This window comes from Methylopila sp. Yamaguchi, from assembly GCF_002897035.1.
Lineage (GTDB): Bacteria > Pseudomonadota > Alphaproteobacteria > Rhizobiales > Methylopilaceae > Methylopila.
Map to the genome: position 1 here is coordinate 55,375 of NZ_BAUX01000013.1, position 57,671 is coordinate 113,045.

General features: G+C 68.7%; 46 protein-coding genes and 2 pseudogenes (2 of these 48 only partly in view). 26 read left to right on the forward strand and 22 right to left on the reverse strand.

What is annotated here, in order from left to right; all coding sequences use genetic code 11:
* On the forward strand, nucleotides 1-184 hold the final stretch of the coding sequence (locus METY_RS15255; protein WP_103122249.1) for a sigma-70 family RNA polymerase sigma factor. 716 nt of this gene lie to the left of the window's left edge; only the last 184 of its 900 coding nucleotides appear in the window; the start codon falls outside the window, past its left edge; its stop codon occupies nucleotides 182-184.
* Nucleotides 185-191: 7 nt separating this feature from the next.
* On the opposite strand, the gene METY_RS21450 is transcribed toward METY_RS15255, so the two are convergent.
* The 4 genes from METY_RS21450 to METY_RS15270 all read right to left on the reverse strand — a co-directional run bounded on the left by METY_RS21450 (nucleotide 192) and on the right by METY_RS15270 (nucleotide 2,617).
* Nucleotides 192-332 (reverse strand): hypothetical protein, encoded by a 141-nt coding sequence (locus METY_RS21450; RefSeq protein ID WP_244593679.1) that lies wholly within the window; start codon nucleotides 330-332, stop codon nucleotides 192-194.
* A gap of 97 nt (nucleotides 333-429) precedes the next feature.
* Nucleotides 430-633 carry a hypothetical protein gene (locus METY_RS21455; RefSeq protein ID WP_244593680.1) on the reverse strand — a complete coding sequence of 68 codons (204 nt, stop codon included), beginning with the start codon at nucleotides 631-633 and terminating at the stop codon, nucleotides 430-432.
* Between the two features lie 14 nt (nucleotides 634-647).
* A complete protein-coding gene (locus METY_RS15265) occupies nucleotides 648-1,406 on the reverse strand; it encodes an SDR family oxidoreductase (RefSeq protein WP_103122250.1) in 759 nt (252 codons plus the stop codon).
* Nucleotides 1,407-1,705: 299 nt separating this feature from the next.
* Nucleotides 1,706-2,617 carry a LysR substrate-binding domain-containing protein gene (locus tag METY_RS15270; RefSeq protein ID WP_244593681.1) on the reverse strand — a complete coding sequence of 304 codons (912 nt, stop codon included), beginning with the start codon at nucleotides 2,615-2,617 and terminating at the stop codon, nucleotides 1,706-1,708.
* Between the two features lie 111 nt (nucleotides 2,618-2,728).
* Between METY_RS15270 and METY_RS15275 the strand changes: the two genes are divergently transcribed.
* The gene (locus METY_RS15275) at nucleotides 2,729-3,481 is read left to right on the forward strand and encodes an SDR family NAD(P)-dependent oxidoreductase (RefSeq protein WP_103122251.1); all 753 of its coding nucleotides are present in this window, start codon (nucleotides 2,729-2,731) and stop codon (nucleotides 3,479-3,481) included.
* Between the two features lie 463 nt (nucleotides 3,482-3,944).
* On the opposite strand, the gene METY_RS15280 is transcribed toward METY_RS15275, so the two are convergent.
* From METY_RS15280 to METY_RS15310, 8 genes and pseudogenes are all read right to left on the reverse strand, one after another.
* Nucleotides 3,945-4,718 carry an anti-sigma factor family protein gene (locus METY_RS15280; RefSeq protein WP_103122252.1) on the reverse strand — a complete coding sequence of 258 codons (774 nt, stop codon included), beginning with the start codon at nucleotides 4,716-4,718 and terminating at the stop codon, nucleotides 3,945-3,947.
* On the reverse strand, nucleotides 4,715-5,239 hold the full coding sequence (locus tag METY_RS15285; protein WP_103122253.1) for an RNA polymerase sigma factor: 525 nt from the start codon (nucleotides 5,237-5,239) through the stop codon (nucleotides 4,715-4,717). Before METY_RS15285 ends, METY_RS15280 begins: the two co-directional genes overlap by 4 nt.
* 24 nt (nucleotides 5,240-5,263) lie before the next feature.
* Nucleotides 5,264-6,721 carry a YncE family protein gene (locus tag METY_RS15290; protein WP_103122254.1) on the reverse strand — a complete coding sequence of 486 codons (1,458 nt, stop codon included), beginning with the start codon at nucleotides 6,719-6,721 and terminating at the stop codon, nucleotides 5,264-5,266.
* An 8-nt stretch (nucleotides 6,722-6,729) separates the two neighbouring features.
* Complete coding sequence (locus METY_RS15295; RefSeq protein WP_103122255.1) at nucleotides 6,730-7,236, reverse strand: DUF305 domain-containing protein; 507 nt, start codon at nucleotides 7,234-7,236, stop codon at nucleotides 6,730-6,732.
* A gap of 401 nt (nucleotides 7,237-7,637) precedes the next feature.
* Nucleotides 7,638-7,925 (reverse strand): hypothetical protein, encoded by a 288-nt coding sequence (locus METY_RS15300; protein ID WP_103122256.1) that lies wholly within the window; start codon nucleotides 7,923-7,925, stop codon nucleotides 7,638-7,640.
* A 516-nt stretch (nucleotides 7,926-8,441) separates the two neighbouring features.
* The gene (locus METY_RS15305; RefSeq protein ID WP_103122257.1) at nucleotides 8,442-8,714 is read right to left on the reverse strand and encodes a hypothetical protein; all 273 of its coding nucleotides are present in this window, start codon (nucleotides 8,712-8,714) and stop codon (nucleotides 8,442-8,444) included.
* Nucleotides 8,715-8,725: 11 nt separating this feature from the next.
* Complete coding sequence (locus METY_RS21625) at nucleotides 8,726-8,860, reverse strand: hypothetical protein (protein ID WP_255400960.1); 135 nt, start codon at nucleotides 8,858-8,860, stop codon at nucleotides 8,726-8,728.
* Nucleotides 8,861-9,075: 215 nt separating this feature from the next.
* Nucleotides 9,076-9,289 (reverse strand): annotated as a pseudogene (locus METY_RS15310) (cold-shock protein).
* 202 nt (nucleotides 9,290-9,491) lie between these two features.
* On the opposite strand from METY_RS15310, the gene METY_RS15315 reads away from it, so the two are divergent.
* Nucleotides 9,492-9,857 carry a hypothetical protein gene (locus tag METY_RS15315; RefSeq protein WP_146035735.1) on the forward strand — a complete coding sequence of 122 codons (366 nt, stop codon included), beginning with the start codon at nucleotides 9,492-9,494 and terminating at the stop codon, nucleotides 9,855-9,857.
* Here METY_RS15315 and METY_RS15320 read toward each other — a convergent pair.
* The 5 genes and pseudogenes from METY_RS15320 to METY_RS20910 all read right to left on the reverse strand — a co-directional run bounded on the left by METY_RS15320 (nucleotide 9,776) and on the right by METY_RS20910 (nucleotide 14,533).
* Nucleotides 9,776-10,659, reverse strand: a pseudogene (locus tag METY_RS15320) (transglutaminase family protein). The gene METY_RS15315 and the pseudogene METY_RS15320 overlap by 82 nt on opposite strands.
* A gap of 65 nt (nucleotides 10,660-10,724) precedes the next feature.
* Nucleotides 10,725-10,907 (reverse strand): hypothetical protein, encoded by a 183-nt coding sequence (locus METY_RS15325; RefSeq protein ID WP_103122259.1) that lies wholly within the window; start codon nucleotides 10,905-10,907, stop codon nucleotides 10,725-10,727.
* Entirely contained in the window at nucleotides 10,904-11,074 is a 171-nt protein-coding gene (locus tag METY_RS15330; protein WP_244593682.1) for a hypothetical protein, read from the reverse strand. Before METY_RS15330 ends, METY_RS15325 begins: the two co-directional genes overlap by 4 nt.
* Before the next feature lie 277 nt (nucleotides 11,075-11,351).
* Nucleotides 11,352-13,415, reverse strand: coding sequence for an ATP-dependent helicase (locus METY_RS15335; RefSeq protein ID WP_103122297.1), 2,064 nt, complete (start codon nucleotides 13,413-13,415; stop codon nucleotides 11,352-11,354).
* A gap of 218 nt (nucleotides 13,416-13,633) precedes the next feature.
* Nucleotides 13,634-14,533, reverse strand: a complete 900-nt coding sequence (locus METY_RS20910) for a LysR family transcriptional regulator (protein ID WP_146035736.1) — start codon at nucleotides 14,531-14,533, stop codon at nucleotides 13,634-13,636.
* Between the two features lie 150 nt (nucleotides 14,534-14,683).
* Between METY_RS20910 and METY_RS15350 the strand changes: the two genes are divergently transcribed.
* Together METY_RS15350 and METY_RS15355 are read left to right on the forward strand one after the other, a co-directional pair.
* Nucleotides 14,684-16,723, forward strand: coding sequence for a hydantoinase/oxoprolinase family protein (locus tag METY_RS15350; RefSeq protein ID WP_160147364.1), 2,040 nt, complete (start codon nucleotides 14,684-14,686; stop codon nucleotides 16,721-16,723).
* Nucleotides 16,720-18,405 carry a hydantoinase B/oxoprolinase family protein gene (locus METY_RS15355; protein WP_103122263.1) on the forward strand — a complete coding sequence of 562 codons (1,686 nt, stop codon included), beginning with the start codon at nucleotides 16,720-16,722 and terminating at the stop codon, nucleotides 18,403-18,405. Before METY_RS15350 ends, METY_RS15355 begins: the two co-directional genes overlap by 4 nt.
* A gap of 20 nt (nucleotides 18,406-18,425) precedes the next feature.
* On the opposite strand, the gene METY_RS15360 is transcribed toward METY_RS15355, so the two are convergent.
* A complete protein-coding gene (locus tag METY_RS15360) occupies nucleotides 18,426-19,148 on the reverse strand; it encodes a GntR family transcriptional regulator (RefSeq protein ID WP_160147365.1) in 723 nt (240 codons plus the stop codon).
* Between the two features lie 161 nt (nucleotides 19,149-19,309).
* On the opposite strand from METY_RS15360, the gene METY_RS15365 reads away from it, so the two are divergent.
* From METY_RS15365 to METY_RS15415, 11 genes are all read left to right on the forward strand, one after another.
* Entirely contained in the window at nucleotides 19,310-20,122 is an 813-nt protein-coding gene (locus tag METY_RS15365; RefSeq protein ID WP_103122265.1) for an ABC transporter permease, read from the forward strand.
* On the forward strand, nucleotides 20,119-20,874 hold the full coding sequence (locus METY_RS15370) for an ABC transporter permease (RefSeq protein ID WP_103122266.1): 756 nt from the start codon (nucleotides 20,119-20,121) through the stop codon (nucleotides 20,872-20,874). Before METY_RS15365 ends, METY_RS15370 begins: the two co-directional genes overlap by 4 nt.
* 28 nt (nucleotides 20,875-20,902) lie before the next feature.
* A complete protein-coding gene (locus METY_RS15375; RefSeq protein ID WP_103122267.1) occupies nucleotides 20,903-21,949 on the forward strand; it encodes an ABC transporter substrate-binding protein in 1,047 nt (348 codons plus the stop codon).
* A 1-nt stretch (nucleotide 21,950) separates the two neighbouring features.
* Nucleotides 21,951-22,706, forward strand: coding sequence for an ABC transporter ATP-binding protein (locus tag METY_RS15380; RefSeq protein ID WP_103122268.1), 756 nt, complete (start codon nucleotides 21,951-21,953; stop codon nucleotides 22,704-22,706).
* 4 nt (nucleotides 22,707-22,710) lie between these two features.
* Entirely contained in the window at nucleotides 22,711-24,117 is a 1,407-nt protein-coding gene (locus tag METY_RS15385; protein ID WP_103122269.1) for an MmgE/PrpD family protein, read from the forward strand.
* A complete protein-coding gene (locus tag METY_RS15390; RefSeq protein WP_160147366.1) occupies nucleotides 24,114-25,217 on the forward strand; it encodes a DSD1 family PLP-dependent enzyme in 1,104 nt (367 codons plus the stop codon). Before METY_RS15385 ends, METY_RS15390 begins: the two co-directional genes overlap by 4 nt.
* Nucleotides 25,218-25,262: 45 nt before the next feature.
* A complete protein-coding gene (locus METY_RS15395; RefSeq protein ID WP_160147367.1) occupies nucleotides 25,263-27,347 on the forward strand; it encodes a hydantoinase/oxoprolinase family protein in 2,085 nt (694 codons plus the stop codon).
* Nucleotides 27,348-27,361: 14 nt separating this feature from the next.
* On the forward strand, nucleotides 27,362-29,026 hold the full coding sequence (locus METY_RS15400) for a hydantoinase B/oxoprolinase family protein (RefSeq protein ID WP_160147368.1): 1,665 nt from the start codon (nucleotides 27,362-27,364) through the stop codon (nucleotides 29,024-29,026).
* Between the two features lie 158 nt (nucleotides 29,027-29,184).
* The gene (locus METY_RS15405; protein ID WP_103122273.1) at nucleotides 29,185-29,676 is read left to right on the forward strand and encodes a Pycsar system effector family protein; all 492 of its coding nucleotides are present in this window, start codon (nucleotides 29,185-29,187) and stop codon (nucleotides 29,674-29,676) included.
* 99 nt (nucleotides 29,677-29,775) lie between these two features.
* Nucleotides 29,776-33,420, forward strand: a complete 3,645-nt coding sequence (locus tag METY_RS15410) for a FecR domain-containing protein (RefSeq protein ID WP_103122274.1) — start codon at nucleotides 29,776-29,778, stop codon at nucleotides 33,418-33,420.
* Nucleotides 33,420-35,411, forward strand: coding sequence for a CHASE2 domain-containing protein (locus METY_RS15415; RefSeq protein ID WP_103122275.1), 1,992 nt, complete (start codon nucleotides 33,420-33,422; stop codon nucleotides 35,409-35,411). Before METY_RS15410 ends, METY_RS15415 begins: the two co-directional genes overlap by 1 nt.
* 5 nt (nucleotides 35,412-35,416) lie before the next feature.
* Here the strand turns inward: METY_RS15415 and METY_RS15420 are convergent, their stop codons facing one another.
* Both METY_RS15420 and METY_RS15425 read right to left on the reverse strand, forming a co-directional pair.
* A complete protein-coding gene (locus tag METY_RS15420) occupies nucleotides 35,417-37,900 on the reverse strand; it encodes a cation:proton antiporter (RefSeq protein ID WP_244593683.1) in 2,484 nt (827 codons plus the stop codon).
* Between the two features lie 147 nt (nucleotides 37,901-38,047).
* Entirely contained in the window at nucleotides 38,048-38,800 is a 753-nt protein-coding gene (locus tag METY_RS15425; RefSeq protein ID WP_103122276.1) for a 4'-phosphopantetheinyl transferase family protein, read from the reverse strand.
* 185 nt (nucleotides 38,801-38,985) lie between these two features.
* Between METY_RS15425 and METY_RS15430 the strand changes: the two genes are divergently transcribed.
* From METY_RS15430 to fhuF, 4 genes are read left to right on the forward strand one after another with little or no spacing between them, the layout of a single operon-like run.
* Nucleotides 38,986-41,193, forward strand: a complete 2,208-nt coding sequence (locus tag METY_RS15430) for a TonB-dependent siderophore receptor (protein ID WP_146035738.1) — start codon at nucleotides 38,986-38,988, stop codon at nucleotides 41,191-41,193.
* The gene (locus METY_RS15435) at nucleotides 41,190-42,071 is read left to right on the forward strand and encodes an ABC transporter substrate-binding protein (protein ID WP_103122299.1); all 882 of its coding nucleotides are present in this window, start codon (nucleotides 41,190-41,192) and stop codon (nucleotides 42,069-42,071) included. Before METY_RS15430 ends, METY_RS15435 begins: the two co-directional genes overlap by 4 nt.
* A 37-nt stretch (nucleotides 42,072-42,108) precedes the next feature.
* On the forward strand, nucleotides 42,109-44,076 hold the full coding sequence (gene fhuB, locus METY_RS15440) for a Fe(3+)-hydroxamate ABC transporter permease FhuB (RefSeq protein WP_244593684.1): 1,968 nt from the start codon (nucleotides 42,109-42,111) through the stop codon (nucleotides 44,074-44,076).
* Nucleotides 44,073-44,792, forward strand: a complete 720-nt coding sequence (fhuF, locus tag METY_RS15445; RefSeq protein ID WP_103122279.1) for a siderophore-iron reductase FhuF — start codon at nucleotides 44,073-44,075, stop codon at nucleotides 44,790-44,792. The genes fhuB and fhuF overlap by 4 nt, the downstream gene beginning before the upstream one ends.
* Nucleotides 44,793-44,799: 7 nt before the next feature.
* On the opposite strand, the gene METY_RS15450 is transcribed toward fhuF, so the two are convergent.
* On the reverse strand, nucleotides 44,800-46,137 hold the full coding sequence (locus METY_RS15450; protein ID WP_103122280.1) for a lysine N(6)-hydroxylase/L-ornithine N(5)-oxygenase family protein: 1,338 nt from the start codon (nucleotides 46,135-46,137) through the stop codon (nucleotides 44,800-44,802).
* A gap of 20 nt (nucleotides 46,138-46,157) precedes the next feature.
* Entirely contained in the window at nucleotides 46,158-47,246 is a 1,089-nt protein-coding gene (locus tag METY_RS15455) for a GNAT family N-acetyltransferase (RefSeq protein WP_103122281.1), read from the reverse strand.
* A 312-nt stretch (nucleotides 47,247-47,558) separates the two neighbouring features.
* On the opposite strand from METY_RS15455, the gene METY_RS15460 reads away from it, so the two are divergent.
* The 6 genes in view from METY_RS15460 to METY_RS15485 are tightly spaced (at most 39 nt apart) and all read left to right on the forward strand, a layout consistent with a single transcriptional unit that may run on beyond the window.
* Nucleotides 47,559-47,783 (forward strand): MbtH family protein, encoded by a 225-nt coding sequence (locus METY_RS15460; RefSeq protein ID WP_103122282.1) that lies wholly within the window; start codon nucleotides 47,559-47,561, stop codon nucleotides 47,781-47,783.
* 4 nt (nucleotides 47,784-47,787) lie between these two features.
* The gene (locus METY_RS15465; protein WP_103122300.1) at nucleotides 47,788-48,510 is read left to right on the forward strand and encodes a thioesterase II family protein; all 723 of its coding nucleotides are present in this window, start codon (nucleotides 47,788-47,790) and stop codon (nucleotides 48,508-48,510) included.
* A gap of 39 nt (nucleotides 48,511-48,549) precedes the next feature.
* The gene (locus METY_RS15470; RefSeq protein ID WP_103122283.1) at nucleotides 48,550-49,536 is read left to right on the forward strand and encodes a TauD/TfdA family dioxygenase; all 987 of its coding nucleotides are present in this window, start codon (nucleotides 48,550-48,552) and stop codon (nucleotides 49,534-49,536) included.
* 25 nt (nucleotides 49,537-49,561) lie between these two features.
* On the forward strand, nucleotides 49,562-51,241 hold the full coding sequence (locus tag METY_RS15475) for a cyclic peptide export ABC transporter (protein ID WP_200819700.1): 1,680 nt from the start codon (nucleotides 49,562-49,564) through the stop codon (nucleotides 51,239-51,241).
* Nucleotides 51,238-55,773 carry a condensation domain-containing protein gene (locus tag METY_RS15480; RefSeq protein ID WP_103122284.1) on the forward strand — a complete coding sequence of 1,512 codons (4,536 nt, stop codon included), beginning with the start codon at nucleotides 51,238-51,240 and terminating at the stop codon, nucleotides 55,771-55,773. The genes METY_RS15475 and METY_RS15480 overlap by 4 nt, the downstream gene beginning before the upstream one ends.
* Nucleotides 55,770-57,671 carry the 5' portion of a non-ribosomal peptide synthetase gene (locus tag METY_RS15485; protein WP_160147369.1) on the forward strand. Its footprint extends 1,251 nt past the window's final position, so 1,902 of the gene's 3,153 nt are visible here — the first part of the coding sequence; its start codon is at nucleotides 55,770-55,772; its stop codon lies beyond the right edge, outside the window. The genes METY_RS15480 and METY_RS15485 overlap by 4 nt, the downstream gene beginning before the upstream one ends.

A 57,671-nucleotide genomic window follows, 5' to 3' on the forward strand; every position in this document is an offset into this window, starting at 1 on the left:
GGACCTCTGGATCGACGGCCTGCCGGGCTACTTCAGCCTCGAGCCAAGCGGCGCATTCCAGACGGTGGCGCTCGAGATCGAGAACGGCCTGATCGTCGGGATCTACTTCACGCGCAACCCCGACAAGCTGGAGCGTCTCATCGAGCGCTTCGGCCGGGACGCGGCCTGGCGGACGACCCACTAGCGAACTGTCAGCGCCGGGCGATCGCGAGTTCCGCCCGGCAGGCGCTTGAGAAGTCGCACAGCGGGTCGAGGTCGCCTGCGTGTCGGATGTCCGCGAAGGCGGCCAGATCCTTGTTCGGAGAAAAATAGGTTTCGCCGATGCGCTGCATGACGCGCTCGGCCTCCGCAAGCGTATCGGGCTCGCCGAACAGCCGGATCTTATTGACGATGGCGTACAGGCTTACGAGCTTGGCCGGATCTTCGAGCTCATGCCGAAAGGCGTCGCCGAACCGCGTCCGACGCCTCCTGGATGAACTCGCCGTAGAGCGCTTCACGGCGCGCGCGGTCCTGCACCAGCAAGGTCGCACGCTCCTGGGCGTGCTTGGTGAGCCAGGTCGTGTCCAACGACGCAAGCGCGCCGATGGCTGAGCCGGCAAGAGCGGCCAGCGCCGAAATATAGCCCGCGTCCATCGGCTCAGGCCGTCTCAGGAGGTGCGCTTCGACTGGGCTGCGAGCCAGTCGCCGAACCGTTTCTGCGAAATGCGCGCGCCCTCCTCGGGGGTAAGGGAGCGGTCGTCGATCATCGTGCCGAAGTAGCCAACCGCGTCGTCCGTGAGCACGTCCTTCGGCTCGCCAATAGATTCGAAATACCTCCTCACGAGTTCGGCGATCGGCATCTTTTCCGGCCCCGCGATCTCCACCATCCCATTCGACGGCGCCGCCTGCGCCAGCTCGGCGACGAGGGCTGCGACGTCGGCCGATGCGACCGGCTGGATGGCGCGTGACGTGGCGCGCCTCACGCCGTCGACCGTCGCGGCGGCTGCGATGGTGGCGGCGAACTCGAAGAACTGGGTGGCGCGCACAAGCGTCCAAGGGATGCCGGACGAGGCGATCAGCTCTTCCTGCGCGAGCTTGGCCCGGAAGTAGCCGCTGTCGAGCAGGCGTTCAGTTCCGACCACTGAAAGGGCGACGTGGTGCGTGACCCGCGCGGCCTTCTCGGCCGCTGCAAGGTTGCGGCCCGCGCGGACGAAGAACTCCATCGCGGCGTCGTCCGCGAAGGACGGGGAGTTGGCGACGTCGACTACGACAGTCGCGCCCTTTAACGCCTCGGCGAGCCCTTCGCCCGTCACCGCGTTGACGCCGGTGTTGGGGGAGGCCGCAATCGCCTCGTGACCCTCGGTCTTCAACCGCGCAACGACTTGCGAGCCGATCAGCCCCGTTCCGCCGATAACGACGATCTTCATGCGACGCTCCATCTCTCTCGCGCCCCACCAGAGCGCTTTCGGAGACATGACGAGCGAAGGGATGGGCGATGTGACATCCGGCGGAGGGGAAAGTTGCGACCCTGCTCCCGGAGGCGCGATCTAGCCCGGAGGGTGGCCCTCACGTCGCCGACCTCATCGGCGAACGGATCCCGCGTATCTGGGTGCTACTGATACAGATTTGCAGCAGTTCGGCGCGTCGCCAATTGTTGTTGAAATATCGTGATCATTTCACGTCATCTTTAAATCGGAGGTCATCGGCTGATGATCTCCGATATTCCCTAGCTCGGTTGGGTGACTGCAATCGCGGGGGGGAATTCTCGAGCGAGGTGGTCGATGAGCGCGCGGACTGCCGGGGGGAGACCTCGCCGCGTGGTGAAAACAAGGTGGACGATCCCGACCTGCGCATGCCAGCCCGGAAGCACACGAACCAGCTTCCCGATATCCAGCATGGAGCGGCAGACGCGGTCGGGCAACAACGCCACGCCGAGCCCGGCGGCGGCGGCGTTCAGGAGTTGATCCATGTTCGTGCAGCCCAGGCGAGGCTCGACTCGGACAGTCTGTGTTCGTCCATCTGCCGCCTCCAAGCGCCAGTCCGCGACATCGTGGTCGTCCTCCGTCGACAGCGCCGGCAAGGATGCGAGCTGTTCCACCGAGGCGACCTGGCTTGCCAACTGCGGACTTGCGACAAGGATGCGGATGGATTGGCCTAGCGACCGGACGGTGAGCTCCGCGTCGGTCGTCAAGTCTACGCGCACCCGCAGCGCCAGATCGATCCGCTCTTCAATGAGATCAACGGCGCGATCCGCGGCGATGAGTTGCAGCCGCACCCTTGGATACCGCGCGAGAAATGACGTCATCAGGTCGGAGACGGGCGCGATCATGCCGGTCGGGCAGCTAAACCGGATGCGGCCCTGCGGTTCGGCCTGCGCCTCCATCACCAACGCTTCGGCCCGGTCAGCCTCGGCGAGCATCGCGCGGCACCGCTCGTAAAATGCCCGACCGGTCTCGGTCACCTGGAAACGGCGGCTGGAGCGCTCGATCAGGCGTAGCCCGAGCCGCTCTTCCAGCCCAGCGACGCGCCGGCTGAGCTTCGACTTGGGCTCGCGAAGCGCGCGGCCTGCCGCGGCGAAGCCGCCGTGGCTCACCACCTCCGCGAAATAGGCCAAGTCATTCAGGTCGACCCGCATCATCGTTCCTCTCGTGGAACGCTACGTGCCGGAAATGCTGGCTACAGACAACCTCGTCTCGTCTGCATCTTCAATGCGGCGGCGCTTCGCCGCCGAGGATTCAGGAGACGTACAATGACCAATCGGTTCAGCAACAAGGTGGTGGTCGTAACCGGCGGCACCAGCGGTATTGGCCTTGCCACCGCCAAGGCGTTCGTCGCGGAGGGCGCGGCGGTGTTCATCACCGGGCGCCGCCAAGATGTACTGGACGCCGCGGTCAGAGAAGTCGGCGGTCGAGTCACCGGCGTGCGCGCCGACATGTCAAAGCTCGCCGACATCGATCGTGTCTATGATGCTGTTCAGCAGCAGCACTCCCAGATCGACGTCATCATTGCGAACGCGGGCGGCGGCACGATGCTTCCGCTTGGCTCAATCACAGAGGAGCAATATCTGCAGACGTTCGATACGAACGTGAAAGGAACGATCTTCACGGTGCAGAAGGCGTTGCCTCTGCTAAAGGACGGCGCTTCGATCGTCCTCATGAGCTCCAACGCCGGGTCCTCTGGCACGCCCGCATTCAGCGTCTACAGCGCGAGCAAGGCCGCGGTGCGCAATCTGGCCCGCAGTTGGATCCTCGACCTCAGGGATCGCCACATCCGCGTGAACGTCGTCAGCCCGGGACCGACCGAGACGATCGGGCTCACTGACGTGTTTGGCGGCGGCGAGCAGGCGCAGGGCATCAAGGACTATCTCGCGACCCAGATCCCGGTCGGCCGAGTGGGCAAGCCCGAGGAGATCGCCAAGGCCGTACTGTTCTTGGCGTCAGACGATGCCAGCTTCATCAACGGCGCCGAACTTTTCGTCGACGGCGGGGTCACGCAGATCTGAGCGAAGCGATCCGACCGCCCGTGATCTCGGGCGGTCGGCCGAGGCTCGTGCCTTCGGCGATCGCTTCGCCAATCGCTGCCTCATGTCGAGCCAGCTCGCCAATGCGACCTAGCTCCTAGCCCTCGTTCTCATTTCCGTCCCAATGCATCCAGGCATCCGATTGCGGCCCGAACGGCAGGAGGCTCCGCGTCACATGGTTCATCGCGGCTGGGGCTCGCTCTGCCTCAAGCGCGGGTGCCGAAGGCTGCTGGTGTGTGCGCTCGACCCGCGCCTTCATCGGTGCGGGATGCGGCGTCGGGCAGGCGGAGGCCGCTCCTGGCGCGAGTATCGCGAGGGCGGCGGCGGCGAAAACGCTCCGAAAGTTGAAAGCGGTCATTCGAGTCTCCATAGATCTTATTTGATCTATTGGTGAGACGCACCAGATCGATCGAAATTCCACGCCCCTGCTTCTTAATTATTAAGATTAGATTTTGGGGGTCTGATCTCGAATGACATCGGCAAGGGGGTGGATGTCCTTCGGCGCAGCGTCGCCAACAAGGCTGTACCCCATGCCGGCCCGAGCCCAGGCGACCCCGCCGATCCGTCCTATTTCGTGCTCGGACATCGGGGCGTCCCCCGACGACGCCATCGGTCGCATCAGCATGACGAGCCTTTGGCCCCGATCGTCGTCGTACATGAACATGCCTGCGGGGCCGTGCGCCGTGGGAACGATCCGGCCGCCCATGAAGCGGTAGCCCGAGGCTGTCAGGTCGGGCGCCGTCACCTTGGCGTTAAGTCTCTTCGACATCCACGCCACCAGTTCGGCGCTGTCGGCAGCGCGAAGTTCGACCGGGCGACCGTGGTCGGAGGCGTATGTCGTGAAGCTTTGGGACGCCTCCAGCGCGAGGGCCGTCACTCCCGTCGCCGTGGGCTGGGTGAGCCCCCGGCCGATCCAGCCCCCGCCGCCGCCAAGCGCGAGCAGCGCAACAGCCGCCGCCACAGACCGCCATGAGGCGAAGCGGGGTTGCCGCCTCGCCGCGACGATCCTGCCGAGGTTCAACTCCGGTGGGACAGGCTCGCGTAGAACGGGCGCATAGGCCTCGCGAAGCTGGTCGCGTTGCTCCGAAAGGCGACGCACCCGGTCGGCGACGTCGGGGTTGGCCGCGAGATAGGCTGAGACGTATCTACGGCGATCGTCGGGAAGGGCGTCGTCCACATAAGCCTGAAGATCGTCCTCCGAGATTGGGCGGGCGGTCATTTCACGCTCCTGAGGTAAGTGACGGGGTGCGCCGGTTCGTCGGCGGTGATCGAACGTAGAAGTCGTTCGCGACCGCGCGACAGCCGAGACATCACGGTGCCGACGGGAATGTCGAGCACGCGGGCCGCTTCCGCGTAGGACAGGCCCTCGACCGTCACCAGCAGGATCACGTCGCGCTGGTCGTCGGGAAGGGCGTCGAGCCTCGCCACGAGTTCGCGGTGACGCATCCCGTCCTCCTGCGAAGGCGCGCGGGCGAAAGCATCCTCGTTCGCGTCATCGATCGCGACATGCGCGCCGCGGCGCTTCACTTGCCGGAACTGGCTGACGGCAAGGTTGTGGAGGATCGCGAAGAGCCACGACTTCACGTCGCCGTCTGATCGACGCTGGCTCCAGCGCGAGACCACGCGTTCGAGGCAATCCTGCACCAGATCGTCTGCGGAGGAGACATCATGGGTCAGGGCGCGCGCATATCGCCTCAAACCCGGGATCTGCGGTTCGACCGCCGCCATCATGTCCTGCATAGCGGACATATCACTCACGTCCGTTCATTCGAACTGCGCCTGAACCGGCGCGCCGATTCTGTCCGCCGAGCCCGACACAATGACGAGATAGCGGCGTTGCTCCTTCGCGTTCGGCGCGACGATCTGACGGATCGGCCCGACGGCGTTGACGATTGCGGAACCCGCGGGGTTCGTCATGAAGTTCGCGAGCGGCTCCAAGGCTCCGTGGCCATCGGCCTTGTCGGAGAGCGCGAGCAGGTAGGGCGCCTTCGGCTCAAGGCCGGTCACGGCCGCCTGTAGAACCTGCGTCAGGCCCTGCTCGAACAGCGACACGCTTGTGGACGCCACGTCGCCGGCCTTCCCGACCGAGCGCATCTTGAGATGGACAGCGCTGCCCGCAGCCGCGAGCGGCGTGAGACCTGAAGCGCCGTCGCCTTCGGGAACGGCGTTCGGGACGTAAGCAACCGCCTGGGGCGCTTGGCCGATGGGAACATGCGCGACGACTGCGCGGGTCGCAGTGTCGATTGCGATCATCGCGTCCGCGTTCTCCAATCCGACATACATGCGAGACCCGTCGCCCGAGGGCCAGATCCCATGCGGGAGGGCGCCGACCGGGATCGTCTCGACCTGCGAAAAGTCGTCGGTCCGGAACACTTTGACCTCGTTCAGACCGCCGACCGTGACGTAGGCGAAGGTCCCTTCGCGGGTCTTCGCAAAATTGACGTGGTTGGTGATGGGCCCCGTGTCTAGCGACTTCAGCACGGCGAACGGGGGGCGCGCGTCGAACACCATCGTGCGCCCGACGTCCTTCAATGTCAGCCACACCTGCGATCCATCGGGGGTCGCGGCGATGTTTGGACAGAACGGCGATTCCTGCTTCAACCGTCCGACGATCGCATGGTCCGAAACTGATATGACGGCCGTCTCCGCGGTAAAGGACGAGCAGACGTAGCCGTACTTTCCGTCGGGCGAAAAGATCGTCATTCCTGGCCCGGGCGCGACCTTGATGCGCGATTTTTCTTGGTAAGTCGCAGGGTCGAGCACCGAGACGTAATCCTCGCCGCGCACCGTCGCCCAAACCTCACGGCCGTCAGGCGTGAAAAACGCCTCGTGCGGCGAGCGTCCGACATAGGTGGTCGCCTTTACGGCGTTGGTGGCGGTGTCGATGAAGGTCACCGAGTTCGTGCCGATCGAAACGACGACAAGCGTCTTGTGATCAGGGGAAAATCCCATCCCGTGCACCAGAACCTCCCCCCGGTAGAGCGGGCTGAGATTGCCCGGTTGCGGGTCACCCAGGCGAATAACGCCGAGGAGTTTATTGTCGGCGGGATCGGTCACCGAAACGGTGTTGGAGAACTGCTCCGCCGCGTAAACGCGATCGCGATGACTGATCGGCGTGTCGGCGACGCCAGCCGCGCCGGGCGCTTGCCCCGCAAGGGCCGGGCAAAGGGCGGACAGACTTGAACCGGCCAGAACGGAGAGCGTGAGAAGGGTGTGGCGCATCGTAAGGCTCACTTCATGGACATGGAATGATCGTGCGCCATTGCCGCCGCGGGCGGCGGCGCGGCGGGCGATGGACTTGAGGCGACAGGCGGCTCTTTGATCGCGATCCGCATCGCCGCGATCTCCTGCTGCTGGGTGACGATGATCTCCTGCGCGAGGCGCTTGAGCCTCTCGTTGCCGCCATGGCGCAGCAGCGACTTCGCCATGTCGATCGCGCCCTGATGGTGGGACGTCATCATGGCGACGAAGTCGCGGTCGACGTCGCCGGTGAGCGGCGCCGCCATGTCAGCCATCATCTTGTCCATCGCCTGGGCGTTCTCGGCGAGGAAAGCCCCTTCGGGACCGTGGCGATGCGTCGCGCCGGCTGAAGCGCCAGAGGCATCGGCCTCTGCGTGCGCCGGATCTTGAGCGAGCGCAGCGACGGACGGCGCGCTTAGGACGGCGAGAACCACGACGAGCCCGCCGATTCCGCGCAGGCTAGGCACTCGCGCGCCTGAAACGTCGATCCGGATCATGCCTTACTCCTCATGACGTGTGCGGTCATGAGGGTCAGACGCGCCGGCGAGCGCGAAATTCCATTCAGCCAAAAAATTCGTGCGGCGACATCTGCCTGACGCGCCTACGATCAGCGGACGCGACTTCCGCAGCCATTTAGGCGGAGATCTTCGTCAGCGCGATAGAGACATGTTCGTCGTGGTTGTCTCGGGAAACATGGGGATGCTTGATCGGTAGAAAGGTCCAACCCAGGAGATTTGAGAAACCTGACGCGTCGCCGGACTCGCGGGTTAAGTATGTCCTTTCCTGGCGCACGGAGCCACCAGTCCGCTACTGGCGCCGGGCGGCTTGCCGACCTCTGGCCAGAGTTGCCAAAGCGGACGTAGCGTGGAGCCGCCTACTGGCCAGCTGAAGCGACTCGTTAGCGATCGCCGCTCTTCGCAGCGTCAGCGCGAGCGCCAGCCGCCTTCATTTTACGACCAGCCCGGACCATCGGGGCGTCGACCGGACCAGATAAAGGCCGCCTGTGCTTGGTCGTTTTAGCCCCTGATAGAGCCGCGGCGAGCAGCGCCCGCGCCGCCTCTTCGCGCGACATCAGATCAAGGTGAGCAGCGATCCAGCCGTCGAGCTTGGCGAGAAGCTCGAAGTCCGCCGGTATCGTGAGAGTGGCGACGCTGGGGGTCGCCGGTGACAAGTCGTTCTGGATCATTGAGGTAGCCTATCAGCGCCGCAAGTCGGAATAGCGGCCGGGGGGGCGACGAGGCCGTGCCGAAAAGTCGGCTCGAAGGTCGGGCGTCAGGATCCGTCCTTTACTAGGGTGATCGTCAGCTCATGCGCGCGCGCGAAGCGACCGCACGAAAGGCGACCGTTCGGCGATGGCCTGGGTGACGGCGCTTGACTAGGCATGCTTTCCGAGCCGCTCAGCCCCAAGCAATTCCCCATGGACGGCGCAACACCGTCCCAACGAGTCGCCGGAGCCAGCCGAGCCAGGATGTTGCGCGCAATTTCATGCAGACCCGCCCTTTCAGCTACGACCTGTCGGCAGGGCGATCCAATTCGTGCGCCGGCGAAACGACGGCGCGTCAGCTCAATGACTGGCGGAGTTGATCCATCCCGTCATGCAGCGCCACGACCGCGGCGACGACCGAGATCGGGATCAGACGCGCCATGACCCAATTCATCATGGCGAGGTCTCGGGAGCGACGGGTGGGAGACGCAAGGATCGTCATGGCTCGTCCAAGGCCGCGCGGTCCGCGTCGAGAGCCGCGGTCAGATCCGCGGGATCTACGAGATGGAACTGAACCGCGCCGACGCGGACGGCGAGCGCCGGCGTCTGCAGCATCGTAGCGACGCGGCGATAGGCGAGGATCGAGACGCCGAGGATCTCATCCTCATCGACCACGAGCCGGTACGTGCCGGCCGGCTGGGGATTGTCGAGGGCCTTCAGCGTGAACGGCCGAAGGAACGTCACCGTGGATTCCTGGGTCCGGCGCGACATGTCGAACGCCGTCAGGACTTCTTGGACTTCGGCGCGGCGCCCGGTGAGGCGCCGATCTTCAGAGCCGATGTTGGGGCGGGCTCCGCCGCCTTGATCTTCTTCGGCTTCTTGGCTTCCTTGTTTCCGCGCTTCTGTGCTTTGGCCATACGCCGTACTCCGTTGGGCCCGTCGGGGCCGGAAACCAAAAGGCAACCCCGTCGTTTCGAAAGGCGACGGGGTCGAAGACGCTCTCAAGCGCCTCTTTGGATCTGATGCTGCCGCGCCACTGCCAACGAGGTTCGCCAGTACATCCGTGGTCGACCTCGCTCTTCAGGGCGCTTCACCGCGCCGCCCGGAGCGACCAGTGCGGCCGGCGTCGCGATCAGGTCTGCATTTGCAGCCGGTCGGCCGTCATCTTGCCGCTCTTTCGGTCGGAGACGATCTCGTGGGCCACCTTCTGGCCCTCCTGAAGATCGGAGATTCCGGCGGTCTCCCATCGCGCTGATGCGCACGAACGCGGCAACGCCGCCCTCGTCAGGCGCGATGAACCCGAAGGCCTTCAGGACGTTGAACCATTTGACTGTTCCATAAGACACGGGAGATCCTGTTTGCAGGATAGAAGCGCGCGTCTACAAAGAGGCGCACGCCGCAGCGCTGCCTGATGAAACAAAATCCGGCGAGTTCCAAATTTCTGCTTGAACACGCAATATATTAAATCACTTGAACGGCATTGTAAAATGATGTGCACGGCGTCATTTACAATGACGCGTCGGATTTTATTTTTAGGTTATTCATGGGATGGCTGACGCCCATGTCCGCACCCCATCAACCCGAGGAGCGCTTGTGGACGTAATGGTCAAACCGGTCATCGACCGGAAGGAATGGCTGCTGACCGACCTTTTGGGCCGTTCGATGGGGGTGATCCGGACCACCGACAGCGGACAGGTCAGTGTCGAGCCGGACGGCAAGGCGACCATGACCATGACCGGCATGCGCTGCGGTCCGTTTGCCTCGCTCGACGAGGCGCTCGCGATGATCGAAACGCACACCCGAGGCGTCTGCCGCCGCGAGCCTGGCGAGGCTCAGGCTTCTGTAGATGAGACCGCCGCGACGGTCGAGACCTCGACGGCCATGTCCGAGAACGCGTCCCGTGAGCCAAGATAGCTGCCCGAAAGCGGCATGATTTGCCTGATGTCTCGGGCGACCGCGACCGGGATCAGATTGGCGCCGCCGACGCTGCGATTGGTTGGATCGAACGTGATCCAGCCTGCGCCCGGCACATAGACCTCCGCCCAGGCGTGGGTCGAGCCAGACCCGTTCGAGCCGACCCGCCCCACGCCCGGATCATGGAGATAGCCCGACACCACCCGCGCTCCGAAGCCGAGGCTGCGCGTGGTCTCGGCGAATAAGGTCGCGAAGTCGCGGCACGAGCCGCGGCGCCGGTCGAGCGTCTCGAGCGGCGACTGGACGCCTTCGTCTTCACGGATCTCATAAGCGACCTCGACCGCTACGCCAACGTTGACGTCCTTCAGCAGCGACAGCGTGTCGGTCGGCTGGCCATAGACGAACCCCCGTGCCCAGGCGCGGAGCCGACCCGCCGGATCGAGATACTGGTTGAGCGTCAGCGAACCGAGATCCATCCGCTCATCGTCGGAATAGGGAAACGGTACTGGATCGCCGACGCCGCGACGTCGAAGATCGGCCAGGCCGGCGCGTCGAGCTCGATCTTTGCCACGCTCTCGATCGTCAGGAGATCGGTCGCGCTTTCAAAACTTGCGATCGCCACGGCATTGCCGAACACGTCGTAGCTCCAGGACAGCGACGCCGCGGGCGTGATCGTGACGTCGATCGACAGCAGCCTGAGCTCGCGGCTCTCGCGCGGCCGAACCACCATCCTGTGCGGGTTGAGGCGCACGGGACTACGGTAGCGATAGGTCGTCCGGTGCAGGATCGTGATCTCGTCCAATGCGGTCTCCTGCGCTTGCGACGCAGAACGCACGCCTGCGGTCGATCGGCCATGCGACGTCCGGCTCAGGCGTTTCCGGCTCGTGGGTCGTCTGCAAGAAGTTCGTTCTGGACGCAGACGAGCTTTCGCAGCGTCTCGATCATTCTGGCGGCGTCCTGGAGCAATCGCGCGGTCTCGTCCGGCGTCAGGTCGTCCGTCATGACGGCCGCTGCGCGAAGTACGTCGACGAGATCGGGCGTCGGCTTCACTCTTCGAACTCCGTCGGCGTCCGTCCCGCGCGAAACAGCACCACCGGATTTTCGTCCGCCTGCTCCGTATCGACGTCATAGCCTTGGCTAAGCGCGACGACGCCGGCGAACCGGCCCTCCGATCGCTCGGCGCGGCCCTTCGCCTCCGCGGCTGTCTTGAATTTCATTGGAGTTTCGGCCCGCAGCTTGCCTCGCTTGTCGGCGCTCCAGGTCAGCACGATGTGGATTGTCTCGGTCGCCATAAGCCGGGATAGCAGCGCCGGAGACTCCTGTCTCGTGGGGGATGGCAGTAAGCCGATGATCTAGGCTCGATCGAGCAGACCGGAACTCGTCGCTTAAAGCGGACCGGCAATGTCAGGTTCGGCTCGGCAGCCGATGCCCGCAATCGGCGCAAAGCGGAGCAAGCACGGCGCACGACTGCGTGGTCCTTCAATCGGTGGCCATCTAACGCCACATCGCTCGCATCCGGGCCCGGACGTCGACGACCGGGCCGCTCGCCGGGCTGCGCGGCTGCGCAGTCCCCGCGAGCGGCCATGACGCGGCCTCGAACAAGCCGAGCATCGCCTTGGTGATAAACCGGGTGCGGGCCGCATAAACATGGCGGTCGCCGTGGGCGCGCTGCTGATGCACGAAGAACCGCTGCGGCAGCAGAAGCTGCAGGCTGTCCTTGGCGCGGGTCATCGCCACGTAGAGCAGCCGACGCTCCTCTTCGAGCTGCGCCTGCTCGCCCGCGCTCAGATCCGAGGGGATGCAGCCGTCGACCGCGTTGAGGACGAAGACCGACGTCCACTCCTGGCCCTTGGCCGAGTGGATGGTCGAGAGGATGAGACAGTCCTCGTCCAGCGACGGCGTGTCCGCCTCCGCGCTGGTGGCGTCGGGCGGATCGAGCGTCAGCTCGGTCAGGAACCGCTCGCGCGAGGGGTAGCCGGCGGCGATCTGCTCGAGCTGCAGGAGGTCCGCATGGCGCGCGGCGGCGTCCTCCTCATAGCGGCGTTCGAGATGGGGCTCGTACCAGCGGAGCGCGGCGCCGATGTCCGTCGGCCACACGGCTGCGCCGGCGAGTTCCGTCGTCATGTCGACGAAGGCCGTCCAGCCCTCGCACCCCCGCGGCGCCGGCGCCGCGACTAAGGTCTCGAGCGGCGCAGCGCTCGCCGCCAACGCATCCATCACGCGCGCGGCCGACGCCGGCCCGACGCCGGGCATGAGCTGAAGGATCCGAAATCCCGCCACGCGGTCGCGCGGGTTCTCCGCGAACCGCAGCAGCGCGAGAACGTCCTTCACATGCGCGGCGTCCAGAAACTTCAGGCCGCCGAATTTCTTAAACGGGATGTTGCGGCGGACGAGCTCCAGTTCGAGGGGCGCGCTGTGGTGCGACGCGCGGAACAGAACGGCCTGACGCTTGAGCGCCTCGCCTGCCTCGCGGTTCTCGAGCACCGCCTCGGCGATGTAGCGCGCCTGGTCGGTCTCGTCGCGGACGCTGACCAGCCGCGGCTTGGAACCGGACGTCCGCTCGGTCCAGAGGTTCTTCGTGAAGCGTTCGGCGGCGAGCTCGATGACGGCGTTCGCGGCGGCGAGGATCGGCTGCGTCGACCGGTAGTTCCGCGCCAGGGTCACGATCTCGGCGGGCGGCGAGAAACTTGCGGGAAAGTCTAGGATGTTGCGGACGGTCGCGGCGCGGAACGAGTAGATCGACTGGGCGTCGTCGCCGACCACCGTCAGGCCGCGCCCGTCCGGCTTCATCGCGCGCAGGATCGAGGCCTGCAGCCGGTTCGTGTCCTGGTACTCGTCGACCAGCACGTGGTCGAAGCGCTGGCCGAGGTCGGCCGCGATCGTCGGCTCCGACGCCATATGCGCCCAGTAGAGCAGCAGGTCGTCGTAATCGAGCACGTTCTGGCGCTGCTTCGCCTCGACGTAGCAGGCGAAAAGCTCGCCGAGTTCGGCGCTCCACCCTGCGCACCAGGGAAAGGCCTCGCCTAAAATGCGTTCCAGCAGCGTCTCGGCGTTCACGACGCGGGAGTAGATCGCAAGGCACGTGCCCTTGGCGGGGAAACGCTTCGCCGTCTTCGACAGCCCGAGATCATGCCGGGCGAGATTCATCAGGTCGGCCGAGTCCTCGCGGTCATGGATCGTGAACTTTGGATCGAGGCCGATGCTGTCGGCGTAGTCGCGCAGCAGCCGCGCTCCGACGCCATGGAAGGTGCCGGCCCACTGAAGCGCGCCGTCCACGAGGTCGCGGCGGTCGCCGAAGGCTTCGGCGGCGATGCGCTCGGCGCGACGGATCATCTCCGTCGCGGCCCTCCGCGAGAACGTCAGCAGCAGCACCCGACGGGGATCCGCGCCGTTGACGATCAGGTGCGCGACACGATGCGCGAGCGTGTCGGTTTTGCCGGATCCAGCGCCCGCAATGACCAGGAGAGGCCCCCGCGGCGCACCGGCGCCACCGGCCACGCCATGGTCGACCGCACGCAGCTGCTCAGGATTAAGCTTCGACAGATAGGCGGCGGACACCACGATTCATCACCTCGACCTCAGAGGACGAGTGAGCATGGATCACGTTTTGTTCGCAAGCTTCCGAACTTCCCGTCCCACTCGAGAGGCGATGAGGCTTGCGCGTTTCGGATTTCAACTCGCAACCCGTAGCAGGAACGCCCGTGGCGAGCGCGGCCGCCGGGGATGGCGCGGAGCGACCCGGGCAAAGCGCCGCGCGTCGGAGCAAGCCGTCGCGTCTACGGCCGTGATGGATGGCCTCGCAGAAAGCGGCGGAGCACCGGTTCGAAGGCGGACGTCGCCGGGGACATCGCTCGAACGTCGGAGGCCAGGAGATCGATCCGCCCTACGCTGAGCAGCGGGTCCGAGATCGCGACCGTGCACACGTGCTCGCCAGCGGGGGCGGACAGCGGCGCCAGGATCGCGACCGCGTCCGTGCGCGCCGCCAAGGCGACGCGAAGGCCGACCGAGTCGCTCTCCAGCAATACGGAGGGAATGCGCAGATTCGCCCGCCGGGAGGCTTCGTCGATCAGCAGCCGGGTGGGGGACCCCGGAGGCGGCAGGATGGCGGGCCAGTCCGCGAGCGCGGCGAGCGGCCGCGCGCCGTCGCCCGCCAGCGGATGGCCATGGCGAACGACCGCGACCAAAGGCTGATCGATCGAATCGCGGACAAGCACGCCTTCGGTGATCGGCGCGTTGTACGCGACGCCGAGTTCGGCCAGGCCCTCGGCCAACAGGCCGAGGACGTGCGGCGTGTTGCCAACCCGCACGTCGAAGCTGACGCCAGGATACGAGCGGGAGAAGGCGGTGATCGCCTGCGGGAGGATGGCGTCCGCCACGGGGCCGATGGCGGCGACGCGGACCCGGCCTCTGCGGAGGCCCTCGACAGCGGCGATCTCGGCGCGCGCAAGGTCGATATGGCCAAGGCTCGCCCGTGCGTGCCTCAGCACGATCTCGCCGGCGAGCGTAAGTGCGACCCCACGCGGTTTGCGCGTCAGGAGCGTGGCGCCAATCTCGCGTTCCAGCGCTAGGATTTGGCGGCTCAACACCGATTGCACCACGTGCAGATGCTCGGCCGCCGCGCGGAACGAGCCTGCTTCGGTGACCGCGATGAAGCTGCTCAGGGCCGACAGATTCACGATGCCGCCTCCAGCGATGCCAAAATCGCATCACAAAGGCCTGCGGCATGTCATTGCAAGCTTCTTGCGCGCGCCGTTTTGTTGGGCTCTCGCGTCTTGGAGCTCTGCGGTGTCCGTCGTTTTCCGTTCTCTCTCTCGTTGGTCGGCCTGATGCTTGTCGGAGTCGACGTCGGCGGCACCTTCACGGATCTCGTCGCTGCGGACGACGGCGCTCTGCGCTTCGTGAAAACCCCCTCCACCCCGGACGATCCCGCGCGCGGCGTGATGGACGCGCTGGAGCTGCTGGCGTGCGAGACCGGCCAGTCGCTTGAGGATCTGCTGCCCGAGGTCGACGTCTTCATCCACGGGACCACCGTTGCGACCAACGCCCTCGTGGAGCGGAAGGGGGCGAAGCTCGGGCTGATCACGACCAAGGGTTTCCGTGACCTAATCGAGCTGCGCGAGGGGGCGCGCCAGGAGCGCTACGCGCTGCGGACCGACGCGCCCGAGCCGCTGATCGAACGGCCGCTGCGCCTTGAAGTCCGGGAGCGCGTGGACGCCGCCGGGGCTGTCCGGGAGCCTCTGGACGAGGTCGGGCTCGACGCCGCGCTCGCCCAGCTTCGCGCGGCCGGCGCGGAGAGCGTCGTGGTCTGCCTACTTCACGCCCACCGACGGCCCGAGCACGAGCGCGCGGTCCGCGCGGCGATCGATCGCGCAGGCTGGACTCCCTTCATCTCCCTGAGCCACGAGGCGTTGGGACGCGAGGGCGAGTACGACCGCCTGTCGACCGCCGCCGTGAACGCCTACGTGGGCCCGAGCCTAAAGGCCTATCTCGAGCGCCTGTTCGGCGAGCTTTCGGCCCGAGGCGTGCGCACGCCGGTCTTCGTGATGCAATCGACGGGCGGCGTGCTGCCGATCGCCGACGCCGGACAGCGTGCGGTCGGCGCGGTCACCAGCGGGCCGGCGGGCGGAGCCATGGCGGCAGCGCTTTTCGCTCGTACGCTCGGCTTCTCCGACGTAGTGACCTACGACACCGGCGGCACCACCACGGACGTCGCCGTCATTCAGAACGGCGCGCCCGTCGAGCGCGTCCGCACCGACGTGGCGGACCTGCGGATCGCGGCGCCCGCGATCGCCATCGATCCGATCGGGATCGGCGGCGGCAGCATCGCCCGGATTGACGCCGGCGGGGTGCTGGCCGTGGGACCCGAAAGCGCGGGCGCGGCTCCCGGCCCGGCGTGCTTCCTCAAAGGCGGCGTTCGCGCGACCTTGACCGACGCCAATCTGGCGCTCGGGCTGATCTCGCCGGACACCTTTCTCGGCGGCAGGATGCCGCTGTCGGTCGATCTCGCCCGCGACGCCATCGCCCGCGACGTCGCGCAACCCCTCGGTCTTTCCGTCGAGGAGGCCGCCTGGGCCGTGCACGTTCTCGCGACGTCCGGCGTCACGGAAGGGGTGAGGCTCGCGACCGTGCGGCGGGGGCGCGATCCCCGGGACTTCGCGCTGCTGTCGTTCGGAGGCGCCGGCGGCCTCCACGCTCACGCGGCGGCGCGGGAGCTGCGCATCCCTACTGTCGTCGTGCCGCGTATGGCCTCGGTGCTGTCAGCGCTCGGCTTCCTCGCCGCCGACGTCCGCCAGGACCTTCAAGTCAGCGTCGACAAGCCCATCCGCGCGCTCGGACCGTCCGAGCTGCAGACCATCTTCGACGGGATGGAGCGGGAAGGCCGGGTCCGCCTGGCGCGAACCGGGCTTGGCTCCGCGGACGTAACCCTGCGCCGGACGGTCGACTGCCGCTACGATCGGCAGACGCACGCCATCCCCGTCGTGATCGGCGAGGCGGAGCCGGCTGCGCTCGAAGACGCATTCACGGCCGCCTATCGCTCGCTCTACGGGCACGCGCATGACACCGAGCCCGGCGTGGTCGACGTCTGCCGGCTGTCTCTCTTTGGCGCGCTGCCCAAGCTTACCCTGCCGCGCGCCGCCGTTCTGTCGTCGCCGGATCCATCGGCTGCAAAATCGGGCGAACGGGAGGTCTTCCTCGGCCGCTGGACCGTGGCCGGCGTCTACCGCTTCGACGACCTCGCCGCGGGGATGCAGGTCGCGGGCCCCGCGATAATCGAGTCCGCGTCGACGACGGTGCTCGTGCAGGAGGGCGGCGTGGCGTCCGTCGACGAAACCGGAAGCCTCCGGATCGGAGAGCTCGCGTCATGACCAAGGCGCATGCCGCACAAAGCCCTCTGACGCTCGCCGTCGTCCGTCACAAGCTGAAGGCGGTGACGGAGGAGATGGTCGAGACCATGACGCACACCTGTTTCTCGCCGATCCTCAACCAGAACCAGGACTTCTCCGCCGTCCTGCTCGACGCCGACTTCCTCTGCGTGGCGCAAGCGGAGCGGGTCCCGATCCACATGGGCGCGATGCCGCTCGCCGTCCGCCGAATGGCGGAGGCGTTCCGGGACGATGTCGCAGAGGGCGACGTGCTGATGGCGAACGATCCCTATTGGGGCGGCAGTCATCTGCCGGACGTCACGCTCGCCGCGCCCTTCATCCACGGGGGCGAGATCCGCTTCTGGGTCGCGCTTCGCGCCCATCAGGGCGACATCGGCGGCATGTCGGCCGGGGGCTACAGCGCCGGCGCGCGCGAGATCTGGCACGAGGGTCTCCGCATCCCGCCGATCAAGCTCGCCGCTAAGGGCGCGCTTCGGCCGGACGTGCTCCGCCTGGTGGCTGAGAACTCGCGCAAGCCGGAGGACCTGGCGGGCGACCTGACGGCGCAATGGGCCTCCGTCCGCATCGGCCTTGAGCGACTGACGGATCTCTTCGCCCGGTACGCCGCACGCGAGATCGACGGCGCCTCGGCGGCCATTCTCGACGCAGGCGAAGCGGTTACGCGGTCGATGCTGTCGACCTTCGCCCCAGGGGTCTACCGCGGCCTCAGCCATATGGAGTTCGCCTCCGCGCCCGATGGGCTGCTGCCGATCCCCGTCGCGGTGACGATCGAGAACGGCCGGGCCGTCGTCGACCTCACCGAATGCCCGGATCAGGTCGCCGCCTTCATCAACAGCCCCTACGCCAACACGCGGGCCGCCGTGATGGTGGCGTTCCTCTACTTCTGCGGCGACGAGCAAGGGCTCAACGACGGCAGCGCCCGAGCGATCGAGCTCCGCACCCGGGCCGGTAGCCTGCTGGACCCCGTCAGCCCCGCGCCCGTCGGCGCTTGCACGTCCTCGACGGCCTGCGCGGTGATCGAGGCCCTGCTCGACGCGCTTCAGAACGCCGACCCCTCGCGCGCGGTCGGCGGCTTCGCACGGCGCTTCCGCTTTGCGCTGGCGGGACGCGACCGTCAGGGGAGCGCGTTCATCTGGCACTACTTTCTGAACAAGGGCGGGGCCGGCGCAAGCGACGGCCGTGACGGCTGGGTCAACCTCGGCGGCCTTCACAATCCGGGCGGAACGCCCTCCCCAAGCGTCGAGCGCACCGAAGCGGCCTATCCGCTGTTCGTGGAGTCCTACGCGCTTGAAACCGACACCGGCGGCCCCGGGGCTGCGCGCGGCGGCCTCGGCGGCCGGTTGACCCTGCGCTACGAGGGCGCGGCCCCCGCCGTGATCAACGCCTCCGGCGAAGGCGTCGCCGTGCCGCCCTTCGGCGCGCAGGGCGGCTTTCCTGGTCCAGGCCACGCCTACACGGTGGACGGCGAGAGCGGCCAAAGGCCGATCGGCGTGCACGACAGCGGCGTTCCGATCGCGCCGGGCGAGCGCGTGACGTGCGTCTCGGCGGGGGGCGGGGGCTATGGCGATCCCACATTACGCTCCCCCGAAGCGGTGCTCCGCGACGTCAAGTTCGGATACGTCTCTCCCGAGGCGGCCTTCGCCGTCTACGGCGTGAGGGTCTGACGATGGCGCGACGGCCGGCCTCACGCCTCGCGCGGGTTCTGCTGGACCACATAGTTGATGTGGAAGTCCTCCCGGTAGAACGACTCGCCCCTCACCAAAGGTCGGCGATCCGCGCTCAGCAGCACGTAATCGCGGATCAACAGCGGGCTCCCGCGCTTCACGGCGAGTTGGCCCGCGACCGCGCCCTTGGCGATGCCCGCGCGGATGGCGCCCTCGACGCGCAGCACCGGCAGCCGCAGGTCCTCGTCCAGAATTCGGTGGATCGATTTGGTCCGGATCATCTCCTCCGACATGCGACGTCCAAGCTCCCCCGGGATGACGCGGCGCTCGAGGCTCATCCGCTCGCCGCCGACCAGGCGGAGGCGGTCCAGCCGATAGACCTCCTCGCCGTCGTCGAGATGCAACGCTTCGATCTCGATAGGACTGGGCCTGTCGCTCGCGAACCCCAGGACCTCGTAGTCGATCACGGCGCCCTTCGCCGCGAGTTGCTCCTCGAAAGAACGGACCCGGCTCAGGTCGATCGGGGCGCTGATCGGCGGACGGGCGACGAAGGTGCCGCTGCCTGCGCGGCGCACGATCGCCCCCTCATAGACAAGCTGCTGAAAGGCCTTGGCGACCGTCGCCCGCGTGGTCGAAAACTGCGATGCGAGCTCGGGCTCGGAGGGCGTGCGGTCGCCCTCCACCAATCGGCCCGCGGCGATCTCCGCCCTCAGGAAGCGCTGTATGCGGACATAAAGAGGCACGAAGTCCGGCTGCGACAAATCAGGTCCCCACGAATAAAGCTGCATAGTCAACTAGACATCTCAGACCTTCGGCTTATAGGATCGCGGCGCGTCGGGAAAGGTCCCGCAGCGCACCTCCGAGGCGGAGTGCCCATGATCCTAACCTCAGCGAACCCAGCGCGATGACGGACGTGGCCGCGCCCGCCCTGACGGCGAAGCCGATTCGGCGCAAGCAGGCCGGGCGCCGGTCCCACACGCTGCTCTATCTCGCCTCGCTCGTGGTGGGGCTGGCGCTCTGGCACATCGTCGCAAGCGGCTACTCCAGCTTCGTGCTGGCGTCTCCCCTCGGGGTGCTTGTTCGCCTAGGCGAACTGACGTGGAGCCTTGAGCTGCCCCGCGCGCCTGGCGGCGCGCTGCAGCACATGGCGCTCGGTTACGTCATCGCCTGCGCGATCGCGCTTCCGATCGGGATGCTGATGGGTCGCGTCCGGTTCATCAACGACCTGCTCGATCCGATCGTGAACCTCATCTATGCGGTGCCGAGCGTCGCTTGGGCGCCCTTCATCATGATCTGGTGCGGCCTCTACTTCGAAGCGCGGGTCGCGCTCGTCGTGATGATGTGCGCCTTCGATATGATCATCGTCGTGAGCGCGGGCGCGCAGAACGCCGAGAAGCGCCTGCTCGACGTCGGCCGATCCTTCGGAGCGAGCGGCTGGCAACGCTTCCGGCTCATCCTGCTGCCGGAAAGCCTTCCCTTCCTGTTCACCGCCTTGCGCATTGGGGCGGTGCGCGCGGTGAACGCGATGATCACCGCCGAACTGTTCCTCGCAGCCGTCAATCTCGGTTCGATCATGAAGCAGTCCGCGGTGCGGCTCGACAGCGCCGCCGTGCTGGGCGTGCTCGCCGTGCTCTGCCTCCTGGGCCTCGCGCTGCAGGAACTGCTCCTGCTGATCGAGCGCCGGATCTGCGTGTGGCGTCCGGGGAGGACGTCATGAGGGTCCCTCGTCTGGCCGTGAACGCGCTTGGCGTCGGGCTTGCGCTCGCCGGCTGGCAGATCGCCGGAAGCGGACTGGGCGACGCGCTCGTCGCGACGCCGGTGCAGGTGGCGGCGGCGCTGGTCGACACGATCCGCGACGGGTCGCTCTGGCCGGCGCTGTGGTCGATGGGCTGGCAGATGATGGTCGGCTACCTCGCCGCGATGGCGGTGGGGGTTCCGCTCGGCGTCGCCATGGGCCGGTCCGACGTGGTGTTAAGCGTCGTGAAGCCCTGGGCGCAGATGTTCATCGTCGTGTCGGCCGCGGCCATCGTCCCGCTCTTCATCATCCTGATGGGCCGGGGCGTGCTGTTCTGCACGTCGATCGTGTTCGTCGCGACCGTCTGGTACGTGGTGGCGACGATGACGGAGGCCGCGCGCGGGGTCTCCCCGAAGCTGCTCAACGTCGCCCGCTCCTTCGCCGCCAGCGATTTTCAGCGCTTCCGCTACGTCATCCTTCCGGCGCTGCATCCCTTCGTGCTGATCGCCGCCCGCATCGGTCTGGTGCACGCCCTGCGGGCGATGATCACCGCGGAGATGTTCATCAGCGCGGGCTTCGGCGGCCTGCTGAACAACGCCGGCCTCGACCTTTCGACCGCGCCGCTGTTCGGCCTGATCGTGATCCTCATGGCGCTCAGCGTAGGGGCCACGAGCCTGCTGCGTTGGGCCGCCCACCGCTCGGCGCCCTGGTACGCAAGCCGGACCAACGCCTGACCACCCACGGAACGCAGGGGAACTGACGATGTTCGAGAGCATGAACCGCCGTGATCTCCTGAAGGTCGGCGCCGGCGGGCTGAGCGTCCTGGCGCTGGGCGGAGGCGTCGGCGGGGCCTTCGCCGCCGACGCGCGCACGCTGAAGATCAACACGCTGGCCTCCGCCGCGGCCGTCAACGTGCCGATGCAGTCGGCGCTGCGGTCCGGCCTCGGAAAGATCTCCGGCTTCACGGCCGCCGAGGTGCGCCCCACCGCCAAGATCCCGCAGATCGCGCAGGAGGTGATCGCAGGCTCCGCCGATCTCGGCGACGCCGATGTCGCCTCCACGCTCGCCGCCGCCGAAGCGGGCGCAGACCTCAAGATCATCGGCCTCTCTTACAGCAACACGTCGCAAGTCATCGTCGTCAACGCCGACAAGACGAAAAGCTTGCAAGAGGTCGCCAAAGCCGGCGGCACCATCGCCGTCAACAGCATCGGCGACTTCATGTACGTGATGCTGATCGGCGTGCTCCAGAAGCGGAAGATCGATCCGAAGAGCGTCAACTTCATCGAGATGGGTTCGTCCGGCGACCGCGCCCGCGCGCTGCTCGCCGGACGCGTCGACGCCGTGCCGATGCATGTGGAGCAAGCCGCCCAGCTTGCGCAGAAGGGCAACTTCCAAATCCTCGTTCGCCCCTGGCAGGAGTACGACAACTGGTTCAGCGCCGTGGTCATGACGACCGGCGCCTGGCTCAAGGACGACGCGAACAAGGCCGCCGCCGTCGCGGTGCTGAAGTCGATCCTGACCTCGTTCCGCCAGACCGACGACGACTACGCCTGGTACAAAAGCCAAGTCGCCGAATACGCCTCCTCCAAGGAGTTGAAGGGTGCGGACGACGCCTTCCTCAAGCCGGTCTGGAGCACGCTCACGACCGAGATCAAGGCTTTCCCCAAGACGATGGACGAGCTGAACGCCGACCAGTTCGCCAAGGTGATCCCCGCCTACAAGGAGGCGGGCGCGCTCAAGGGCACGGTCGATCTCGGCAAGCTGATCGACCGCGCCTACCTCGAGCAGGCGCTCAAAGAGCTCGGCTGAGATGGCGCGTCTTTCGGTCTCCAACGTTTCAAAGTCGTTTGGGGACGTTCCCGTCCTGATCGATCAGTCGCTCGAGGTGGCGGACGGCGAGTTCGTCGCTCTCCTCGGCCCCTCGGGCTGCGGGAAGTCGACCTTGCTGCAGATCATCAACGGCCTGACGTCGGTCGACTCCGGTCGGGTGGTGCTCGACGGTCAGGACGTCACCGGCAAGTCGGGGTCCGGCCGCGGCATGGTCTTCCAGGGGGCGGATTTGTTCCCCTGGCGCAGCGCCATCGAGAACGTCGCCTTCGGCCTCGAGGTCATGGGAGTCGGCAAGGCGGAGCGCCTTTCCCGCGCGCGGGAGTACCTTCATCTCGTGGGCCTCAAAGGCTTCGAGGACGCCTGGCCGCATCAGCTCTCCGGAGGCATGCAGCAGCGCGTCGGCATCGCGCGGGCCTTCTGCGTCCGCCCGAAGCTGCTGCTCATGGACGAGCCCTTCGGCGCGCTCGACGTCCAGACCCGCGACATCCTTCAGGACGAGTTGGTCCGGATCTGGGAGGCGGAACGCAAGATGGTGCTGTTCGTCACCCACGGCATCGAGGAGGCGCTTTACCTCGCGGACCGCATCCTCGTCTTCAGCAAGCGCCCCGCTCGTGTGCTGAAGGAGATCGTGGTGCCGTTCGATCGGCCGCGCCGCGAGACCATGAAGCTCGCGCCGGAGTTCCTAGAGCTCCGGCGCGAGATTTCCGAACTGCTCCGCCACGACATCACGGCCTGACCCCATGACTTCGACCGCCGCCCCTTCGCTGGGCTGGGAGATCGCGAGCACGCTCGCCGCTCTCCGCTACGACGATCTGCCCGACGATGTGGTCGGCGCGATCAAGCTGTTTACGCTCGACACCCTGGGCGTGATCGGGGGCGCGGCGCGCGCGCCGGGCATGTCCGAACTGCTGGCCGCGCTGACCGAATGGGAGACCTCAGGCAAGGCGACCCTGCTCCTTGACGGGAGGACCGCGAACCCGGCAACGGCCGCGCTCGCGAACGGCGCGGCCGCGCACAGCCTCGACTTCGACGACCAGCACGACCAGGCGCGCATCCATGCCTTCTGCGTGGTGCTTCCGACCGTGCTCGCCGCGATCGAGGCGAAGCGCAACGTCTCAGGGCGGGAGGCGCTGACCGCGCTGACCGTCGGGGTCGAGTTGTTCTGCCGGCTGGGGCTCGCCTGCTACAACTCGCTGGGCAAGGGCTGGCATCCGACGACGGCGCTGGGCTCGATCTCGGCGGCGGCCGCCGCCGCCAAGATCTTCGAGCTCGACGCCGAGAAAACGCTCCACGCGCTCGCCCTCGCGTTCGTGCAGCTGAGCGGCACCACCCAATTCATCGCGGACGGCGCGCTCGCCAAGCGTGTCGGCCCGGGCTTCGCCGCGCGCTCGGGTCTGCTCGCCGCGCAGATGGCGAAGCACGGCGTCACCGGCCCCTACCGGTTCCTCGAAGGCGAAGCCGGCCTGTTCGAGCTCTATGAGCGAGGGGAGGTCCGCCCGGAAGCGCTGACGGAGGGCCTCGGGACGAGCTGGCGCATCCGCGAGCTGAGCATGAAGCCCTATCCATGCTGCCGCTGCACCCACACCGTCATCCAGCTCGCGCTCGACCTTCGTGCGCAAGGGATCAAGCCTGAGGACATCGCGCATGGCGTGATCGAACTCGGCAAGGTCAATCGCCAGATCGTTGGCGCGCGGTTCGACCGCACGCACCGAAATCCCGTCGTCCACGCTCAGTTCAACGCGGCCTACGCCTTCGCCGCGGCTCTGGTGGACGGCAGGGTCGACATCGCGACCTTCACGCCGGACCGCATCCGCGCGGACGACGTGGCTTTCGCGGCGCTGTTCGAGAGTGCTGACGCTTCGGACATGGAGCCGACCGCGGTGCCGCCCGCCCGCGTTCGGCTGCGTCTGAAAAGCGGCCGCGCGGTCGAGGTCGCGCGCTGGACGATGAAGGGCGCTCCGGACGATCCGATGAGCCTCGAGGAGACGATCGCCAAGTTCCGCTCCTGCATGCGCTGGGGCATGAGCGCCGGCGACGCCGACATGAGCGCGTTGGAGCGGGCCGTCATGTCGCTGGACGCCCAGCCCGACGCCGCGGTTCTCATTAGCCTGTTCCGCGGATGCCAGCAGGAGCGCCGGGCGGCATGAGCGAAGCGCCCGCTCTGATCGGCGTGGACGTCGGGGCTCTCGACACGCCGTCGCTGGTCGTCGACCTCGACGTCATGGAGGCGAACCTTGCGCGGATCGCCGCCAGCTGCGCAAAGGGCGGCGTCGCGTGGAGGCCCCACTGCAAGACGCACAAGTCGCCGGAGATCGCAAAGCTCCAGATCGCCGCCGGCGCGGTCGGCGTCACCTGCGCCAAGCTCGCCGAGGCCGAGGTCATGGCGGACGCGGGGATCGCGGACATCCTGGTCGCGAACCAGATCGTCGGCCCGATCAAGATCGAACGGCTGATGGCGCTGAGGGCCCAGGCCCACATCACGGTCGCGGTCGACGGGACCGAAAACGCCGAGGCGCTGTCGGAGGCCGCCGCGCGACGCGGGCTGACGCTCGACGTGGTCATTGAGGTCGACACCGGCGCCCGGCGCGCGGGAGTGCCGCCTGGACTCCCCGTTCTCGAGCTCGCCCGCCGGGTCGCAGCGCTGCCAGGGCTCCGCCTCGCCGGGGTGATGACCTGGGAAGCTCACACGACCAAGATCTCCGACCCCAAGGAGAAGCGCGCCGCGATCGAAGACGCGATCGGAGCGCTGGTGGCCAGCGCCGACCTTTGCCGCGAGAACGGGATCGCGATCGGGATCGTCAGCTGCGGCGGCACCGGCACGTTCGCGACCGCCGCCGCGATCGCCGGCGTCACGGAGATCCAGGCCGGGGGAGGCGTGTTCGGCGACGTGCGCTACCGCACGATCTACAACGTGCCGCTCGCCTACGGCCTTACCGTGCACGCCACCGTGACCAGCCGTCCGACCCCGCGCCGCATCGTCTGCGACGCCGGCAAGAAAGCGATGAGCGTCGATTCCGGGGTTCCGCTCCCGCTCGACCTTCCGCCGGTCGCGTCGGTCTCCTTCTCCGCCGAGCACGGCAAGATCGAACTTCAGTCCGACCAAGCCTCTCCGCGCGTCGGCGACCGCATCCGCTTCGTCGTCGGCTACGCCGACACCACCGTCCATCTGCACGACGCGATCTTCGCGGCGCGCGGCGGGCGCGTGGAACGCATCTGGCCGATCGCGCCCGCCGCCAAGCTGCGGTGACCCGCGGCGCCAATGTCCCCGAACGTCACGATCGCGAGTTCTGACATGTCCGCATCCTATCGCCTTGGCGTCGACATCGGCGGCACGTTCACCGACGTCGTGCTGATGAGCGCCGACGGGGTGATCTACAGCAAGAAGGTTTTGTCGACGCCGCAGGACTACAGCCAGGGCATCGAGTCCGGCGTTTCGGCCCTGCTCGCGGAGCTCGGGATCGACGCGTCGGAGATCGGCGAATTCGTGCACGCGACGACGGTCGCGACCAACACGATCATCGAGCGCAAGGGCGCCAGGTCGGGTCTGCTGACGACGAAGGGCTTCCGTGACGTGTTGGAGATTGCGCGGTTCCGCACGCCGCGGCTCTACGACATTCACTACAAGAAGCAGGACGCTCTGGTGGAGCGCCGCCTACGGCTCGAGGCCGACGAGCGGATCTGCGCGGACGGCTCGGTGGCGCGCCGGCTCGACGAGGCCGACCTTGAGGCGGCGGCCGCCGTATTCGAGGCCGAAGGCGTCGAGGCGGTCTCGGTCGCCTTCATCAACTCCTACGTTAACGGCGACCACGAGCGTCGCGCGGCGGCCTTCCTCTCTCGCCGTCTGCCGAGGGTCCCCGTAACGGCCTCCGTCGATCTCCTGCCGCAGCTCGGCGAGTACGAGCGGACCAGCACGACGGTGGTGAACTCCTACATCCGCCCGGTCGTCGAGCGCTACGTCTCGTCGCTGAAGGCCCGGCTCGACCGCCTCGGGATCAAGGCGCCGATGATGATCATGCAGTCGAGCGGCGGGGTCGCCCCCGGCGACGCCGTCGCCCGCCAGCCGATCGACATCATCGAGAGCGGCCCGGCCGCGGGCGTGCTCGGCGGCCAACGGCTCGGCGAGAAGATCGGCGTGGGCGACATGCTGGTGTTCGACATGGGGGGGACCACCGCCAAGGCCACCGTGATCGAGAACCACGCCTATGCGATCTGTCCGGAGACCGAGGTCGGGGGAGGGGCGGCGCTCGGCGCCCGCATGGTCAAGGGAGCCGGCTATCCTGTGCAGTCGCCGACGATCGACATCGCCGAAGTCGGGGCCGGCGGCGGCAGCATCGCGGCGACCGACGCCGCCGGCGGGCTCACCGTCGGCCCGCGGAGCGCCGGCGCCGAGCCCGGCCCCGTCGCCTACGGCCGCGGCGGGACCCAGCCGACCGTGACCGACGCGAACATCGTGCTCGGCTATCTCAATCCCGGCGCGCTGGTCAGCGGCGAACTGGCGCTGGACGTCGAGGCCGCGACCTCCGCGATCGCCGCACTCGGCGAGAAGGTCGGCCTCTCCGCGACGGACACGGCCTACGGCATCCACGCCATCGCCGACGCCACCATGCTCCGGGCGCTGCGCGGCGTGTCCTCGGAAAAGGGCCGCGACCCGTCGCAGTACGCGATGCTGGCGATCGGCGGTAACGGCTCGGTGCACGCCTGCTCGCTGGCGGAGGCGGCCGGCATGACGCGGATCGTGGCGCCCCCCGTCGCCGGCCTGTTCTCGGCCCTCGGCATGCTGTTCGCCGACGTCGAGCACCAGCTGGTCACGGCCTTCTACCGACGTCTCGACGAGGTCGACGCGGCGGCCCTTGGGGAGGCCGCCGCGCCGTTGATCGACCGCGGTCTCGAAATGCTGCGGGGCGAGGGCTTCCCAACGTCGGAGAGCCAGTCCGTCACCTTGTTCGCAGACCTGCGCTACGTGGGTCAGACGTCCCCCCTGACGCTGCGGATTTCCGAGGGAGACCAGGGGCTTGCGGCGCTGCGCGCGGCCTTCCACGCCGAGCATCAGGCCGTGTTCGGCTACGCCTCGCCGGGGGAGGCCGTCCAGTTCGTGGCGTTGAAGCTCGTCTGTCGCGGCGTGTCGCCGACGCCGCGCATGCCCGACAGCGCCCGGCGCGGCGCAGAGAGGGCGGTCGCTCGCCATGTCCGGCGCGCCTTCTTCGGCGAGGCGGGATGGATCGACACGCCCGTCGGGCCGCGGTCCGACCTCACGGAGACCCCGGTCGCAGGCCCGATGATCGTCGAGGAATATGACACCACCATCGTGGTTCGCCCGGGATGGTCCGCGGCGTGCGACGCCTGGAACAACGTCGTCCTCACGCGCGACGCGGCCTGAAGGAGCTTAGCCGGATGATCACGATCGACCCCGTTCGCCGCGAGCTTCTGAAGAACGCGTTGGTCACCACGGCCGACAACGCGCTGGTCATGGTGATGCGCACGGCCCGCACCTCCAACGTAAAGAACAGCATGGACTTCTCCGCCGCCGTCTGCGACGGCCGCGGGCGGCTGGTGGCGCAGGGCGTCGCCGTGCCGGTCCATCTCGGCGTGGTGATGCCGGCGCTGGAGGCCTGCCTCGCGCATTTCGGCGACGACGTTCGCGAAGGCGACGTGCTGGCGAGCAACGACCCCTATTCGGGCTGCAGCCATCTGAACGACATCTTCACCTTCAAGCCGGTGTTCGTCGACGGCCAGCGGGTGGCCTTCGTCAGCCTGATCCTGCACCACAGCGATCTCGGCGGCCGCGTGCCCGGCGGCAACGCCGCCGACAGCATGGAGATCTTCGAGGAGGGGCTTCGGATCCCCCCGCTGAAGATCGTCGAGGGCGGCGCGATCAACCAGACGCTCATGCGCATCATCGAGTTCAATACGCGCGTGCCGGACCGGGTGATGGGGGATGTGCGGGCGCAGCTCGCGGCGCTCGACCAGTCGGCCGCGGAGGTCGAGAAGCTCGCCCGCTCCTGGCGTCCCGACGTCCTCGCCGCCTATCTCGACGACCTCATCGACTACGCCGAGAAGCTGACCCGGTCCGAGCTGGCGCAGCTGCCGGACGGGGTGGTCGAATTCGAGGAATGGAACGACGACGACGGCGTGGGCAACGGCCCCATCCGAATCCATCTCAAGCTCACCAAGTCCGGCGACACGATCGAGGCGGACTTTTCCGGCACGGACGACGACCTCGGCGGCGCCGTGCACTGCAACCGCGCCTTCACCGTCTCCTGCGCCTACGCCGCCATCCGCACGGTGCTCAGCGCCGGGATCCCGAACAACGCCGGGCTCTACCGCCCCATCACCGTCAAGACCAGGCCGGGCACGTTCGTCGACGTGTCGTTCCCCGCAGCGGTCGGTTCGCGCGGTCAGGTCGGCTTCAGGCTCCGCTCGATCGTGCTCGGAGCGCTCGCGACGCTGCTTCCGGGCAGGCTTCCCGCCTGCGCCGGCGGATCGGAATTCGCGATCGCCGCCTCGGGCCGGGGGAGCGACGGCCGCCGTTTCCTGCACCTCGAGTTCCACAACAACACGGGGCTGGGCGCCAACCCGGACTCGGACGGCCAGGACGCCGGCCCCTATTGCATCGGCAACCTCGCGAACGTGCCGGTGGAGTTGATCGAGGCGGAGACCCCGATCGTGGTCGACGAATACGGATTCCTGCCCGACACCGGCGGCCCTGGCCGCTTCCGCGGCGCCCTAGGGCTCGTGCGGCAGTATCGCTTCCTCACCGACGACGTTCAGGTCCAAGTGCGCGCCGACCGCTTCAAGTCCAGGCCGTGGGGCCTCTTCGGCGGCGGGCCGGGCTCAAGCGCTTCCAACACCTTGAACCCCGGAACCGAGCGCCAGGCGGCCCTGCCTTCAAAGTTCACCCGCCGCTTCAACGCCGGCGACGTGCTGCGCGTGGAGATGGCGGGAGCAGGGGGATACGGAGCGCCCAGCGAACGCGATCCGGAGGCCGTGCGGCTTGATCTTCTGCGAGGCAAGATCAGCCCCGCTCACGCCCGCGAGGTCTATGGACGCGAAGACTGAGCAAGAGACGCGGGCGGGGCCCGGCGAGCGTCGTGGCGGCTGAGCAGACGCGGGCCGCTCGCGCCGGGCTCTTGCCGATCTCGGCCGCTAACGCTTTGTTGGCGCCGGCCTTGGCAGATTGCCGGGCGAACTGATCCACGCGGCGGATATCGGAAGTCATGGCGGACACGGCGACGGGGATCGCGTACCTCAAAAGCGTGAACGACGTCTTCTACGACCAGATCAAGGTCGCCGACCAGAAGGCGACCTACATCCTGTCTCTGATCATCCTTCTGCTGGTCTGGTCGCCGGAGTTCCGGCAGGCGTTTCTTCCCCCGCCGTCGTTGGCCGCCGAACCCGCGCGCGCCGTCTCCGTGCTCGTCGTCGCCGCCCTGGTCGTCGCGCTCATCAGCGCGCTGGCGGTCGTGCTGCCGCGTCGACGGCGCGGCGGGACGGCCCTGTTCTGGGGGGCGTGGCCGGCCGCCCGCTCCGCGGCGCTGGACGTCGCCGCCGCCGCGGACGCCGACGGCGCCACGCTGCTCGCGACCTACGCCGACAACGCGGAGAATCTCGCCGCCATCTGCCGGTCGAAGTATCGGCTCGTCACGGTCGCGATCCTGTCGCTGATCGTCGCGATCGCGCTCCACGTCGTCTCCCTCGCGCTGCGGTGAGGGCGCGTAGCGCGGCCGACATGCAACCCAGTCGACGCCCACCGCGGGATTGGGTAAAGAGCTCGTGGGGACGAGGGGGGCGGTCCGGCCGCCGCGACGATGCGTTCAAGGCTTTTTCGGCCGGCGGCGGCGACCGCTTTCGCGGTGTGCATCAGCGCAGCGGGCGACGCCTGGGCCCAGGAGCCGATCGCGCGGCCGCTCCCTGTGGCCGGAGAGGTGATCGCGGCCAAGGGCGGCGAAGAGCTGCAGTTCAAGTCCGAGGCGGACTGGCGGTCCGTCGTCATCCGGCAGAATGTCATCGGCGGCGACGCCCTCCGGACCCACGCGTTGGGCAATCTTGCGCTGCTGTTTGCGGACCGCACGCAGATCCGGGTCGGCCGAAATTCCACGCTGATCGTGAAGGACGTCGCGCGCGGGCCCAAGGGGGAGACGCAGCTTGCTCTGCCGGAGGGCAGCATTTTCGCCCGCGCCGCTCGGGGCGGGTCGGGCGTCATCGTGGATACGCCCGCCGCGGCGGCGGCCATCCGCGGAACCGACTGGTCGCTCACCGTCCAGGGCGCGAAGACCTCGCTCGTCGTTCTCGAGGGCGTGGTGACGCTGAGCAATCCCCAAGGCTCGGTGACCGTGGGTCAGGGGGAGGCCGCCGAAGCGTTGATCGGACAGACGCCGCGCAAGATCACGCTGGTGAACTTCAAGGGACGCGAGCAGATCCTGCTCTACCGCGAGCTGCGGGACTCCTTCTTCGAACTCTCGCCGTCGGATCAGAACCGGACGGGCGAGCGCGCCGCCCGGGCGCGGGCTTTGGCTGCGCCGGACGTGCGGCGCAGCGCGGCGGACTGGCTCACGCTCGCCGAGACGGGTCTCTACTTCGACGGTCTTGCCGCCGCCCGCCGCGCGCTCGAGCGCGCCGCCGCCATGCCGCTGACGAAACGAGAGGCGGCGCGGGCGGAGCTCGTGCGCGGCTTCATCGCTGCGCGGAACCAGAAATGGCGCGAGGCCGCGGCCGCTTTCCGCCGCGCGCAGCCCGGTCTCGACGCCGGGCGACGCGACACCGGGGCCTATGCGCTGTGGATCGCCGAGACGCTGGCCGACCCGGCCAAGGCTCCCAAGCCGCGACCTGCCGGAGGCGGCCGAGGGACGGCGAAGCAAGCGCTGGGCGAGGCGAGCGTCCAGAGCTTCGTCGAGAACGCCAAGGCCGGAATCGCCGTGCTGGACGACGCCCAGAGGCGCTATCCGGACGACGTCATGATCACAGCGGGCAAGGCCGCCCTGCTGCTCCTCGACAGCGACGATGCTGCGGCCCAGGTCGAGATCGACCGCGCGCTGGCGATCGATCCGGAGGATCCGTTTGCGCTGACGGTGAGCGCGAGGCGTCGCTGGACGGTGACCGGGGATCTCGACGGCGCGCTCGCCGAGCTGACGCGCGCCAGCGAGATCGCGCCGGGCGCCGCCTTCGTCTGGAACGAGCTCGCTCTGGTGCAGGCCGAACGGGACGCGATCCGCGAGGCCGAGGCGGCGCATTTGCAGGCCATCGCGCTCGATCCGGAAAGCCCGCTCGCACATTCGAACTACGCCAACTTCCTGATCGATGAAAACCAGCTGGAACGGGCCGACCAAGCGCTGCGCAAGAGCGAGGCGATCGACCCGTCCGGCTATCTGTCGCTCGTCACGCGCGGCCGGCTGCTGGTCCGTCAGGGTCGGTTGGACGAGGGCACTGAGAAGCTGCTCGCCGCGGCGGCGGTGAACCCGACCTACGCCAGCGGCCAGCTCGAGCTTGCGATGGCCATGTACCGCGCCGGCGATCTCGACCAGGCGCAGCAGGCGCTCGACAACGCCGAGCGGTTCGACGGCGACCTTGCGGTTGCGCCATTGATCCGCTCGGCTATCGCGGTCGACGAGTTTCGCGCCGATGACGCGCTTGCCGAGGCGCGCGAAGCGACCCGCAGACGGGTGGCCAAAGGGGGCGCCTACGCGGAGATCACCTCCAGCCGCCAGGATGGCTCCACGATCGGCAACGCCCTGCGCTTTCTCGAGCTGGACGCTTGGGCGCGGTACTACGGCGACCGGTTCTTCGATCCCTTCTCCTCGACTGGCTACTTCGACCAGGCGATCACGGACCGCACGACCTATTTCACGCAGACCGCGTCCACCGTCGCGCCCGACGAGGCCAGCGGAGCCGCGACCACCGCGTTCTCCTCGCTTATCCAGGGACTTCTGCTGGATCCGCTCGCAGTCTCCGGGCGGCAGCGCCGCACGGACTTCGTCCACGCGCCGTTCGTCGAAGCGACGGTCGGAGGTGGCGTCTCCTCGGAGAAGGGCCATCGCGGCTGGATTGCCGACGCGACCCTCCAGGGCAAGGTGATGGAGCCGACGCCGTTCGGCTATTTCCTCAACGCCAGCGTGCTCCGCCCCGGCAACCGCTTCGACGACGCCGACAGCAAGCTGGAGTCCGGCGTCGCGCTCGTGGGCGTCCAGCCCACGGTCTATGACGACGTGGTGCTGTTTGGAAACTACGGACGGCAGAAGCAGGGTCTCAGGCTCCCCGACCTGCTGTCGCCGCTCGGGGACCTGTCGTCCGCGCGCGCCGGAAATGTTGGGGCGGCGTGGAGCCACGTGTTCGGCGAACGCAACGTGGTTCAGGCCATGGCGGTCGGCTCGCTCAGCGAACAGACGTCGAAAGCGGATTTCCTCGGGCTGGTCGATCAGCGCGATCGGGTCGAGCAGCGGAATTTCGTCGGCGCCGTCAGCCATCTCGTCGGCTTGGGCGACATCGACCTGCGGTACGGCGTGGAGGGGGTCGTCACCCGGATCGACGGGCGCCTGGCGCAGACGGCGCTTCCTGCAGGCCTGACGACCGTGGTTCGCACTAAGGCGACAGGCGAAGCGGGCAGGCTCTACGCGGACGCGCTTTGGGACGTCGGCGGTGGTTTGCAGATCGAAGCGGGGCTGTTCGCGACGACGGCGGCGTTCGACACGCCGCGGGGCGACGCCAGCAGCGACCGGCTCGATCCGCGCGTCGGCGCAGCCCTGGAGCTTCTGCCGGGGCAATGGCTTCGGTCCGCCTACCGCACGGACACCTCGTTCAACACGCCCTTCACGCTGTCCCCTATCGCGACGGTCGGCCTGACGCCGAACCAGGCGCCGCTCACCTTCGGCGGCCGCGTCGAGACCATCGCGGCGCGCTGGGACGCGGAATGGTCTTCGCGGCTGTTCACGTCGGTGGAGTACCAGTCGCAAAATCTGCGCGGGGTGACGATCGGCGTGCCGGAGTCTCTGCTGGAGCTGTCGGCCCCGAAAGCGGAGATCGACCGTCTGTCGATCGCCGCAAACGCTTGGCTCGGCCATAGCGTCGGCGTCTTCGCGAGCTACGCCCGCACATGGTCGGAGACGCGCGACGACATCGTGCTGACCGACGCCTTCGACATCGTCCGCGCGATCCTGCCCGCCGGCAGCCGCGTTCCCTTCACGCCGAAGGACGCCGCGCGGTTCGGCCTGACGTTCGTCCATCCTTCCATGGTGAAGTTCACCGTGGCCGAGAACTACGTGGGCGATCTTGTCGACGAGATCGGCGCGGACATCGACTCGTTCTTCACGACCGACCTGTCGCTCAGCTGGGAAGGCCTCGACAAGCGCCTGCTGATCGATCTTCAGGCGCTCAATATTTTCGACAAGCGGTTCGATCTGGCCGCGGGGGTGCTCGGCCAGGGACGCACCTTCAACGCCACCGCGCGACTTCGTTTCTGATGGCCGTGAGCGGCGCCCGCTCGGAGCCGCGACGACGGCTGGCCGCCCGGGCGGCGGTCGCGGCCGCAGTGGTGCTCACGCTGGCGCTGATCGTCGCTGGGCCGTTCGGGTGGCGGCTCGACGCGCCGGCTTACGATCTGCTGTCGACGATCGCTCCGCCAGCGCCGGCGGACGATATCGTGGTGGTCGCGATCGACGAGCCCTCGTTCGCCGAACTCGGTCGACAGTGGCCCTGGCCTCGTGGCTTGCATGGCCAACTGATCACCGCGCTGAGGGCCGCAGGGGCGCGCGTGGTCGGGCTCGACATCGTGTTCGCCGAAGCCTCGTCGGCGGAGGGAGACCAGGCGCTCGCCGACGCGCTGGGGCCGGACGTCGTGCTCGGCGCGGATCTGACGGTGATCGAGACGCCGCACGCGACGCAGACGATCCGCGTCGATCCCCTGCCGGCGTTCCTTGCCCGCGGAGCGACGACGGGCCTCGTCGCCGTCACGCTCGACCGCGACGGCGTGCTGCGTCGCGTCAGGTCTGTCGAGGACTCCTTCGCTGGGGCCGTCGCCGCCGCATCGGGCGCCTCCTCGGGCCCGTCGCCGGAGCGCGCGCTAATGCGGTTTCGTGGGGGACCCCGGACCTACCGGACGATCTCCTACTATCAGGCGCTCGACCCGGGAACGTTCCTGCCGCCCGAGGCGCTGCGAGGCGCGGTCGTGGTGGTCGGACTGAGCACCCAGACCGCGGCGGACGCCAGCGCCGGCGGAACCGACGCGTTCGCCACCCCCTACACGTCGCGGACAGGCCGGCTCACCTCGGGCGTCGAGATCCAGGCCACGCTGGTGGACGCGCTTCGCTCGCGAGATTTGGTCACGCCCGCGCCCTGGTGGGCGGAGTTTTTGGCGCTGGCCGTCGCGGGCGCCGCGGGCCTCGGTCTGGCGGGCGGCGGCCGCGTCTCCTGGCGCTCCGTCGCGGGGGCGGCGGCGCTTGTCGCAGGCATGATCGCCGCGTGCTGGCTCGCGCTTCAGCACGCAGGGTTCTGGCTCCCTCCTGCGGCGCCTTCGCTCGCCGTGCTGCTGGTGGTGGGCGCGGAGGCCGCTCTTGACTACGGCCGCGAGCGGCGGGCCCGGCGGGAGATTGCGCGCGCCTTCGAGCAGTATCTCGCGCCCGAGGTCGTCAAGCGTCTCGTCCGTGACCCAACCGCGTTGAAGCTCGGCGGCGACAGGCGGACGCTGTCGATCCTGTTCTGCGACGTCCGCGGCTTCACGGAGCTTGCCGAGCGCATGAAGGGGGACCCCGAACGGCTGACCCTGCTGATCAACAGGCTGCTCGGCCCCTTGTCCGAGGCGGTGCTCGCCGAAGGCGGCACAATCGACAAATACATCGGCGATTGCGTCATGGCGTTTTGGAACGCGCCGCTCGACGCGCCGGACCACGCGGAACGCGCCGTCGCCGCCGGCTTGCGCATGCTCGACGCCGTCGAGCGCCTGAACGCGGAGCTCAACGCCGAGGCCGGCCCCGGCGTCGCGCCGCTCGAATTTGCGGTCGGCGTTGGCGTCAACACCGGCGACTGCGTCGTCGGCAACCTCGGCTCCGACAGGCGCTTCGATTACACTGCGGTCGGCGACGCCGTGAACCTCGCGTCGCGTCTCGAAGGCGCGTCCAAGCTTTATGGCGTCCGCATGCTGGTCGCGGACGACACGGCGGCGCACCTTTCCACGCCGCTGATCGAACTGGACCGTATCGCGGTCAAGGGGCGCCGGGACGGCGCGCCGATCCACACGGCGCTGCCGGGCGCCGAGGTATGGGAAGAGCAGGCGGCGTTCCTTGAGGCCTACAGGGCAAGACGCTGGGACGACGCCGAGCAGGCGTTGGCGGCGGTCCGCGCGGCGGAGCCTCGGCTCGCGCTCTACGCCGGCGTCATGGCGGCGCGGATCGCCGGCTACCGCGCCGCGCCCCCGCCGGACGACTGGAACGGCGTCTTCGCAGCAACCGTGAAGTAGCCCCGTTACGACATCGCCGCCGCGGACGTCGCCGCGGCGTTCTCCCGCCTGCGTCGCTCCGCCGTCGCAGCGACCTCGGCCGCGAGGCTGGGATGATCGTCGAGGAAGGCCAGGAACGCGCGCCGCCCGAGCCGCAGCAGCGAGCAATAGGCGATGGCGTCGACGTCCGCCGTGCGAGGGCTGTCGGTCAGGAGCGCGATCTCGCCGAAGATCTCGCCCCGCCCCAGCCGGTATGTGGAGCCGCTGACGCTGGTGACCTCGACCGCGCCGGAGGACACGAAGTAGGCCGCGTCCCCGCGGTCGCCACGGCGGATCAGGCGTTCGCCTGGCCGCACGAACACCGGCTCGATCAGCCGGACCAGCTGCTTCAACGCGTCGTCCGGCAGATCCGCGAACAGCGGCAGCCGGGCGACCAGGGTTTCGGGATCGAGCCCAAGATCGAGCGCCGGCCGCGCGCCGACGCCGCGCCGCCGTCGGCCGACCTCGATCACCAGGTCGCGATGCAATTCCGGGCCGATCAGCCCATCCTCAAGCATCCGGTCGTACTCGCTCTCCTCGATCTGGATCGCGGCGTTGGCGAGCAGGCGGCGCTCCAGCGCCTCGGCATAGCCTGGGTACTGAAGCCGAAGCGCCGCGAGTGCGCGACCGACCGTCTCGCGCCGGCGGCTCAAGGCCGCGGAGGCCGCCGCCGCGGCGTCCGGCCCGAGCACCGGCGCAATGGTCTCGCGGGCGAACGGCTCGAGCCGCGCCACCGCCGCCGAGGTCACGAGCAGCATCTCGAAGCGGTCGGCCATGACGCGGGCGAGCCATCCCGTCCAGCCTGTGGCGCGCGCGATCCTTTGAGCCGCCCGTTCGGCGCCCGAGAACCGCAAGGCGTAAGCGTCCGCCTCGGCGTAGCCCTCGGCGCCTGAGGCGCGGCTGCGGTCGCCCAGCCGTCGGGCGTCCCCGAGCAGCCGGTCCACGAGCTTGAGCGATACGCTGCGTTCGCGGACCCGCTGCAGGATGATCTCGCGCTCCGCGCGGGCGAGCGTCGCCAAAGCGATCGCGACGCGTTCCGCCGGATCCGCCGTCGCGGTGGAGCCATCCGCGCGCGCGGCTTCCGCCCGCGTGCGCTCGGGCGCCGTCAGGCCGTGAGCGCGCGCGGTCTCGTCGACCTTCTCCGCGACGTGCCGACGCGCCGCGGCCAGCACGTCGCGCCGGAGCGCGAGATCGACCGGGGATAGGCGGTCCACGCCGGTGCGGCGCACGAGCGCCCGCAGCGTCGTGCCCTGGACGAGCAGCGTGTAGAACACATAGCCGGTGGCGAGCACGGCCACGAAGCTGCGGATCTCGGGCGAGAGCTCCTCGCGTTCGGTGACGGCGAGCGCCAGAACCAGCGTGGTAGCGCCCCGCAGACCCCCCCAAAGCACCACCCAGCGGAACGGCGCGCTGATCTGCGGACCGATCCTCAGCGTCGACATCGCCGGCATCAGCCCAAACACGATCGCGGCGCGCGCCGCCAGCGACGCGAGGACGACGACGCCTAACAGGACCAGGTCCTGGAGCGTCGCGCCGGCGATGAGCTTCGGTGCCAGGATCGACGACAGCACGAAGATGAGCGAGGCCGCCCACCAGTCGATCTGCTCCCACACCGTCCTGAGATGGCGCCAGACATCTGGCGGCGCTTTCGCCGGGCCGTACATCGCGAAGGTGACGCCGGCGCCCACCACCGCCATCACGCCCGAGACGTGCAGCGTGTGTTCGGCGACGACGAAGGCCACATAGGGCAGCGCGACGCTCACCGACGTCGGGGCCAGAGGGCTCTCGCGGAGCCGTCCGGCCAGCGAAGCCGCGAGACGCCCCGCGACCGCGCCGAGCGCGACGCCGCCAAGAGGCAGCGCCACGGCCTGGACGGCGGTCTGCGCGGGATCGAAGGCCCGGCCGGACACGATGAGATCGAGGAAGAGCGCGAACAGCGTGATGGCTGCGGCGTCGTTGAGCAGGCTTTCGCCTTCGACCAGCCGGACAAGGCGGCCCGGCGCTCCCGCTTCCCGAAAGATGCCGATCACCGCGATTGGGTCCGTGGTCGCGACGATCGCGCCGACCAAGAGGCAGGCGAGGAGCGGCATGGGCGCGAACAGCGCGAGCGCGAAGCCGATCACGAAGGTCGAAACGACGACGGCCACGATCGCAAGCGTGAAGATCGAGCTCGCGTCCTCGGCCAGCTGACGGGCGTCGGTGTTCATCGCGGACTGAAACAGCAGAACGGGCAGGAACAGGAACAGGAACGCGTCCGACCCGAGCGGGAGGTTTGTGACCGCCGCGGCGACGTCCTGGGCCTTCGCGCCGAACGAACCGCTGCGCAGGGCGAGCGCCAACGCCCCGATCGCGACCCCGAAGATCGCGAGCAGCACGCTCGCCGGCAGACGAAGCCGCGCCGCGACGGGCTCCGCAAGACTGACGGCCACCAGCAGAAGAGCGATGATCAGAACGACGAGCGCGACGGACATGACCCCGTTTCTTATCTTTGAGATCAGCTTTCTAGCTGCCATCTCAGCCGTTGTCAGCGTCCGGGCGAGTTGCGCGGGCGCGGCCGTAAGGAGCGGTCGCGAGAGGCTTGCGCGTCGCCTTTTGCGCTCAGCGCACGCGTGAGGTCGCTATCCCAGGCGGACGATGGTGACGGCCAAACTGGCGACCTGCGCCGCGACCGCGAGCGTGTGACGATCGGTCGGGCGCGTCGTCCAGACCGTCCACGCGGCGGCCCCCTCGAGCGCGGGAGCGAGGCGGAACGAGCCGCCGTGGGGTTCGAACGCGGCCTCGGGGAGAGCCAGCGACAGGCCCGCGCCGAGCGCCTTCACGTAGGCTTCCTTGAGCGTCCATAGCTCGTAGAAGCGCAGGCTCCGCTCGGCCGGGGCGAGCCGCTCGATCGCGGCCCATTCGCGCGGCGACAGCGTGAGCGGCGCCAGTTCGGCGACCTCGAGCGGCCGGCTCGTATCCTCCACGTCGATCCCGACGTCGAACCCGTCGCAGATCGCCAAGGCGACCAGGCCGCGCGTGTGCGAGAGATTGAAGCGAAGCGGACGGCCGACGCGGGGCGCCGCGACGCGCGGCTTCCCGTGGGCGCCAAACGCGAAGCGCCAACGGTCCGGCGCGACCTCCGCGTAGGCCGACAGGCTGGTACGGAGAACCCCCCGCCCGACGAGAAACTGCAGCGCGGCGTCGGAGCTGGCGAAGCCGCGCCAGCGTTGGCGTTCCTCCGGCGCGAGCAAGCGCTCGAACGCCTCGAGCCCGGCGGCGTCCAACGCTTCAGTCCCCGCCAGCAAGAGGGTGACCGCTCCCGGCGCGTCGAGAGGCGGCAGATTGCCCGCCCGCGCGCATTCGATCCCGCCATCGACGACAGCGTCAGGCATGTCCACCCCCAATAAAAGTATTATATTATAATAATTCTCAACTGGAACGATGTTATACAGGTTATGAGGCTTTAGATTGTGTCCTATCGGCGACAGCGCCTTAGTACAAGGCGGGCGTCAAGATTATCTATTTGCTTTGTCGCTGCCGGTGCGCTTTGCCTGTCCCGCTGCAGGGAGCAGTTGTTGTGCTGGGGGTTGCGATGACGTTGGGGACGAAGCGCAGGCGGGCGGCGGGTCTACTGGCGGGCGCTTCGCTCGCGGCGCTTTGCGCGGCCTTTGCGGGCGATGCAATCGCGCAGGAGCAGGGCGCTGTGGCGCTACCCGAGATCAGCGTCGAAGGGCGGGGCCAGGGCGAGACGGCCGAAGGCCCCGTCGACGGCTACGTCGCCTCGCGCAGCGCGACCGGCTCCAAGACCGACACCCCCCTTGTCGAGACCCCGCAGTCGATTTCCGTGGTCACCCGCGACGAGTTCGAGGATCGCGGCGCGACCACGCTGCAGGAGGTGCTCGCCTACACGCCGGGCGTGGCCTCGTTCTCGTCCGGCCGCTCGCTCTATCTCGACGAATTCGATATCCGTGGCTTCTCCTCCGAGAACGGCAATCTCGGCCAGCTCCGCGACGGCATGAAGCTGCAGGCCAACGTCTATGACGGCTCGCAGGAGGTCTACGGCCTCGAACGCATCGAGATCCTCAAGGGCCCGGCCTCTATCCTCTACGGCCAGCTTGCGCCGGGCGGCGTGGTCAATTCGATCTCGAAGCGGCCGACCTTCACGCCGCAGGGAGAAGTAAACCTCACCGGCGGCAGCTTCGACACCAAGCAGTTTTCGGGCGACGTCTCCGGCCCGATCGGCGGAGCCGATAGCGACTTCGCCTTCCGTCTCACCGCCCTGGTGCGCGACGCGAACACCTGGATCGACCACGTTCCCGACGACAAGCGCTACATCGCGCCGGCCCTGACCTGGAAGCCGAGCGACGACACGTCGCTGACGGTGCTCGCCTACTATCAGGAAATCCGCACCCGCTTCGTTGCGCCGCTCGACGCCATCGGCACGCTGTTTCCCAACGCCGCCGGCAACAAGATCGATCGCGACTTCTTCATCGGCAACACGGATTTTGACAGGTACAATATCAACTCCGGTGCCGTCGGGTACATTTTCGATCACGCTTTCAACGAAAACGTTTCGTTCAGTTCTCGCGCTCGATATTTCGAGGCGAAGTCTGATTGGGACTATTTGACCTCCCGTGGATTTATAGAAGCTGCAAACCTTAACCGGCTATATCGCGGGCGTAGCGAGCGAAAAGAACATTCCAAGGTCTGGACGACAGACAATCATTTTCAGTTCAATTTTAGGAGCGGTCCAGTCGAGCATACGGCGGTTGCTGGCGTGGATTATGCCCGTCAGAACTATGATACGAGCCGCTTCCGGGACAATTTCGGCGGATGGATCGACATCGAAACCGGCGAAGAACAAGGACCTGAGCAAGGGGGATACGCTTTCAAACGCGGGTTCGACCGTACCATTGATCAGGTCGGCATCTATCTGCAGGAGCAGCTGAAGATCGCCGAAAAACTGGTTTTAGTCGGCGGCGTCCGGCACGACTGGGCCAAGACCCGCCTAGATTATGACGAGCCGCTCGTCTTCGGCGAGTACCCGACGCAGAAGGACGACAAGACGACCTTCCGTTTCGGGGCGGTCTATCTCGCGCCTTACGGCTTCGCGCCCTTCGTGTCCTACAGCGAGTCCTTTGCGCCGGCCGTCGCGAGCGAGCGCACCAGTCCCGACCCGCTGAAGCCCACGACTGGCGAGCAGTACGAAGGCGGCGTCAGGTGGACGTCCCCGGACAACAAGACGCTGCTCACGGCGTCGATCTATCGGATCGAGCAGAAGAATGTGGTGACGGGCCCCGTTGGAGCGCTGCGCCAGTCGGGCCTGGTCCGTTCCAAGGGCTTCGAGTTCGAGGGTAAGACCGAGATCGACGCGCTGCGCTTATCCGCGGCCTATTCCTACACCAACGCAAAGACGATCAAAGACGAAGATCTGACGTTCGTCGGCGAGCAGCTTGCCACCGTGCCGAAGCACCAAGCGTCGCTTTGGGCGCTTTACGACTTCACGTCGATCGGCGGTCGGGGGCTTTCGGTCGGTGCCGGCGCACGCTATTTCGGTAAGACAAACCTACCGGGCGTAAGCAAGAAAATACCTGACTATGTTACTGTCGATGCCGTTGCAAAAGTTGATCTCGGGCAAATAAATCAATCAATGAACGGATTCTACGCCCAGATCAACGCGCAAAATCTTCTCAACAAGAAAACACTGTCCTGCGCCCTTGCTGCCCAGGGCTGCGACTACGGCCAGCCGCGGACCATCCTCGCCACCGTGTCCTACAAGTGGTGAACGCGGGCCGCCGCAGGGCGCTCGCCTTTCTCGCGACGGCCGCCGCCTCGGCGGCCGTCGGCGTTCGGACGCCCGCGCAGGCGGCGACGCCGCGCGTGGTGTCGCTGGAGCTCCAACTCACCGAAATCCTCGTCTCGCTCGGCGCGCCGCCGGTCGCCGCCGCCGACAACCCGCTCTACCGCCGTCTGATCGGCCGGCCGGAGCTGCCGGCCGACGTGCTCGATCTCGGTCCGATTCAGCAGCCCAACCTCGAATTCCTGCAGTATCTCGCGCCGGACCTGATGGTCGTTCCCGCCTGGGAGGCGAACGCGAACCGGGTCACGCTCGCGCGCCTCGCGCCCGTCGAGGTTCTGGGCGACCTCTCGCCCCGGCCGCCGCTCGAGCGCCTGGAGGCCGTCGCCCGCCGGCTCGCCGAGATCGTCGGGCGACAGGCTGAGGCCGGCGTCCTCGTCGCCGCGCTCGGGGCAGCCTGCGCCCGCGCGCGCGAAACGGTCTCGCCGCAGCCGACGCTGCTCTGCCGCTTCTTCGAGGACGGGCGTCACCTCGCGGTGTTCAGCACGAAAAGCGTGCTAGGGGCCGTCGCGGAGCGCTGCGGGGTGGTCAATGCGTGGACGGGCCGGCAGAACGCCTTCGGCACCTCCCTTGCGTCGGTCGAGACGCTCGCCTCCATGCCGTCCGCGCGCATCGTGCATTTCCATCGCGGCCCCGAGACGGAACGCGCGATCGCGCGGCTGGAGCGCAGCCCGCTGTGGCGGGCGCTCCCCACGGTTCGCCGCGGCGAGGTGACGGCCATGCCGGTCGTCCATCCGAACGGCGGCCTCGCCTCCGCCGCGCGCCTCGCCGACCAGCTCCGCACGACGCTCGGTGCTCATGGCTGAGAGCAGAACCGCCAAGATCGGAAGGGGAGGGGCCCGGTTGGCGATCGGCCCCGCCGCCGTCGCGCTCACACTGCTTGCAACGGCGGGGGCGCTCGCGGCGTTCAACCTCTCCTCGGCGCTGCCGTCGGGCCGCTGGTTCGAGGCGCTGTTCGCGCCCAACCCGGACGACATGCGCGAGCTCGTGGTTCATCACAGCGCCCTGCCGCGGATTGGCGTCGCGCTGCTCTGCGGCGCGGGGCTTGGCCTCGCCGGCGCTCTTCTGCAGCAGGTGCTGCGCAATCCCCTCGCCGAACCCGGCACGCTCGGCGTCTTCGCCGGGGCCCGGTTCGCGCTGTTCGCCGCCACCCTCTGGGCGCCCGGCCTGCTCGCCTTCGGCTACGAGCCGCTCGCGCTTGCGGGCGGCGCGATCAGCATGGGGCTCGTGCTCGCGCTGTCGCGGGGCCGGGCGTTCGCGCCCTTCGCGGTGGTGCTCGCCGGAATGATCGTATCGCTCACGCTCGAAGCCGCGAACAAGATGCTTACGATCGGCAATTTCGAGCAGCTCTCGGATCTGCTGATCTGGCAGGCGGGTTCGCTCGCTCAGAACGACTGGTCGGCCGCGGCCGGGCTCGCCCCCCGCATCGTGGCCGCGACTGCGGCCACGGCGCTGCTGGCGAAGCCCCTCGCGTTGCTCGACCTCGATGAGGCGGGGGCGCGAGGCCTGGGGGTTCCGCTCGCCTGGACGCGCTTCGGCGCTGTGGCGATCGCGGTCCTGGTCAGCGCTTCGGTCGTCGGCGCCGTCGGGGCGATCGGCTTCATCGGCCTGGCCGGCCCCGCCGTCGCCCGCGCGGCCGGGGCGCGCCGCCTCGGACCACGGCTCGTCTGGGGCGCCTGTGTCTCGGCCGGCATGCTCACGCTCGTCGACCAGGCGCTCGTGGCGGCGACGGGGGGCACGCTTCCGCCGACGGGCGCCGCGACCGCGCTGCTCGGCGGCCCGCTGCTGCTCTGGCTCGTCTGGCGGTTCCGGCCGACCGGGCTCGGCGAGCGCTTTACGGAGTCCGCCTTCGCGCATGGGGCCGCCGCGGGCTGGCCGCGCGTGCTGCTCATCGCCCCTTTCGCGGCGGCGGCGGTCTGGCTCGCGATGGCGCTAGGGCGGACGCCCGGCGGCTGGCTTTGGGCGACCGGCTCCGAGTTCGACGCGCTCTCGACCTGGCGCGGCCCCCGCGTCGCCGCTTCGCTCGCGGCGGGGTTCATGCTGTCCGTCGCGGGCGGCGTCCTGCAGCGGCTCAGCGGCAATCCCATGGCGAGCCCGGAGCTTCTGGGCGTCTCGGCGGGGGCCGCGCTCGCGCTCCTCGCGGCGACGTTCCTCGCGCCGGGGCTCGGAAGCGGCGGCGCGCTCGCGCTGGCCGCGCTAGGCGCCTTCGCGAGCCTGTCCGTCGTGCTTGCGGTAGGACGCCGATCGGCCTTCTCGCCGATGCGGATGCTGCTCATCGGCGTCGGGCTGACGGCGCTGCTGAACGCGGTGCTCGAGCTCGTGCTGGTGACGGGCGATCCGCGCGTCGCGCAGATCCTCACCTGGCTTTCGGGGTCGACCTACGCGGTCTCCGCGGCGTTGGCGTCCGCGGCCTGCGTTGCCGCCGCGCTCGCCGCCCTCGCGCTGCCGTTCGCCGCGCGCTGGCTCGCGATTCTGCCGCTCGGCGATCCTCCGGCGCAAGCCCTGGGGGTCGCGGTCGGCCGAAGCCGGCTCGCGCTGCTCGTCTTCGTCTCGACGCTCACCGCGGTCTCGACCCTGCTTGTCGGGCCGCTCAGCTTCGTCGGCTTGATGGGCCCGCATCTCGCCCGGCTGTTCGGCGCGCGCACGGCGCTTGCCGAAAGCGTCGCGGCCGGGCTTCTGGGCGCTATGCTGATGGTGCTCGCCGACTGGATCGGACGCAACGCCGCATACCCCTGGCAGATCCCGGCTGGCGTCACCGCGACGGCGATCGGCGGGCTGTATTTCATGTGGCTGATGAAGACGAGGCGATGACGATACCGGCGCTCGCGCCTCTGTTCCGTGGCCCGCTCGAGCCGTTCGCCGACTGCCTCACGCTGGCGCCGGCGGACGGCGCCCGCCGGGCCGCCGATCTGCTCGACCGCGTCGTCCTGCGCGCCGAGATCGACCGGTTGGCGGCGGCCTATGGCGACGGCGATCGGCGGGCGGTCGCTTCAATCTGGTCGAAAAGCCACTTCTCGACGCTAATGCCGGCGGCGCTCGCGGCGAACCTGTTCCTCGACCTCGACCTGCCGGTCGCGCTGCACGAGGTCGCCCTGGCCGCCGACGAGCTCGGACGAACCCAGCGGATCGCTCTGCCGGACGCCGGGGCGCCGCTTGGCCCGGGCGCGGGCGAGGCGCGGTTCGACCGGCTGATCGACGGCCATCTCGAACCTCTGATCGCCGCGCTCGCGGCCGTCAGCGGCGCGTCGCCGAAGGTGTTCTGGAGCAATGCAGGAAACGTGTTCGACTACGTCGTCCGCGGGGCCGGCGCGCTCGGAGCCGGGACGGCCGGCGTCGAGGCCGGCTTGACCCTCATGACCCAGCGCCGCAGGCGCGGCCGCCTGAACCCTCTCTATGCGCCCGTGAGCTACCCGCCGGGCGGCCGGCTGAGGCGCGTCTGTTGCCTGCGCTATCTCGCGCCGAACGTCGGCTATTGCGGCACATGCCCAGTCGCGCCCGAAGGCGCGGCCCCGACGGATGGCGACTGAACGGCCGTCATCCGGCCTGGGCCATGCTTTCCTGCTCGGAGGCGGCCTCGCTGAGGCGGCGGCGCTTGGCCTCCACGAGCGACAGCGCGATTTCCTGCGAGCGGATCGCCAGCACGGAAAGCAGCGTGTCGCTGAGGCCGTGCGTGTCCTCGGACAGCCCCTGGACGTGGATGCGGGGCCGGAAGTCGGGCCTCGTCCGCAGCCGATAGTCGCGCTCGACCTCGAAGTCTTCGAGATAGCCGGCGAGGGGAGCGAGCAAGGGATGGCGGATGTCGCGCTCGTAGCCGGTCGCGAGGACGACGGCGTCATACTGGCGCGAGACGGGCTCGTCTCCGGCCGCGTCGAGGATCGTCATGTGGACGCCGTCCCGGCTCGCGACCGCGTTTGCGATCTTGATCCGGCCTTGGAGGCGCAGGCGGGCGTCGCCGCGCACGCGCTGCTGGTAGACGATCTCGTAGATCCGGCCGAGCAGATCGGCGTCGATCACCGCGTAGTTCGTCTCGCGGAACTGGCCGATGATCTCCCGCCGGCGCTCCTCGGGCTGGGCGAAGACGAAGTCGGTGAACTCGGGATTGAAGATCTCGTTCACGAACGGCGTGTCGTCCGCCGGCTTCAGCGCGACGCCCCGGAACAGCATGTCGATCTTGGCGTCGGCAAAGCGGCCGTGGAGATCGAGCGCGATCTCCGCCGCGCTCTGCCCGGCGCCGACCACGGCGACGTGAAGGCCCGCTCGCGAGGCGAGCTCCGGCTCGGTGATCGCTCGGAGGTAGCGGGAGGAATGAAAGACCCGCGCGTCCGCTCCGAGCGTTGCGAAGGCCGGCGGAACGTGAGGGGCGCCGCCCACCGCGAGGACGAGATCGTGCGTTCGCCGGACGACCTCCCCGCCGCCTTCCGCGCGGGCCCGGACGACCAGCGATCTCACAACACCGTCTGTCGACGTTTCCGGTTCGATCGAAAGCGCCTCCACGCCGTAGTGGCAGCCGTCTTCGAAGCGGACCGCCACCCAGCGGAGATAGTCGTTGAACTCGATCCGGCTCGGGAAGAACGACTTGCGGTTGATGAAGGCCTCCAGCCGCCCCTTCTCATGGAGGTAGTTGACGAACGTGAACGGGCTCGTCGGATCCCGCAGCGTCACCAGATCTTTTATGAACGAAATCTGCATGTCGCTGTCGGGCAGCAGCATGTCGCGGTGCCAGATGAACTGCTCCTGCTTCTCGATGAAGCAGTAGGAGCAGGCCGGTCGCAATCGCTTGTTGTTCTCCGCGATCGCGATCGCGGTCGCGAGGTTGGACGGACCGAAGCCGACGCCGAGGACATCGAAGGGAACGGCCGGTTGTGGCTTCATGCGCGGAGCTCCGGACGGTCTCAGGCGGCGCCGGCGAGGGCGACGGTGGACGGCCTTTGCGCGTCCCGACGGGCGGGCAGCCACAGCTTCTCCGCGAAGAACCGCTCGCGTAGGAGGCTGACGAGCGTCGCCCGCTTGTGCGGGAAGTCGAAGGTCTTGATTTGCGCGAAGCCGGAGCGCTCGAGGTTGCGGATCTGCTGGACATGCGCCGTCGCGGGCTCCCCGACGATGCGTCGGGTGCGCGGATCGTCCAGAAACATGAAGTGCATGAGCGACGGCAGCCAGGCGCCGATGTAGGCTCCGCCTCGGCGGCTTTCCTCTCCCACGGCCACGTGCCAGCCGCGGTCGTAGTCGTCGGCGTCGTAGAACGGCGCGAGGCGGTTCTCCTTCGCCCAGTAGATCTCAAAATACGCGAAAGGGGCGCCGTCGAAGGCGCCGATCATCGGGATCATGTGCGGATCGGCGATCACCGCCTCCAGATAGCGGCGATGCGCGGCGAGATCGCCGGCCTCGGTCCAGAAGGCGGCGACGCGCGGGTCGTTCATCCAGCGATGGAACGTCTCGAGATCGTCACCGACCGTCGCCGCGCGGAAGGTCAGGGTTTCGCCGAGCCAAGGAACGAAGCGGGCGTAGGCGACGCCTTCGGGCTTCGGCCGGCGCAGCGGATGCCGGCGTGAGCCCGAAAGGACGAAGCGCTCGGGGTAGGGCGCCTCTGCTCCTGTCGCGAGCCATGGTTCGGGCCGCTGCATGAGCATGGCGGCGGAAGCCCGCCAGCCTCCGCGCTCCGCCGCCACCACGCCGCGTTCAGCGAGCCAGGCGAGGACATCCGGCCGGCTCTCCAGCGCGACCTCCAGCACGTCGCGCTCCGGCCGCCAGGCGAAGGCCGCCTCGACGGCGGCCAGCACGGCCTCGCCCGCTTCGACGGCGTCCAGCGCCTGCGCGTCGAGCAAGCGCAGCGCTTCCCGCTTCAGACAAAACTCAACGGTCGCCGAAGGCCGGGCGGTCGCCGACACCGTTATCACGCCGCCCCGGTCGGTCACCCGGCGGGGAAGGTCGCCCGCCCCGAAGGCGACGAAGTGCTGCGCCGGCGTAACTCCGCTGTCCTTCATCTCAATCTCCCGGGACCTGTGGCGGGCCGTTCCTTTGAGCCGCGGCGGGACCAGCCGGCGCCGTTCGGACCGGTGCGGGTCGCTCGCCAGCGCGCGGCGCTGTGATAGCGGGCGATCAAAGCAATACGTATGAAGCAAAGTCAAAGTCTAATTGCCGGCACCAACCTTAGAATTCTTCTTAGAACAGTTTCAGTTTCACGTAATCCCCTCATATTTTAGGAATCAGTCACTAGATGATTTGGCTATTGCCTCAAGTTTTGTTGCGTGCTTACGTCCGCGACCTCATCGACAGGCATTTCGGGCGGTTGTCTTATGGCTTTTGATCGTGAGGACGGCGTATTCCACGTGGTTGTTAATCACGAGGAACAGTATTCGATTTGGCCGACGTTCCGCGAGATTCCCGCCGGTTGGCGGGAGGTCGGGAAAACGGGGCCGAAGGCCGAATGCCTCGCCTACATCGAGGAGGTCTGGTCCGACATGCGACCCCTCAGCCTGCGCCGCCATATGGATGGCGAGGCTGTCGACGGGCCGGCTTGAGCGCATGAGCGACGTCGTTCAGCTGTTCTGCCTGCCGCATTCCGGGGCGACCGCGCAGGCCTACCTGCGGTGGACGAAGCTCCTGCCGCGGTCGGTCGAGATACAGCCCGTCGAGCCGCCCGGCCGCGGCGCGCGGACGGGCGAACCCCTGCGGACCGATCTCGTGGGGCTGGCGAGCGACCTTGCGGACGAGCTTTTGCCGAAGGTCCGCGCTCGTTACGCGCTGTTCGGCCACAGCCTCGGCGCGGTGCTCGCTTTCGAGATCGCGCACGCCCTGATCGAGCGGGGCGCGGCGGCGCCGATGCGCCTGTTCGTCTCCGCCTCGGCGGCGCCCGCGTTGCGCGACGACCGAACCAAGGCGAAGCCGCTGACCGATGACGAACTGGTCGACGAATTGCGGCGGCTGCGGGGAACGCCGGAAGGCGCTCTGCTCGATCCCGAGCTGATGGCGCTCGTCCTGCCGGTGCTGCGGGCGGATTTTCTGATGGCCGGCGGCTATCGCTACCGAAGGCGCGCGCCCCTTCCGTGCCCCGTCGCCGCCCTTGCGGGAGCGTCGGACGACGTCCCGGCCGCCGCAATCGGGGCCTGGAGCTCGGAAACCGCCTCGGGTTTCGCCATGAAGCTCTTCGAAGGCGGCCACTTCTTCATCCACGAGCGGGAGCGCGAGGCGCTCGACTTCATCCTCGACGGCCTCGCCGCGGTGACGGCCGGACGCGCCGCGGCCTGAGGCCGAGGGTCCCGACCCGATAGCAGGAGCAATTGACCCATGACCCCTGTTCTGGAACGCGACGCACTGACGGCAAAGCCGCTTGCCCAAGGCGGCTCGCTCCCGCTTGTGGTGGAGGTCGAACCGTCGGCGGGACGGTCATTGATCGACGCTCAGCCGGAGCTCCGTCGGCTCGCCGACCGGCATTTGCCCGTCGAAGGAGGGCTGCTGTTCCGCGGTTTCCGCCTCGACGGCGCAGCCGCCTTCCGTGAGTTCGCGGCGGCCTTCGGCCATCCGCTTCTCAGCTACGAGTTTGGCTCCACGCCGCGCTCGAAGGTCGAGGCTGGGGTCTACACGTCGACCGAATACCCCCAGCACCAGCACATCCCGCTGCACAACGAGCAGTCCTACACGCGGGATTGGCCGATGAAGATCTGGTTCTACTGCGAACAGGCGGCGCCGGAGGGCGGCGAGACCCCGCTCGCGGACAGCCGCCGGGTCTATCGCGACATGCCGGGGGCGATCCGGAAGCGCTTCGCCGAGAAGGAGCTGGCCTACGTCCGCAATTTCGGCAACGGCCTCGACCTCTCGTGGACCGATGTGTTCGGCACCGACGACCGCGCCGAGGTGGAGGCCTTCTGCGCCCCTCGCGGCATCGCCTGCGAATGGAAGGATGACGGCGAACTCCGCACCCGGCAGCGCTGCCAGGCGGTCGCCGCGCATCCCGCGACCGGCGAGATGGTCTGGTTCAACCAGGCGCATCTCTTCCACGTGTCCAACCTTGAACCCGAGGTGCGTGCGACCTTGCTCGACGTCGTCGACGAGGAGGATCTGCCGCGCAACGTCACCTACGGCGACGGTTCGCCGATCGACGACGAGACGCTCGACGTCGTGAGGTCCGTGTTCGACCGGCACACGGTCGCCTTTCCCTGGCGCGGCGGCGACGTCGTCATGCTCGACAACATGCTGGTGGCGCACGGGCGCGCGCCCTTCAAGGGACCGCGCAAGGTGCGGGTGGCCATGGCCGAGGCGCACGGCTCGCGCTGAGGCGCCCGTCTCCGGAGAACACAGCGTGCCGCTGATAGCGACCCTTCTGCGAGCCTCCCCAGCGCTGTTCGCCGCCGCGTTTGCGGCCGCCCTCGTCTGCGGGCTCGGCGGCGCGGCGCTCGTCATGCTGATCAACGCGGCGCTGAACACGCCGCCGGAGCGGCTCGTCGCCACGCTCATCCCCTTCGTCCTGGTCGCTGTCCTCGTGATGACCGCGCAGGCGGGCTCCCGCGCGCTTTTCGCCCATCTCGGACAAAGGTGCCTGGGCCGGATCCGGCGCGAGATCGCGGAGGCGATCCTTCGCGCCCCCTACCAGCGGCTCGAGCGCGTCGGGCAGGCGCGCATGCGCTCCGCGTTCAGCGACGATGCGGTCAACATCGCGAATTTCGGCGTCGGCTTTCCCGTGGTCGTCACCAATCTCGTGGTCGTGCTGGGCGCGCTCGGCTATCTCGCCTGGCTCTCGCTCGGCGTCTTCGCCGTGGCGCTCGTGCTGATCGCGCTCGGCTCGTTCGGCTATCATCTCAGCCATCGCAAGGTGGTGGAGCACCTGCGCCGGGCCGGTTTCAGCCAGGACAGGCTCTACGGGGACTTCGATGCGCTGCTCGGCGGCGCGAAGGAGTTGAAGCTCAACGAAACCAAAGCGCGCCGTTTCCTCGACCGCGACCTCGCCGGCGCCATCGGGGCGGTCGGGACCGACCGCGCCCGAGGGCTCTCCCTGCTCGCGCTTTCGGACGGCTGGGGCCGCTTCCTGTTCATGTTCCTGATCGGCGTCGCTCTCTTCGCGCGGCTCTGGCTGCCCGGCGAGAGCGCAGGGATCGTCACCGGCTACGTCATCGCCTTTCTCTACCTCATGGGACCGCTCGAGGGCGTGCTCGCTCACCTGCCTTACGTCAATCTGGCCCGCGTCGCGATCGGCCGCGTTCAGGGCGTGCTGTCGGATCTCGCCGCTGAGCCTGTGGACCCTTCGGTCCGGATCCCGGAGACGCCGCGCTCGATCACGCTCGAAGGCGTCACGCACGGCTATTTCCGGGAGCGCGAGGAGGACGTTTTCACCCTCGGTCCGATCGATCTGACGCTCGTTCCCGGGGAGGCCACCTTCGTCGTCGGCGGCAACGGATCGGGCAAGACCACCCTCGCCAAGCTCGTCACCGGCCTCTACGCGCCCGAGGGGGGCCGGATTCGGGTCGACGGCGCGGCCGTCGGCGACGCCGGCCGGCAGGCCTACCGGCAGCTGTTTTCCGCGATCTACGCCGATTTCCAGCTGTTCGAGACGCTGCTCGAGGCGCCCAGCGGGCGGCTCGACGCGCGCGCGAACGAATGGCTCGCGAAGCTGCACCTCGATCGCAAGGTGACCGTCAGCGACGGGGCCTTCTCGACCCGGGACCTGTCGCAGGGCCAGCGTAAGCGCCTCGCGCTCGTGGCCGCCTGCGTCGAGGATCGGCCCGTGATGGTGTTCGACGAGTGGGCGGCTGACCAGGATCCCGCGTTCAAGGACGTCTTCTACCGCGAGCTGCTGCCGGAGCTTAAGGCGCGGGGCAAGACGCTCGTCGTCATCACTCACGACGACCGGTACTTCGACCTCGCGGACCGCTTGGTGAAGCTCGAAGGCGGCCGGATCGTCGAGACCGGTCCTTCGCAGCCTCGCGAGCCGATCGATCCCAGCGTCGCCGCGCTTAGACTCGCGGCGGGAGGAGCGTCGGCATGATGTTGGACGTAGAGCCGACGTCGCCGGCGGCCCGCCTCTCCCCGGCGGAACACGCCCGAATCGTCTCCGCCTACGCCGGCGCCGAGACCCTCGCGGACGTGCTGCGCGGCCGGGCCGAAGACGAAGGCGAGCGCGTCGCGCTGCGCTTTCTCGGGACGGACGGAGAGCCGTCCCAGATTTGGGATTACGAGACGCTCGACCGGCGCGCCAGGGTCGTCGCATCCGCCATTGAACGCCTCGCCGCGCCGGGCGATCGGGCGCTGATCCTCCTGCCGAGCGGTCCCGACTACGTCGCGGCCTTCTTTGGCTGCTTCTATGCCGGCGTCATCGCGGTCCCAGCCTATCCGCCGGAAGCGCTCCGGCCTCATCATGTCGCGCGGCTCGGCGGCATGATCGCCGACGCCGGCGCGCGGCTCGCGCTGACCGACGCCGCGTCCCTGGAGGCGGTGGCGACCCTCTGCGCCGAGCACAGCGGCGTTCTCGCCCTCGACGTCGCGGCGATGACGGACCCTCCCCCGGCCGGCTGGACGCCGGCGCCGATCCGCGCCGACGACGTGGCTTTTCTTCAGTACACGTCCGGCTCCACCTCCGCGCCGAAGGGCGTCGAGGTCACGCACGCCAACCTGACCGACAACCAGCTCACCATGGTGCGGGGCTTCGGCATCCGTGCGAACGACGTCGTGGTGAGCTGGCTGCCGCTCTATCACGACATGGGGCTGATCGCCGGGCTCGTGCTCCCGATCTTCTGCGGGATCCCGCTGATCCTCATGCCGCCGGAATTCTTCCTGGCGCGCCCGTCGCGCTGGCTGCAGGCGATCCAGCGTTTCGGCGGCACGGTAAGCGGCGGCCCGGACTTCGCCTACCGGCTCGCCGTCGAGCGGGCGCCGGAAAGCGCGCTGGCGAACCTCGACCTGACGTCCTGGCGCGTCGCTTTCTGCGGAGCCGAGCCAGTGCGCGCTGACACCATGGCCGCGTTCGCCCAGCGGTTCGCCGCGGTCGGCTTCCTGGGCGAGGCGCTGCATCCAAGCTACGGCCTCGCCGAGGCGACCCTGATGGTGAGCGGCGACCGGCGCCTTCGACCCTACCAGACCCTGCGCGTCGATCCGGACGAGCTGGCCCGAGGACGCGTCGTTCCGAGTCCGGTGGGCGTCGAACTGGTGGCGAGCGGCCTTCCGGTCGAGCAGGAGACGGTGCGGATCGTCGATCCGGCGACCTTCCGGATCTGCGGCGACGACGAGATCGGCGAGGTCTGGGTCAGCGGCGCGAGCGTCGCCCGCGGCTATTGGCGCAACCCCGAAGCCACGGCGGCGGCGTTCCTCGACCGCCCGGACGGCCGCTGGCTGAGGACCGGCGATCTCGCGTTCCGCCGCGAGGGCTATCTGTTCATCGCCGGGCGGCGAAAGGACGTCATCATCGTTCGCGGCCAGAACCGCTACCCGCAGGACATCGAGCAGGCGGTTGAGCGTGGGGTGTCCGCCGTACGGAAAGGCCGCGTCTCGGCGTTCCCGGTCCTGCACGACGGTCGCGAGGGAATCGGCGTCGCGGCCGAGATCGGCCGCGTGGCCCGCCGCGCCGCCTCCCCCGGCGAGATCGTCGCCGCGATCGACGCCGTCGTCACGGAGACGCAGCAGGAACCGGCGAGCCTGATCGCGCTGCTTGAGCCCGGCGCGCTGCCGAAGACCACGAGCGGCAAGCTGCAACGTTCGAGCTGCGCCGCAGGCGTCGCGAGCGGCGACGTCGCGGCCTTCGAGGTCTACCATCGGCCGATTCTCGCGACGCCAGAGCTCTCGGACGGCGCCTCTTCGCCCTCAACGGAAACCGAGCGGCGGCTCGCGGCGATTTGGGCCTCCGCGCTTGAGGTCACGGCGATCCGGCGGTCCGACCAGTTCTTGGCCCGGGGCGGCCACTCGATTCTCGCAGTTAAGGCAGCGGCCCGGATCCGCGAGGAGTTCGGCGTGGCCGTGGCGCTCCGCGACATGTTCGCGCCGAGGACGCTCGCAGACTTCGCGACGTGGCTCGACGCGTCGCCGCGGCTCGCGGGCGAGGCGGCTGGGCCCGCCCTCAGGCGCGAGAGCGTTCCCGCCGAGGGCGTTCCGCTCTCGTTGGTCCAGCAACGGCTTTGGGTCGCCGAGAAACTCGGCGGTCCCGGTTCGGCCGGCGCCTACAACGTGGTCGGGCAGCTGACGCTCGCAGGACCCCTGTCGCGCGAAGCGCTGGAACGCGCGTTGTCCGGGCTCGTCGCGCGGCACGAAGCGCTGCGGACCGGCTATGCGGAGGACGACGACGGCGAGGCTCGAGCCCGGATAGGCGCGCCGGCGGCGTTCGCTCCGGGGTTCCTCGACTTCTCCGGCCTTGACCCGCACGCGCGGGCCGCGGCGCTTGCGGACGCGCAGGCCGAACAAGCCCGACGACCGTTCGACCTCGCCGCGCCTCCCCTGATGCGGGCGACGCTTTGCCGGCTGGGCGGTAATGAGCACAGTTTGCTGATCGCGCTCCACCATCTGGTCTGCGACGGCTGGTCCATGGGCGTCATGGTTCAGGATCTCGGCGCGCTTTACCGCGCGGCGCTCGCGGGCCATCCGGCCGCCCTGCCGGCGCTCCCGTTGCAGTATTCCGATTTCGCGCTGTGGCAACGGAGGCTTGCGGCCTCCGGCGCCCTGGACGACGACGAGGCGTTCTGGCGCGATCGGCTGCAGAACGCACCGAGAGCGCTGGCGCTTCCAACCGATTTCGACCGCCCCGCGGTCGCTTCGCACGCCGGTGAGGGCGTCCGCTTCGCGCTCCCGGCCGCGCTCGTCTCTCGGCTGGAAGCCCTCGGCCGAACCCGCGGCGCGACGCTCTACATGGCGCTGCTCGCCTCCTTCGAGGCGCTGCTCCACCGCTGGACCGGCGCGACCGACATGCTGATCGGCGCGGACGTCGCCGGCAGGCCGGCGCCGGAGCTCGAACGGCTAATCGGCTTTTTCGTCAACGTGCTGCCCCTGCGTGCGCGGCCGCGCGCCGACCTTCCGTTCGCAAACCTCCTGGACGAGATCTGCGACGAGGCGTCGTCCGCGTTCGACCGTCCGTTGCTGCCGTTTGATCGCATCGTCGACGCCGTGGGCGCGCCGCGCGACCGGAGCCGCAATCCGCTGGTCCAGGTTCTGTTCGTCCTGCAGAGCGCGCCGCGCGGGCGCTTCGGGGTGGAGGGTCTGACCGCGGAACTCGTCCCGGCGCCGGCGTCGAGCTCAAAGTTCGACATGGCGCTGTTTCTCGAGCCGGACGGCGCCGGGGGGATCGCCTGCGAATGGACCTTCGCCACCGCGCTGTTCCGGCGCGGCACGGTCGAGCGGCTCGCCCGCGCCTGGACTGAGCTCCTGTCTTCGATCGCCGAGGCGCCAGAACGCCCTCTCGGCGCATTTCCCCTGCCGTCACTGGAGGACGCCACGATGTCCGTCGCACCGACGCCCCTTTCCTCGGCTCCTGGCGCCCGTATGGGCGCGAAGCTGGACAAGCTGAAAAAGGTCTCGTCCGCAGGTCCCCGTCCGGCGGAGGCCGCCAGCCTGGTGCGAACCTCGTCGCTCGCCCCCGGGGCGGATTTCCCGCTCGTGATCGAGCCCGAGAGCGCGGACCTCGACCCGATCTCCTGGGCGGCGGCCCATCGGGCTTTCGTCGAGGAGAAGCTCCGCCGGCACGCCGGTCTCCTGTTCCGCGCATTTGCGCTGACGAACCCGCAGGACTTCGAGGGCTTCGCGGAGGCGCTCCAGCCCGGGCTCTACGGCGCTTACGGCGATCTGCCGAAGAAGGAGGGCGGGGCGAACACCTACCGCTCGACGCCGTACCCGGAGGACAAGATGATCCTCTTCCACAACGAGAGCTCGCACCTGCCGCGCTGGCCGCGCAAGCAGTGGTTCTTCTGCGAGGAGGCGGCGCCCGAAGGCGGCGCGACCCCGATCGTCGACTGCAGGGCCATGTACCGCAGTCTTCCGGCCGACCTCGCCGCCAAATTCGAGCGTCTCGGCCTCTCCTACGTCCGCACCTTCACGCCGCGGCTGGACGTCGACTGGCGCGATTTCTTCCGCACCGACGACAAGGCCGCGGTGGAGGCGCGCTGCCGCGCCGAGGGCGTGGAGCTCGCATGGCTCGACGGCGACGTTCTCCAGACCCGGACGCGCTGCCCCGCCGTCATCGTGCACCCGCTGACCGGCGAGAAGTCGTTCTTCAATCAGGTGCAGCTGCATCACCCGCGCTTCCTGGACGCGGATGTGCGCGACGACCTGCTGGCCATGGTCGGCGAGGACCGCCTGCCGCGGCAGGTGCGCTACGGCGACGGCTCGGTCATCGCGGACGAGACGATGGACCTCATTGGGGAGCTCTACGAGGCCTCCGCCGTGCGCTTCACCTGGCGCAAGGGCGACGTGGTGATGCTGGACAACATGCTGGCGGCCCACGCGCGCGATCCCTTCCAGGGGAAGCGGCGCATCGTCGTGGCCATGGGCGACATGGTCGAACGCGCGAGCCTCGTTGCGCCGGTCGGCGGGGTGGCGTCGTGAGCGCCGTTTCGCAGACGACGTCCCCCGAAACCTGGCCGCTGAGCCCCGAGCAGCGCGCTGCGAGCGGCCTGTCCGAAGCCTTCGTGGCGCAACTCGTCGCTGACCTTCCGGTCGACGAGGCATGGCTTCGCGCGACGCTCGCCGAAGCGGCCATCCGTCACGACGCGCTCGCTCCGGCCTATGTCGCCGCCCCGGGCTACCGCGGGCTGCGCCGCGTTCCGCTTGGAGCGCCCGCCGCGCAGGGCTGGACTGTGCGGGACCTGCGCGGCCAAGAAGACGCCGAGGCCCGGATCGCGGAGGATCTCGAGGCGCTTCGAAGCGCGCCGTTCGATCTCGCGCGTGGGGAGACTCTGCGCGCGGCGCTGTGGCGGCTTGACGGGGGCGCATCCCGGATCGCGATCGCCGTCTCGCCGCTCGCCGCGGACCGGACGACGCTCGCGCTGCTCGCGGCGGCTCTTGCAGGGGAGGCGGCCACGTCTTCCGCGAGGCCGGACGAAGACGGCGCGACCTACGCTCAGTACGCCGATTGGCGCCGCGAGATGGAGGCTGACGAAGACGCTCCAAGAGGACGCGCCTACTGGCGGGGGCAGTCGGCCGCCGACGCCGCCCCGCCGCCGCTGACCTATCAGGAGGCGCATGCGAGCGGGCTCCGCGCGGAGCGCCGCGTCGCGATTGATCCGGACCAGTCGACGCGCTTCGCCGTTCTCGTCGGCGACGCCGGCCTCGAAGCCGGCCTGCTGGCTTTGTGGGCGGCCGTTCTCGGCCGGATTTCTGGCCAAGACGTGGTCTCCCTCGGCTGGCGACACGATTGCCGACGCGACTACGCGATGTTCGCGGGGGTCGCGGGACCGTTTGAGAAGACGTTGCCCCTCCGCGTCGGCTTCGACGCGGCGGCGTCGTTCGGCGATCATCTGGGGGGGCTCGTGGGCGAACTCGCCGCCCACCTCGACTGGCAGGAGCACCTGCCGCTCGACGGCGTCGATGCGGCGACGGCTTCGCCCCTCGGCTTCGGCCTGGACGTCGCCCCGGCGCTTTCCGGCGGATGGAGCCGACGAGCCTTCGACGGACCTTCGGCGTTCGAACTCGAGCTCCGACCCGAGATCGACGCCGGCGACCGCCTCGTCGCGCTGGCCCTTTCCTGGGACACGGGCCGCTACGGCGAGGCTGCGACGGAGACGCTGCTCGAGCAGGTCGTGACGTTGCTGGGCGCGATCATAGCCCGTCCGGCGACGCCTCTCGGCGCCCTCGCCATTGTCGGACCAAAGGAGACCGCGCGCCTCGCGAGCCTGGACCGCGCGCATATCAAGCCTCCTTCCCGGTCGCCGCTTCTGCCCACCATCCTCGGCTGGGCCGAGCGCACGCCGGCCGCGCCGGCCCTCGCCGGCGGCGGAGTCACGTTGGACTACGCCGAGCTTGGGGAACGGGTTGGGCGCATCGCCTCGGCGCTTGTCGCGCGCGGCGTGGGGCCGGAGACGGTCGTCGCGCTGGATCTCCCCCGCTCCGTCGATCTCGTGGTCGCCCTTCTCGGCGTGTGGCGGTCGGGGGCGGCCTATCTGCCGCTCGATCCGGCCTGGCCGGCGGCGCGCCGCCGCCAACTGCGCGAGGCCGCGGGCGCCGCGCTCGTGCTGCACGGCGGAGAGGTTGGCGACGCTCATGTGGGAACTCCGGCGCTGTCCGTCGCGGACGCGCTTGCCGAGACGGCCGAAGTCACCCTGCCGCCGCTGGAAGCGCCGGAGGACCGGGCGGCCTATGTTCTGTTCACGTCCGGCTCGACCGGCGCGCCCAAGGGCGTGGTGGTCGAACACGGACAGCTCGCGAACTATGTCGCCGCCGTCCGGGACGCCGCGGACCTCGGCGGGAGCCGCCGCTTCGCGCTCGCTTCGACCGTCGCGGCCGAC

Bases quoted from the DNA above. Each gene is read 5' to 3' on its own strand.
- METY_RS21625 (WP_255400960.1), bottom strand. From the start codon at position 8,860: ATGGCCAAAGCACAGAAGCGCGGAAACAAGGAAGCCAAGAAGCCGAAG.
- METY_RS15370 (WP_103122266.1), top strand. From the start codon at position 20,119: ATGAGGGTCCCTCGTCTGGCCGTGAACGCGCTTGGCGTCGGGCTTGCG.
- METY_RS15480 (WP_103122284.1), top strand. From the start codon at position 51,238: ATGATGTTGGACGTAGAGCCGACGTCGCCGGCGGCCCGCCTCTCCCCG.
- METY_RS15365 (WP_103122265.1), top strand. From the start codon at position 19,310: ATGACGGACGTGGCCGCGCCCGCCCTGACGGCGAAGCCGATTCGGCGC.
- METY_RS15380 (WP_103122268.1), top strand. From the start codon at position 21,951: ATGGCGCGTCTTTCGGTCTCCAACGTTTCAAAGTCGTTTGGGGACGTT.
- METY_RS15400 (WP_160147368.1), top strand. From the start codon at position 27,362: ATGATCACGATCGACCCCGTTCGCCGCGAGCTTCTGAAGAACGCGTTG.
- METY_RS15415 (WP_103122275.1), top strand. From the start codon at position 33,420: ATGGCCGTGAGCGGCGCCCGCTCGGAGCCGCGACGACGGCTGGCCGCC.
- METY_RS15410 (WP_103122274.1), top strand. From the start codon at position 29,776: ATGCGTTCAAGGCTTTTTCGGCCGGCGGCGGCGACCGCTTTCGCGGTG.
- METY_RS15280 (WP_103122252.1), bottom strand. From the start codon at position 4,718: ATGACCGCCCGCCCAATCTCGGAGGACGATCTTCAGGCTTATGTGGAC.
- METY_RS15355 (WP_103122263.1), top strand. From the start codon at position 16,720: ATGACCAAGGCGCATGCCGCACAAAGCCCTCTGACGCTCGCCGTCGTC.
- METY_RS15455 (WP_103122281.1), bottom strand. From the start codon at position 47,246: ATGAAGGACAGCGGAGTTACGCCGGCGCAGCACTTCGTCGCCTTCGGG.
- METY_RS15385 (WP_103122269.1), top strand. From the start codon at position 22,711: ATGACTTCGACCGCCGCCCCTTCGCTGGGCTGGGAGATCGCGAGCACG.
- METY_RS15460 (WP_103122282.1), top strand. From the start codon at position 47,559: ATGGCTTTTGATCGTGAGGACGGCGTATTCCACGTGGTTGTTAATCAC.
- METY_RS15405 (WP_103122273.1), top strand. From the start codon at position 29,185: ATGGCGGACACGGCGACGGGGATCGCGTACCTCAAAAGCGTGAACGAC.
- METY_RS15275 (WP_103122251.1), top strand. From the start codon at position 2,729: ATGACCAATCGGTTCAGCAACAAGGTGGTGGTCGTAACCGGCGGCACC.
- METY_RS15390 (WP_160147366.1), top strand. From the start codon at position 24,114: ATGAGCGAAGCGCCCGCTCTGATCGGCGTGGACGTCGGGGCTCTCGAC.
- METY_RS15295 (WP_103122255.1), bottom strand. From the start codon at position 7,236: ATGATCCGGATCGACGTTTCAGGCGCGCGAGTGCCTAGCCTGCGCGGA.
- METY_RS15465 (WP_103122300.1), top strand. From the start codon at position 47,788: ATGAGCGACGTCGTTCAGCTGTTCTGCCTGCCGCATTCCGGGGCGACC.
- METY_RS15270 (WP_244593681.1), bottom strand. From the start codon at position 2,617: ATGATGCGGGTCGACCTGAATGACTTGGCCTATTTCGCGGAGGTGGTG.
- METY_RS15375 (WP_103122267.1), top strand. From the start codon at position 20,903: ATGTTCGAGAGCATGAACCGCCGTGATCTCCTGAAGGTCGGCGCCGGC.
- METY_RS15450 (WP_103122280.1), bottom strand. From the start codon at position 46,137: ATGAAGCCACAACCGGCCGTTCCCTTCGATGTCCTCGGCGTCGGCTTC.
- METY_RS15420 (WP_244593683.1), bottom strand. From the start codon at position 37,900: ATGTCCGTCGCGCTCGTCGTTCTGATCATCGCTCTTCTGCTGGTGGCC.
- fhuF (WP_103122279.1), top strand. From the start codon at position 44,073: ATGACGATACCGGCGCTCGCGCCTCTGTTCCGTGGCCCGCTCGAGCCG.
- METY_RS15290 (WP_103122254.1), bottom strand. From the start codon at position 6,721: ATGCGCCACACCCTTCTCACGCTCTCCGTTCTGGCCGGTTCAAGTCTG.
- METY_RS15330 (WP_244593682.1), bottom strand. From the start codon at position 11,074: ATGAAATTCAAGACAGCCGCGGAGGCGAAGGGCCGCGCCGAGCGATCG.
- METY_RS15395 (WP_160147367.1), top strand. From the start codon at position 25,263: ATGTCCGCATCCTATCGCCTTGGCGTCGACATCGGCGGCACGTTCACC.
- METY_RS15470 (WP_103122283.1), top strand. From the start codon at position 48,550: ATGACCCCTGTTCTGGAACGCGACGCACTGACGGCAAAGCCGCTTGCC.
- METY_RS15315 (WP_146035735.1), top strand. From the start codon at position 9,492: ATGGCTGACGCCCATGTCCGCACCCCATCAACCCGAGGAGCGCTTGTG.
- METY_RS15350 (WP_160147364.1), top strand. From the start codon at position 14,684: ATGCTTGTCGGAGTCGACGTCGGCGGCACCTTCACGGATCTCGTCGCT.
- METY_RS15305 (WP_103122257.1), bottom strand. From the start codon at position 8,714: ATGTCGCGCCGGACCCAGGAATCCACGGTGACGTTCCTTCGGCCGTTC.
- METY_RS21455 (WP_244593680.1), bottom strand. From the start codon at position 633: ATGGACGCGGGCTATATTTCGGCGCTGGCCGCTCTTGCCGGCTCAGCC.
- METY_RS15265 (WP_103122250.1), bottom strand. From the start codon at position 1,406: ATGAAGATCGTCGTTATCGGCGGAACGGGGCTGATCGGCTCGCAAGTC.
- METY_RS15285 (WP_103122253.1), bottom strand. From the start codon at position 5,239: ATGCAGGACATGATGGCGGCGGTCGAACCGCAGATCCCGGGTTTGAGG.
- METY_RS21450 (WP_244593679.1), bottom strand. From the start codon at position 332: ATGCAGCGCATCGGCGAAACCTATTTTTCTCCGAACAAGGATCTGGCC.
- METY_RS15425 (WP_103122276.1), bottom strand. From the start codon at position 38,800: ATGCCTGACGCTGTCGTCGATGGCGGGATCGAATGCGCGCGGGCGGGC.
- METY_RS15300 (WP_103122256.1), bottom strand. From the start codon at position 7,925: ATGATCCAGAACGACTTGTCACCGGCGACCCCCAGCGTCGCCACTCTC.